This is a genomic window from Allobosea sp. 10L422 (genome assembly GCF_056395345.1).
Map to the genome: position 1 here is coordinate 165,969 of NZ_JBFTJI010000009.1, position 54,311 is coordinate 220,279.

Annotated in this window: 56 protein-coding genes and 1 other RNA gene (2 of these 57 cut by a window edge); 16 read left to right on the top strand and 41 right to left on the bottom strand. The window is 66.6% G+C overall.

From position 1 onward, the window contains the following. The 3 genes from AC1DEZ_RS18550 to AC1DEZ_RS18560 all read right to left on the bottom strand — a co-directional run. Positions 1 to 253: the 5' portion of a DUF1013 domain-containing protein gene (locus tag AC1DEZ_RS18550; RefSeq protein WP_441510307.1), read on the bottom strand. Its footprint begins 476 nt before the window's first position; 253 of the gene's 729 nt are visible here — the first part of the coding sequence; it begins with the start codon at positions 251 to 253; the stop codon falls past the left edge of the window. 172 nt (positions 254 to 425) lie between these two features. Further along, entirely contained in the window at positions 426 to 893 is a 468-nt protein-coding gene (locus AC1DEZ_RS18555) for a nuclear transport factor 2 family protein (protein ID WP_476780331.1), read from the bottom strand. A gap of 2 nt (positions 894 to 895) precedes the next feature. Next, positions 896 to 1,894: an NAD(P)H-quinone oxidoreductase gene (locus AC1DEZ_RS18560; RefSeq protein WP_476780332.1), complete on the bottom strand. Its 999-nt coding sequence runs from the start codon at positions 1,892 to 1,894 to the stop codon at positions 896 to 898. Positions 1,895 to 1,989: 95 nt separating this feature from the next. Between AC1DEZ_RS18560 and AC1DEZ_RS18565 the strand changes: the two genes are divergently transcribed. Together AC1DEZ_RS18565 and rcdA are read left to right on the top strand one after the other, a co-directional pair. Continuing rightward, positions 1,990 to 2,190 carry a DUF1192 domain-containing protein gene (locus tag AC1DEZ_RS18565; RefSeq protein ID WP_441510304.1) on the top strand — a complete coding sequence of 67 codons (201 nt, stop codon included), beginning with the start codon at positions 1,990 to 1,992 and terminating at the stop codon, positions 2,188 to 2,190. 373 nt (positions 2,191 to 2,563) lie between these two features. Continuing rightward, positions 2,564 to 3,094, top strand: a complete 531-nt coding sequence (gene rcdA / locus AC1DEZ_RS18570) for a protease adaptor protein RcdA (RefSeq protein WP_441510218.1) — start codon at positions 2,564 to 2,566, stop codon at positions 3,092 to 3,094. Positions 3,095 to 3,286: 192 nt separating this feature from the next. Here the strand turns inward: rcdA and rpmE are convergent, their stop codons facing one another. After that, positions 3,287 to 3,523 (bottom strand): 50S ribosomal protein L31, encoded by a 237-nt coding sequence (gene rpmE / locus AC1DEZ_RS18575; protein ID WP_441510217.1) that lies wholly within the window; start codon positions 3,521 to 3,523, stop codon positions 3,287 to 3,289. A 265-nt stretch (positions 3,524 to 3,788) separates the two neighbouring features. Between rpmE and AC1DEZ_RS18580 the strand changes: the two genes are divergently transcribed. Continuing rightward, on the top strand, positions 3,789 to 5,567 hold the full coding sequence (locus AC1DEZ_RS18580) for an ABC transporter transmembrane domain-containing protein (RefSeq protein WP_476780333.1): 1,779 nt from the start codon (positions 3,789 to 3,791) through the stop codon (positions 5,565 to 5,567). A gap of 91 nt (positions 5,568 to 5,658) precedes the next feature. Here AC1DEZ_RS18580 and AC1DEZ_RS18585 read toward each other — a convergent pair whose 3' ends face one another. The 12 genes from AC1DEZ_RS18585 to tkt form a co-directional block, all read right to left on the bottom strand. Then, a complete protein-coding gene (locus AC1DEZ_RS18585; protein ID WP_476780334.1) occupies positions 5,659 to 6,072 on the bottom strand; it encodes an Ivy family c-type lysozyme inhibitor in 414 nt (137 codons plus the stop codon). A 2-nt stretch (positions 6,073 to 6,074) separates the two neighbouring features. After that, positions 6,075 to 7,091 (bottom strand): peptidoglycan -binding protein, encoded by a 1,017-nt coding sequence (locus tag AC1DEZ_RS18590; protein WP_476780335.1) that lies wholly within the window; start codon positions 7,089 to 7,091, stop codon positions 6,075 to 6,077. Positions 7,092 to 7,120: 29 nt separating this feature from the next. Next, positions 7,121 to 8,131 carry a flagellar motor protein MotA gene (locus AC1DEZ_RS18595; RefSeq protein ID WP_476780336.1) on the bottom strand — a complete coding sequence of 337 codons (1,011 nt, stop codon included), beginning with the start codon at positions 8,129 to 8,131 and terminating at the stop codon, positions 7,121 to 7,123. Positions 8,132 to 8,281: 150 nt separating this feature from the next. Next, a complete protein-coding gene (locus tag AC1DEZ_RS18600; protein ID WP_441510212.1) occupies positions 8,282 to 9,073 on the bottom strand; it encodes an inositol monophosphatase family protein in 792 nt (263 codons plus the stop codon). 91 nt (positions 9,074 to 9,164) lie between these two features. Further along, the gene (locus AC1DEZ_RS18605; RefSeq protein ID WP_476780337.1) at positions 9,165 to 10,109 is read right to left on the bottom strand and encodes a tetratricopeptide repeat protein; all 945 of its coding nucleotides are present in this window, start codon (positions 10,107 to 10,109) and stop codon (positions 9,165 to 9,167) included. Next, complete coding sequence (locus AC1DEZ_RS18610; RefSeq protein WP_476780338.1) at positions 10,082 to 10,735, bottom strand: thiamine phosphate synthase; 654 nt, start codon at positions 10,733 to 10,735, stop codon at positions 10,082 to 10,084. The genes AC1DEZ_RS18605 and AC1DEZ_RS18610 overlap by 28 nt, the downstream gene beginning before the upstream one ends. Continuing rightward, complete coding sequence (locus tag AC1DEZ_RS18615) at positions 10,732 to 11,886, bottom strand: benzoate/H(+) symporter BenE family transporter (protein WP_476780339.1); 1,155 nt, start codon at positions 11,884 to 11,886, stop codon at positions 10,732 to 10,734. Before AC1DEZ_RS18615 ends, AC1DEZ_RS18610 begins: the two co-directional genes overlap by 4 nt. A gap of 167 nt (positions 11,887 to 12,053) precedes the next feature. Continuing rightward, positions 12,054 to 13,136, bottom strand: coding sequence for a class II fructose-bisphosphate aldolase (fba, locus tag AC1DEZ_RS18620; protein ID WP_476780340.1), 1,083 nt, complete (start codon positions 13,134 to 13,136; stop codon positions 12,054 to 12,056). Between the two features lie 139 nt (positions 13,137 to 13,275). Beyond that, entirely contained in the window at positions 13,276 to 14,469 is a 1,194-nt protein-coding gene (locus AC1DEZ_RS18625) for a phosphoglycerate kinase (RefSeq protein WP_476780341.1), read from the bottom strand. Then, positions 14,466 to 14,963, bottom strand: coding sequence for a hypothetical protein (locus AC1DEZ_RS18630; RefSeq protein WP_476780342.1), 498 nt, complete (start codon positions 14,961 to 14,963; stop codon positions 14,466 to 14,468). The genes AC1DEZ_RS18625 and AC1DEZ_RS18630 overlap by 4 nt, the downstream gene beginning before the upstream one ends. A 70-nt stretch (positions 14,964 to 15,033) precedes the next feature. Beyond that, the gene (gap, locus tag AC1DEZ_RS18635; RefSeq protein ID WP_441472912.1) at positions 15,034 to 16,044 is read right to left on the bottom strand and encodes a type I glyceraldehyde-3-phosphate dehydrogenase; all 1,011 of its coding nucleotides are present in this window, start codon (positions 16,042 to 16,044) and stop codon (positions 15,034 to 15,036) included. Between the two features lie 120 nt (positions 16,045 to 16,164). Continuing rightward, positions 16,165 to 18,162, bottom strand: a complete 1,998-nt coding sequence (tkt, locus tag AC1DEZ_RS18640) for a transketolase (protein ID WP_476780343.1) — start codon at positions 18,160 to 18,162, stop codon at positions 16,165 to 16,167. Between the two features lie 343 nt (positions 18,163 to 18,505). Between tkt and AC1DEZ_RS18645 the strand changes: the two genes are divergently transcribed. Together AC1DEZ_RS18645 and AC1DEZ_RS18650 are read left to right on the top strand one after the other, a co-directional pair. Then, positions 18,506 to 18,826 (top strand): DUF4164 family protein, encoded by a 321-nt coding sequence (locus tag AC1DEZ_RS18645; RefSeq protein WP_441510204.1) that lies wholly within the window; start codon positions 18,506 to 18,508, stop codon positions 18,824 to 18,826. A 20-nt stretch (positions 18,827 to 18,846) separates the two neighbouring features. Next, positions 18,847 to 19,215, top strand: coding sequence for a cell division protein ZapA (locus tag AC1DEZ_RS18650; protein WP_476780344.1), 369 nt, complete (start codon positions 18,847 to 18,849; stop codon positions 19,213 to 19,215). 181 nt (positions 19,216 to 19,396) lie between these two features. On the opposite strand, the gene pal is transcribed toward AC1DEZ_RS18650, so the two are convergent. Then, entirely contained in the window at positions 19,397 to 19,909 is a 513-nt protein-coding gene (gene pal / locus AC1DEZ_RS18655) for a peptidoglycan-associated lipoprotein Pal (RefSeq protein ID WP_441473018.1), read from the bottom strand. 803 nt (positions 19,910 to 20,712) lie between these two features. On the opposite strand from pal, the gene AC1DEZ_RS18660 reads away from it, so the two are divergent. Further along, the gene (locus AC1DEZ_RS18660) at positions 20,713 to 22,458 is read left to right on the top strand and encodes an arylsulfatase (protein ID WP_476780345.1); all 1,746 of its coding nucleotides are present in this window, start codon (positions 20,713 to 20,715) and stop codon (positions 22,456 to 22,458) included. A gap of 229 nt (positions 22,459 to 22,687) precedes the next feature. Here the strand turns inward: AC1DEZ_RS18660 and tolB are convergent, their stop codons facing one another. The 4 genes from tolB to tolQ all read right to left on the bottom strand — a co-directional run bounded on the left by tolB (position 22,688) and on the right by tolQ (position 26,440). Continuing rightward, positions 22,688 to 23,944 (bottom strand): Tol-Pal system beta propeller repeat protein TolB, encoded by a 1,257-nt coding sequence (tolB, locus tag AC1DEZ_RS18665; RefSeq protein ID WP_476780370.1) that lies wholly within the window; start codon positions 23,942 to 23,944, stop codon positions 22,688 to 22,690. An 86-nt stretch (positions 23,945 to 24,030) separates the two neighbouring features. Further along, on the bottom strand, positions 24,031 to 25,239 hold the full coding sequence (tolA, locus tag AC1DEZ_RS18670) for a cell envelope integrity protein TolA (protein ID WP_441510200.1): 1,209 nt from the start codon (positions 25,237 to 25,239) through the stop codon (positions 24,031 to 24,033). A gap of 29 nt (positions 25,240 to 25,268) precedes the next feature. Then, positions 25,269 to 25,718, bottom strand: a complete 450-nt coding sequence (gene tolR, locus AC1DEZ_RS18675) for a protein TolR (RefSeq protein ID WP_441510199.1) — start codon at positions 25,716 to 25,718, stop codon at positions 25,269 to 25,271. A gap of 11 nt (positions 25,719 to 25,729) precedes the next feature. Further along, complete coding sequence (gene tolQ / locus AC1DEZ_RS18680) at positions 25,730 to 26,440, bottom strand: protein TolQ (protein WP_441510198.1); 711 nt, start codon at positions 26,438 to 26,440, stop codon at positions 25,730 to 25,732. 652 nt (positions 26,441 to 27,092) lie between these two features. Here tolQ and AC1DEZ_RS18685 point away from each other — a divergent pair. Then, positions 27,093 to 27,674: a hypothetical protein gene (locus AC1DEZ_RS18685; RefSeq protein ID WP_476780346.1), complete on the top strand. Its 582-nt coding sequence runs from the start codon at positions 27,093 to 27,095 to the stop codon at positions 27,672 to 27,674. Positions 27,675 to 27,853: 179 nt separating this feature from the next. Here the strand turns inward: AC1DEZ_RS18685 and AC1DEZ_RS18690 are convergent, their stop codons facing one another. From AC1DEZ_RS18690 to ybgC, 3 genes are all read right to left on the bottom strand, one after another. Continuing rightward, on the bottom strand, positions 27,854 to 28,312 hold the full coding sequence (locus AC1DEZ_RS18690) for a DUF2852 domain-containing protein (RefSeq protein ID WP_441510196.1): 459 nt from the start codon (positions 28,310 to 28,312) through the stop codon (positions 27,854 to 27,856). Positions 28,313 to 28,406: 94 nt separating this feature from the next. Then, the gene (locus tag AC1DEZ_RS18695; protein WP_441510195.1) at positions 28,407 to 29,063 is read right to left on the bottom strand and encodes a TetR/AcrR family transcriptional regulator; all 657 of its coding nucleotides are present in this window, start codon (positions 29,061 to 29,063) and stop codon (positions 28,407 to 28,409) included. A gap of 55 nt (positions 29,064 to 29,118) precedes the next feature. Then, positions 29,119 to 29,523, bottom strand: coding sequence for a tol-pal system-associated acyl-CoA thioesterase (gene ybgC, locus AC1DEZ_RS18700; protein WP_476780347.1), 405 nt, complete (start codon positions 29,521 to 29,523; stop codon positions 29,119 to 29,121). Positions 29,524 to 29,629: 106 nt separating this feature from the next. On the opposite strand from ybgC, the gene AC1DEZ_RS18705 reads away from it, so the two are divergent. Beyond that, positions 29,630 to 30,145, top strand: a complete 516-nt coding sequence (locus tag AC1DEZ_RS18705) for a hypothetical protein (protein ID WP_476780348.1) — start codon at positions 29,630 to 29,632, stop codon at positions 30,143 to 30,145. A gap of 48 nt (positions 30,146 to 30,193) precedes the next feature. Here AC1DEZ_RS18705 and AC1DEZ_RS18710 read toward each other — a convergent pair whose 3' ends face one another. From AC1DEZ_RS18710 to ruvC, 5 genes are read right to left on the bottom strand one after another with little or no spacing between them, the layout of a single operon-like run. Next, positions 30,194 to 30,739, bottom strand: coding sequence for a DUF3828 domain-containing protein (locus AC1DEZ_RS18710; protein WP_476780349.1), 546 nt, complete (start codon positions 30,737 to 30,739; stop codon positions 30,194 to 30,196). Further along, entirely contained in the window at positions 30,736 to 31,788 is a 1,053-nt protein-coding gene (ruvB, locus tag AC1DEZ_RS18715) for a Holliday junction branch migration DNA helicase RuvB (RefSeq protein WP_476780350.1), read from the bottom strand. The genes AC1DEZ_RS18710 and ruvB overlap by 4 nt, the downstream gene beginning before the upstream one ends. Continuing rightward, positions 31,785 to 32,276 carry a GNAT family N-acetyltransferase gene (locus AC1DEZ_RS18720; protein WP_476780351.1) on the bottom strand — a complete coding sequence of 164 codons (492 nt, stop codon included), beginning with the start codon at positions 32,274 to 32,276 and terminating at the stop codon, positions 31,785 to 31,787. Before AC1DEZ_RS18720 ends, ruvB begins: the two co-directional genes overlap by 4 nt. Continuing rightward, the gene (ruvA, locus tag AC1DEZ_RS18725) at positions 32,273 to 32,890 is read right to left on the bottom strand and encodes a Holliday junction branch migration protein RuvA (protein WP_441510187.1); all 618 of its coding nucleotides are present in this window, start codon (positions 32,888 to 32,890) and stop codon (positions 32,273 to 32,275) included. Before ruvA ends, AC1DEZ_RS18720 begins: the two co-directional genes overlap by 4 nt. Before the next feature lie 25 nt (positions 32,891 to 32,915). Then, complete coding sequence (ruvC, locus tag AC1DEZ_RS18730; RefSeq protein ID WP_476780352.1) at positions 32,916 to 33,431, bottom strand: crossover junction endodeoxyribonuclease RuvC; 516 nt, start codon at positions 33,429 to 33,431, stop codon at positions 32,916 to 32,918. Between the two features lie 154 nt (positions 33,432 to 33,585). Here ruvC and AC1DEZ_RS18735 point away from each other — a divergent pair, with 154 nt between their 5' ends. After that, positions 33,586 to 34,365, top strand: a complete 780-nt coding sequence (locus AC1DEZ_RS18735) for a sulfite exporter TauE/SafE family protein (RefSeq protein WP_441510185.1) — start codon at positions 33,586 to 33,588, stop codon at positions 34,363 to 34,365. Between the two features lie 106 nt (positions 34,366 to 34,471). Here AC1DEZ_RS18735 and AC1DEZ_RS18740 read toward each other — a convergent pair whose 3' ends face one another. Next, positions 34,472 to 35,218, bottom strand: coding sequence for a YebC/PmpR family DNA-binding transcriptional regulator (locus tag AC1DEZ_RS18740; protein WP_441510184.1), 747 nt, complete (start codon positions 35,216 to 35,218; stop codon positions 34,472 to 34,474). A 220-nt stretch (positions 35,219 to 35,438) separates the two neighbouring features. Between AC1DEZ_RS18740 and AC1DEZ_RS18745 the strand changes: the two genes are divergently transcribed. Further along, positions 35,439 to 36,794 carry a methyl-accepting chemotaxis protein gene (locus AC1DEZ_RS18745; RefSeq protein ID WP_476780353.1) on the top strand — a complete coding sequence of 452 codons (1,356 nt, stop codon included), beginning with the start codon at positions 35,439 to 35,441 and terminating at the stop codon, positions 36,792 to 36,794. Between the two features lie 20 nt (positions 36,795 to 36,814). Here AC1DEZ_RS18745 and AC1DEZ_RS18750 read toward each other — a convergent pair whose 3' ends face one another. From AC1DEZ_RS18750 to ssrS, 3 genes are all read right to left on the bottom strand, one after another. Next, entirely contained in the window at positions 36,815 to 37,639 is an 825-nt protein-coding gene (locus tag AC1DEZ_RS18750) for a TIGR00282 family metallophosphoesterase (protein ID WP_476780354.1), read from the bottom strand. A gap of 200 nt (positions 37,640 to 37,839) precedes the next feature. Next, positions 37,840 to 38,439 (bottom strand): 5-formyltetrahydrofolate cyclo-ligase, encoded by a 600-nt coding sequence (locus tag AC1DEZ_RS18755; RefSeq protein WP_476780355.1) that lies wholly within the window; start codon positions 38,437 to 38,439, stop codon positions 37,840 to 37,842. Between the two features lie 8 nt (positions 38,440 to 38,447). Continuing rightward, positions 38,448 to 38,604, bottom strand: a non-coding RNA gene (gene ssrS, locus AC1DEZ_RS18760) — 6S RNA. A 154-nt stretch (positions 38,605 to 38,758) separates the two neighbouring features. Here ssrS and ybgF point away from each other — a divergent pair. The 4 genes from ybgF (at position 38,759) to glmM (ending at position 44,278) form a co-directional block, all read left to right on the top strand. After that, entirely contained in the window at positions 38,759 to 39,682 is a 924-nt protein-coding gene (gene ybgF / locus AC1DEZ_RS18765; protein WP_476780356.1) for a tol-pal system protein YbgF, read from the top strand. Continuing rightward, the gene (gene tilS, locus AC1DEZ_RS18770; RefSeq protein ID WP_476780357.1) at positions 39,679 to 40,737 is read left to right on the top strand and encodes a tRNA lysidine(34) synthetase TilS; all 1,059 of its coding nucleotides are present in this window, start codon (positions 39,679 to 39,681) and stop codon (positions 40,735 to 40,737) included. The genes ybgF and tilS overlap by 4 nt, the downstream gene beginning before the upstream one ends. A gap of 109 nt (positions 40,738 to 40,846) precedes the next feature. Then, on the top strand, positions 40,847 to 42,772 hold the full coding sequence (ftsH, locus tag AC1DEZ_RS18775; RefSeq protein ID WP_441510178.1) for an ATP-dependent zinc metalloprotease FtsH: 1,926 nt from the start codon (positions 40,847 to 40,849) through the stop codon (positions 42,770 to 42,772). A 162-nt stretch (positions 42,773 to 42,934) separates the two neighbouring features. Beyond that, positions 42,935 to 44,278, top strand: coding sequence for a phosphoglucosamine mutase (gene glmM, locus AC1DEZ_RS18780; RefSeq protein ID WP_441510177.1), 1,344 nt, complete (start codon positions 42,935 to 42,937; stop codon positions 44,276 to 44,278). Between the two features lie 133 nt (positions 44,279 to 44,411). On the opposite strand, the gene AC1DEZ_RS18785 is transcribed toward glmM, so the two are convergent. Then, positions 44,412 to 45,179 carry an SDR family NAD(P)-dependent oxidoreductase gene (locus tag AC1DEZ_RS18785; RefSeq protein WP_476780358.1) on the bottom strand — a complete coding sequence of 256 codons (768 nt, stop codon included), beginning with the start codon at positions 45,177 to 45,179 and terminating at the stop codon, positions 44,412 to 44,414. Positions 45,180 to 45,431: 252 nt separating this feature from the next. On the opposite strand from AC1DEZ_RS18785, the gene AC1DEZ_RS18790 reads away from it, so the two are divergent. Next, entirely contained in the window at positions 45,432 to 46,469 is a 1,038-nt protein-coding gene (locus AC1DEZ_RS18790) for an L-idonate 5-dehydrogenase (protein ID WP_476780359.1), read from the top strand. Between the two features lie 5 nt (positions 46,470 to 46,474). On the opposite strand, the gene AC1DEZ_RS18795 is transcribed toward AC1DEZ_RS18790, so the two are convergent. The 4 genes from AC1DEZ_RS18795 to AC1DEZ_RS18810 form a co-directional block, all read right to left on the bottom strand. Then, entirely contained in the window at positions 46,475 to 47,620 is a 1,146-nt protein-coding gene (locus tag AC1DEZ_RS18795) for an alpha-D-ribose 1-methylphosphonate 5-triphosphate diphosphatase (RefSeq protein ID WP_476780360.1), read from the bottom strand. An 85-nt stretch (positions 47,621 to 47,705) separates the two neighbouring features. Further along, complete coding sequence (locus AC1DEZ_RS18800; protein ID WP_476780361.1) at positions 47,706 to 49,379, bottom strand: formate--tetrahydrofolate ligase; 1,674 nt, start codon at positions 49,377 to 49,379, stop codon at positions 47,706 to 47,708. Positions 49,380 to 49,537: 158 nt separating this feature from the next. Beyond that, positions 49,538 to 50,224 carry a glutathione S-transferase family protein gene (locus AC1DEZ_RS18805; RefSeq protein WP_476780362.1) on the bottom strand — a complete coding sequence of 229 codons (687 nt, stop codon included), beginning with the start codon at positions 50,222 to 50,224 and terminating at the stop codon, positions 49,538 to 49,540. A gap of 18 nt (positions 50,225 to 50,242) precedes the next feature. Continuing rightward, positions 50,243 to 50,992, bottom strand: a complete 750-nt coding sequence (locus AC1DEZ_RS18810; RefSeq protein ID WP_476780363.1) for a haloacid dehalogenase type II — start codon at positions 50,990 to 50,992, stop codon at positions 50,243 to 50,245. Positions 50,993 to 51,109: 117 nt separating this feature from the next. Between AC1DEZ_RS18810 and gpmI the strand changes: the two genes are divergently transcribed. Continuing rightward, on the top strand, positions 51,110 to 52,624 hold the full coding sequence (gene gpmI / locus AC1DEZ_RS18815) for a 2,3-bisphosphoglycerate-independent phosphoglycerate mutase (RefSeq protein ID WP_476780364.1): 1,515 nt from the start codon (positions 51,110 to 51,112) through the stop codon (positions 52,622 to 52,624). Positions 52,625 to 52,699: 75 nt separating this feature from the next. Here gpmI and AC1DEZ_RS18820 read toward each other — a convergent pair whose 3' ends face one another. The 3 genes from AC1DEZ_RS18820 to fghA form a co-directional block, all read right to left on the bottom strand. After that, positions 52,700 to 53,551 carry an outer membrane protein gene (locus tag AC1DEZ_RS18820; protein ID WP_476780365.1) on the bottom strand — a complete coding sequence of 284 codons (852 nt, stop codon included), beginning with the start codon at positions 53,549 to 53,551 and terminating at the stop codon, positions 52,700 to 52,702. Between the two features lie 212 nt (positions 53,552 to 53,763). Beyond that, positions 53,764 to 54,048 carry a hypothetical protein gene (locus AC1DEZ_RS18825; RefSeq protein ID WP_441510168.1) on the bottom strand — a complete coding sequence of 95 codons (285 nt, stop codon included), beginning with the start codon at positions 54,046 to 54,048 and terminating at the stop codon, positions 53,764 to 53,766. A 93-nt stretch (positions 54,049 to 54,141) separates the two neighbouring features. Then, a protein-coding gene (gene fghA / locus AC1DEZ_RS18830; RefSeq protein WP_476780366.1) for an S-formylglutathione hydrolase crosses the window boundary here: on the bottom strand, positions 54,142 to 54,311 show its 3' end. 667 nt of this gene lie beyond the right edge of the window; only the last 170 of its 837 coding nucleotides appear in the window; its start codon lies off the right edge, out of view; it ends in the stop codon at positions 54,142 to 54,144.

The window sequence follows — 54,311 nt, forward strand, 5'->3', positions numbered from 1 at the left end:
CCTTCACCTTGCGCTCGGCGAGACGCAGATGATGGTTCGGGTTCTTGGCGGCGCGCTCCAGCTCCTCGCGGGTGAGCTGGCCGGAGGTGATGGGATCGAGGCCCTTGATGCCGGCCGCAACCTCGCCATCGGCGATGCCACGCACCTCGAGCGGATGCAGCTTGCAGAACTCGGCGATCTGCTCGAACGTCAGAGAGGTGTTCTCGACCAGCCAGACCGCAGTGGCTTTGGGCATCAGCGGGGTTTGTGACACGGGGCGTCTCCTGGAAGGCCTTCGCGCCCGATCGGGCTCGTCAAGGCAGGGTCGCGGACAAAAGCTCTCATGCGCCGACCGGCCTCCTCGGCCGGCCATCCAAATCATCGACGATGAGCAGGATGGCGCGCCTTATAGGCGAGGGCGTGGCCAGTGTCCATGGATTTGCAGGTCATCGCGGCGGCCGCCCACACGCCGAGAGGAGGGCATCCGGGACCGGCCGGGACGGTGTCGCCTTGTCCCAGGCCTGCGCCACGATCGTCCAGGAACCGGCCTCCTTGACCAGCAGCATCATCTCAACGGTGCGGCCGGTTTCGGTGGTGTTCTCCACGGCCTCGCAGGCTGCGACTGCCACAGCGACATGGCCGAAGACGCGGATCTCGATGCCGAGCGGGCTTTCCTCGAAGGAGCGCAGGCTCGTCAGCGAGAGATCCTGCATCCGCGCGACGAACTCGGCGGGTGATTGCGGCCGGGCCGGGCGAGCGGAGGGATAGAGCACGGCGGCGTCATGGAAGTCGGCACCGAAGGCGGCCCAATCGGCGGGCGCGCCCGGCCGCCAGCTGAGGCTGGCGAACTGCCGTGCGATCAGCTCGGCAATCGCCTTTTTGTCATCGTCCGGCGTCGGCGCGTCGCTCTGCATGGCTACACCGTCAGTACGATCTTCCCGATATGGGCGCTGGACTCCATCAGACGATGGGCGTCCGCGGCCCGGGCCAGCGGGAATGTAGCATGGATCTGCGGCTTGCAGCGCCCGGCCTCGAGCAACGGCCAGACCTTCTCGTGCAGTTCGGCAGCGATGGCCGCCTTCTCGGCGACGGTGCGGGGGCGCAGCGTCGAGCCGGTATGGGTCAGGCGCTTCAGCATCAGGCGGCTGAAATTCGCTGTCGCCTTCGGGCCGTTGAGGAAGGCGATCTGGACGATGCGGCCCTGATCGGCCGCAGCCTCGTAGTTGCGGTCGATGTAATCGCCGCCGACCATGTCGAGGATGAGATCGACGCCGCGCCCACCCGTCGCGGCTTTGGACGCGGCGACGAAATCCTCGGTGCGGTAGTTGATGGCGTGATCGGCGCCGAGATCGCGACAGGCCCGGCACTTCTCGTCGGAGCCGGCGGTCGCCAGCACGGTCGCGCCGAAGGCCTTGGCGAGCTGGATCGCGGTGGTGCCGATGCCGGATGAGCCGCCATGGACGAGGAAGCTCTCGCCCGCCTGCAGCCGCCCGCGCTGGAAGACATTGGTCCAGACCGTGAAATAGGTCTCCGGGACGGCGCCGGCCTCGATAAGCGAAAAGCCCTCCGGCACAGGCAGGGCATTGTTCTCATGGACGACGGCGTATTCGGCGTAGCCGCCGCCGGGAACAAGGGCGCAGACCTGCTGGCCGACATTGAAACGCTCCGCGCCTTCGCCGCGCGCCATGACCGTGCCGGAGAATTCGAGGCCCGGAATGTCGGAGGCGCCGGGAGGAGGAGTGTAACCGCCGAGGCGTTGCAGCACATCGGGACGGTTCACGCCTGCGGCGGCGATGGCGACCAGGATCTGGCCGGGGCCGGGTTTCGGAACGGGGCGGGTCTCCGGGCGCAGGACTTCCGGGCCTCCGGGGGCGGGAATGCCGATCGCCGTCATCGTCTCGGGAATGGGGGTCATGGCCTCGTCGTCCTTCGTCATGGTGCGGCGCAGCGTGACTGTCGCCGCAAGTTGGCTAGCCTGCCGCGCGCAGTTTGAGCAGATGCGAGGCCGCCATGTCGATATTCCCGGAGGATGATCGCCCCAAACCGAAGAGCGTGCATGAGATCGGCCAGGACCTGTCGATGCTCTCGCTCGCCGAGATCGACGAGCGCATTGCCGCACTGAAGGCCGAGATCGAACGCCTGGCCGAGACGCGGGCGCGCAAGGATGCGACCCGCTCCGCGGCGGACGCGTTCTTTCGGAAACTCGCCTGAAAAAAGCGTCAAAAAGAAACGCCCGTTAAGAGGGCGTTAATGATTCCAAAGTATGAATCGCATCATCCAGTTTGTCTGGATGTCGAGTGGCTCCTGCCCACTCTGTTTGACGCCTCCCTGTTGACCTTCGAGCCGCCTTTGGCGGCTCTTTTTTTGTTCTCGCGCACCTCTGCGCCTTCTTGTGGAGAGGGGCGCTGCTTGTGCCCGGAAGGGGCCTTCGGCCTCGTTTCCGCCATAGCGGTGTAGCCTCGTTAAGGTTAACGACATCTTAGCGGCGTTCGGAAACGCGATCGGCGTTATCCTTGCCACGTCAGCGGCATGATCCGTGGCGCGTTCCAAAGGCGCACGGGCTTGTGCCGATGGGAGACACCGCATGAACGATGCCCAGCTGCTCGATCCGCCGACGGAGGAGGGCGCGCTTTCCTTTGCGCGCCGTTTCGTCCGTTCGGACGCTTTCATGCTGTTGTTTCGCGAAGGCATGGGGCTGGTCGAGCAGACCGCCGCCTATCTCGACGGGGAAGGCCGCAAGGAGGCGGCGGCGCTGCCACGCGAGATCGCTCTGACCTATGCCACCGAGAGCATGCGCCTGACGACGCGGCTGATGCAGATCGCCTCCTGGCTTCTGGTCCAGCGCGCCGTGGCCGAAGGCGAGCTCACCGCCGAGCAGGCCAGGACCGAGCACAACAAAGTCAAGATCAGCGATCCGATGATCGCGCCGGCCGAGCATGTCGTCGCACAGCTGCCGGAGCGCCTGCGTCACTTGATGGCGCATTCGCTGCGGCTGCAGACCCGCGTGCGTCATCTCGAAAACCAGATGTCCGGGATGGAAACCCGCCGCGAAGCCGGCAATCCCGTCCAGGACCAACTGGCGAGCCTCCAGGCGCGGCTCGGGCTCGCGCGGTAAGAAGGCTTTTCCGCAAGAAACGCGTCATTCGCGGAGCATCGATCCGCGAATCTCCGGCGGGAGCGCCGTCGCGTCCTGAGATGCCCGGGCCCGGTCCGGGCCCGACAGCCGGATCCCGAACGAAAAAGCCCGGCCGATGAGGCCGGGCTTTCTTGATTCAGATCAGTGACGAAAAGGCGAAACGCCTGAAAATCACTTCTTGCCGATGGTGCCCAGGCCGGCGAAGCGCGTGTTGAAGCGCGAGACGCGGCCGCCGCGGTCCAGCATATGCTGGGTGCCGCCGGTCCAGGCCGGATGGGTCTTGGGGTCGATGTCAAGGTTGAGGGTGTCCCCTTCCTTGCCGTAGGTCGAACGGGTGGCATATTCGGTGCCATCGGTCATGACGACCTTAATGGTGTGATAGTCGGGGTGGATGCCGGTCTTGGCCATGACGAAATCCTCGAAGCTTACAAAAACGGGCGCATCGACAAGCAGGCGGGCCTGCCCGGCCCGTCGAAAGAATTCGGATGAGCCTGTCGTGAAGTCGCGTGCACATATCGCAGCCACGGCTTCAGCGCAAGCTTAACCGGCAAGACGCAGGCCCCTGCGGCGATGCGTCGTTTGCCAAGCTCGCCTTCATGGGCTTCACGAAGCGAGATTGATATTGGTTGAAAGAGCGTGCGTGCGCACGCGCGAGACGAAGGAGGTTCGGCGCGTGGCCGAGGCTGACAAGAACGACAAGAAGGCGCGTCCCGACTTCCGCTCGCTCGCGACCTTCTGGCCCTATGCGCGTGCGCAGAAGGGGCGGATCGCCTTCGCGCTCGTCGCGTTGGTGATCGCGTCGCTGGCGACGCTGGTGCTGCCGATGGCGGTGCGGCGCGTCATCGATGTCGGCTTCGCCGGCGGCGAGCGGCAGCTCGCCAACAGCTATTTCATCCTGCTGATCGGCGTGGTCGCCGTGCTCGCGCTGGCGAGTTCGGCGCGCTTCTATCTCGTCATGACCATCGGCGAGCGCATCGTCTCCTCGCTGCGCGCCGATGTCTTCCGCCACCTGACGCGGCTGGAGCCGGCCTTCTTCGATTCGAGCAAGGCGGGCGACCTCGTCTCGCGACTCACCGCGGACACCACGCAGATCAAGTCCACCTTCGCCTCGACCGCCTCGATCGCGCTCCGCAACGTCATCATGACGCTGGGCGCACTCGGGCTGATGGTGGCGACGAGCCCGCGGCTATCAGCCATCGTCATCGGCGTGATCCCGCTGATCGTGATCCCGCTGGTGCTGTCGGGCCGCACGGTCCGGCGCCGGGCGCGGGCAGCGCAGGACAGGCTGGCCGACGCCTCCGCCTTTGCCGCCGAGGCTGTCGGTGCGATCCGGACGATGCAGTCCTTCGGTGCCGCCCGCCAGACCTCGGCCCGCTTCGAAGCTGCCTCCGACGGGGCCTATGCCGCCTCGCGGGAGGCGACGGCCTCACGCGCGCTGCTCTCCGGCGTCGCGATCTTCCTGGTCAGCGCCAGCGTAGTCTGCGTGCTCTGGACGGGGGCGACCGAGGTCTTCGACGGGCGGATGACGGGCGGCCGGCTCTCGCAGTTCATTCTCTATGCGGTGCTGGCGGCAAGCTCGCTCGGCCAACTGTCCGAGGTCTATGGCGACATCAGCGCTGCAGCCGGCGCCTCGGGCCGGCTCGGCGAGATCCTGGCCCTGAAGCCCGCGATAGCCGCGCCGCCACATCCCAAGCCGATGCCGGAGCCCTCGCTCGGCGAACTCGCCTTCGAGAACGTCTCGTTCAGCTATCCCAGCCGGCTCGGCCCGGCGCTGTCGAATCTGAGCTTCTCCGTGCGGCCGGGCGAGCGCGTGGCGCTGGTCGGGCCGTCCGGCGCCGGCAAGAGCACGGTGCTGCAGCTCGCGCTGCGCTTCTACGATCCGCAGGACGGGCGCGTCGTCGTCGACGGCGTCGCCGGCCCCGAGGCCGATCCGGAGATCTGGCGCGAGCGTTTTGCGCTGGTTCCGCAGGAGCCGACCGTCTTCGGCGTCTCGGTTCGGGACAACATCGCCTATGGCCGTCCCGACGCCTCGCGGGAGGAGGTCGAGGCGGCGGCGCGGCTTGCGGCGGCCGAAGAGTTCATTCGGGCGCTGCCGCAGGGCTACGACACGGTCGTCGGCGAGCGCGGCGTCACGCTGTCGGGTGGGCAACGCCAGCGTCTCGCCATCGCGCGGGCGATCCTCAAGGATGCGCCGATCCTGCTGCTCGACGAGGCGACGAGCGCGCTCGATTCGGAAAGCGAAAGGGCGGTTCAGGATGCGCTCGACCGGCTGATGCTGGGGCGCACGACCCTGGTCGTGGCGCATCGTCTGGCGACTATCCTCTCGGCCGATCGAATCCTCGTCATGGAAGACGGTCGCATCGTCGAGGAAGGCACGCATGCCGAGCTCAAGGCACGCGGCGGGCTCTATGCCCGACTGGCGGCGCTGCAGTTCGGGCTCGAGGTGGCCTAGGATAGAGGAAGACAACAGCCGTCATTCCGGCCGCGCGAAGCGCGCCGCTAAAGCGGCTTGTCCGGAATGACGGGCCGTCTATGAAGCCGAGCTAGGGCCCCACCAGCGCGCGCTGCTGTGCCTCGCTGGGTTGGCCGAAGAAACGGATATGGCCGGGCTGGATGAGGACGCCGAGCGCCTCGCTGCCATCGGGCGAGAACAGCGCATAGAACCGGTTGTCGCCGCAATCGTGGCGCTTGCAGGTGTCGACGCGCTCGAAGGTTTGGTCGCCGACCGTGACGATCGTGCTGGGGCCGCCAGGACCGCTCAGCTTGTCAGCCCTGAGCCAGGATTCGCGCGGGCCGAGCTTGCCGACCATGTGCGTCCAGGTCTCGCGATAGGTCGGCTGCTTCAGCATGTCGTGGAGATAGCGCCCGCCGCCGTCGGGCGACTGGGCGGAAGCCGGGGCCGCCAGCATCAGCGCGAGTGCCCCGGCGATTGCGAGAGAGCGGCGCCTGACGGACATGCTCAGCGCTCCGTGATCTTGAACTCGATACGGCGGTTGCGGCGGTGTGCTTCGTCGGTGTTGGCGACGTCGAGCGGCTGATACTCGCCGAAGCCGGTGGCGGCGACACGGTCCGTCGGCAGGCCGCGCGAGATCAGGTATTCGACCACGGCGATGGCGCGGCCCGAGGAGAGATGCCAGTTCGAGGGGAACTGGGCGGTCTTGATCGGGCGGTTGTCGGTGTGACCGTCGACGCGCAGGATCCAGGGCAGGTCGGGCGGCATCTCGTTGCCGAGATCGAGCAGGATGGTGGCGAGCTTGTCGAGCTCGACCTTGCCCTCGGGCTTCAGCACGGCCTGGCCGGCATCGAAGAAGACTTCCGATTGAAAGACGAAGCGGTCGCCGACGACGCGGATGTCAGGCCTTGTGCCGAGCACCTGCCGCAGACGTCCGAAGAAGTCCGAGCGATAGCGCGCAAGCTCCTGGACGCGCTGAGCGAGGGCGACGTTGAGCCGCGAGCCGAGCTCCGAAATGCGCGTCTGCGATTCCTTGTCCTTGGCTTCCGAAGCGGCCAGCGCCTCTTCCAGTGCGGCGAGCTGGCGGCGCATGGCGAGGATCTGCTGGTTGACGAGATCGACCGTCGACTGGGCGCGGGCGGAGAGCTGCTTTTCGGCGTCCAGCGCCTTCTGCGCCTCTGCGAGCTGGACCGGGGCGGCATTGTTCTGGGTGGCGAGCTGGCCCTGCAGGCGACCGCGCTCGTCCTGCTCGCGCGTCAGGGTCGATTGCATGAGCTGCAGGTTCTCCTGCGCCTGCCGGTTCGAGGAACGCTCCAGCGCCAGCAGATCGGTGAGTTCGGAGATCTGCCTGTTGAGCCGCTCCAGCGCGGTGTCCTTGCCGGTGAGCTCCTGCGAGAGAAAGAACTGGCCGAGGACGAAGACGGTGAGCAGGAAGACGATGCCGATCAGCATCGTCGAGAGCGCGTCGACGAAGCCGGGCCAGAAATTCAATTCCTCGCGGCGATGGGCGCGGGAGAGGGCCATGGATCAGGTTCCTGAGGTGCCGGCGGCGATCATGGCTCGGTGATCTGGTCAGCCGTAAGGCGTTCGATCAGTCGCTTCAGATCCTTCTCGCGCGTGGCCTGCGCCTCCACCCAGTCGCGGATCATCTGCTGCTCGGAGCGCATATGCTGGACGAGGCCCTGGATGCCCTCGGCGAGGTTGGCGAGCGCCTGGGTCGCCGCGCGATTGTTCGAGGCGCCGTCTGCCATCGCGGCGCTCAGCCTTTCGAAGCGGTCGGCCAAAGGGTCGCCCGCGGCGAGCAGGGGCACGATGGTTTCCGGTGTTGCGGTACGGGTGCCGAGCCAGCTTTCGAGCTCGTTGCGGAAGCGGCGCTGCGCCTGCCCCACCTGAAGATCGAGGAAACCGAGAATCAGCGAGCCGGCGATGCCGAAGAGCGATGACGAGAAAGACAGGCCCATGCCGGCGAGCGGGGCGGAGAGCCCGGCCTTCAGCTCGTCGAAGAGCACTCCGGCTTCGGCGCCCGTGCGCAGCGACTTGATGACGGTTCCGACCGAGCCCACCGTGTCGAGCAGGCCCCAGAAGGTGCCGAGCAGGCCGAGGAAGACGAGCAGCCCGGCGAGGTAACGCAGCACCTCGCGCCCGTCGTCGAGCCTGACCGCGACCGATTCGAGGGCCGAGACGGCCTGGGTGGGGGCGAGCGTTCCGCGATCGAGCGCGGCGAGGAGGGAGCCGAACGGCGCGATGACGTCGCTACGCCGGACCTGCGCCGAGGCGGGAGCGGCGGCAAGCCGCGTGGCGGCGCGGGCCTCGCTCTGGAGACGCCAGAGCTCGCGCAACGCGATGAGCACGCCGACGAACAGCGCGCCGACAATGAGGCCGTTCAGCCCCGGATTGGTCATGAAGGCCTGTTTCAGGCCGTTCTGAAGAATGAAGCCGAGGAAGCCGATCAGGGCGAGAAACAGGACCGCACGGACGATGTAGCGAAGCGGGCGCGAGAAACGGGTCTCCGTACGCAGGGGTGCGGCCGTCACCGGCTCGGCCGCGAAATCCTCGTTCGCCATTCGTCGTCTTCCGTTCGCCTCGGAGTGCGGGGAGGACTGTCGCCTTCCCCGCCGCCGGGATCAAGCACGAAAGAGCTACAGTTCTGTCTCAAAGCCGGTTTGACGAAGTCCCGGCGCCCGGGACGAGCGCCGGCGTGCCCGGGAAGCCGCTCAGGCGGTCGCCGTCTTAAGCGCCGCGGCAAGCGCGCGCTCGCCGGCCTCGTTGCCGCAGATGATATCCTTCGCACTGGTCACCGGCTTGCCGTCGAGCGTGCCGAAGGTGCCGCCGGCTTCGCGGATGAGCACGGCGCCCGCGGCGAAATCCCAGGTGTTGAGGCCGCGCTCCCAATAGGCATCCATGCGGCCGGCCGCGACATAGGCGATGTCGAGCGCGGCCGAGCCCATGCGGCGGACATTGGCGAAGCGCGGCATCACGGCGGCGAGCTCGCGCAGGAACTGGCCGTGGCCGCCCTTGCCGATATGCGGGATGCCGGTGCCGATCAGCATGTCGGCCGGCTCGTTGCGGCCGGAGACGCGCAGGCGGCGGTTGTTGACGAAGGCGCCCTTGCCCTTCTCGGCCATGAACATCTCGTCCTTGGCGGCGTCATAGATCACACCGGCGATGAACTGGTTGTCGCGCTCCAGCGCGACCGAGATGTTCCAGTGCGGGATGCCGCGCAGGAAGTTGTGGGTGCCGTCGAGCGGATCGATATGCCAGCGGTTGCTCTCGTCGGTGCCGTGGACGACGCCGCTCTCCTCCATAACGAAGCCATAGCCGGGGCGGGCCTTCTCCAGCGACTCGCGCAGGATCTCCTCGGCCTTGTGGTCGGCCTTGGAGACGAAGTCGCCCGGGCCCTTGGCGAGCACCTGCAGGTTCTCGACCTCGCCGAAGTCGCGCTTCAGCGAACGGGACGCCTTCATCACGGCGTCGGTCATCACGGTCATCAGGGGGGAGCGGATCATCGGAAACCTCTTGCGCGCCGCGAAGGCGCGGTGAGCCAGCAGCGCTGGTGATGCGCCCGGCAGGAATAGCGTACCGTCACTTGCGCGGCTCTTACTGCGCCGTCAAGACGGCGCTGCTGATGCGGCTGGCCGCAATGCGCGCGGCGCGGGCCTGCTGTTCGGGCTTCAGCCGATCGAACAGGCCATCCAGCGCGGCGTCGTCGAGCCCTTGGGCGCGGGCTGCGAGGTGCCAGGCGGCGGCCTCGATCGTATCCGGCGGAATGCCGAGGCCGAACTGGTACAGCTTGGCCAGACGGTTCTGGGCGATCGGGTTGCCGAGCACCGCGGCGCGCTGGAACAGTTTCGCCGCGTGCGCTTCGTCCTTGTTCACGCCGATGCCGTTGAACAGCATGATCGCATATTCGACCATGCCGGGAACATTGCCGGCCGCAGCCGCCTGCTTCATCCAGCGTGCCGCCGTCTCCTCGCTGGCCGGCATCCCGCGGCCCTGCTTCGCCAGCACGCCCAGGGCATGCATGGCGTCCGCGACATTGGATTTGGCGGCGATCTCCAGGCAGGCGACGGCGCGCTGGTCATCCGCCTCGCGGCCGGTGGCGAGCAGGGTCAGCCCAAGATTGTAGTTCGCGGCCGGATGGCCGGCCGCGGCAGCCTTCTCCAGCAGGGCGCCGGCGCGGGCAGGATCGCGCTTGCCGCTCTTCTCGTCGAGAAGCTGGGTCGCCAGGGCGAAGGCGGCGTTGATGTCGCCGCGCGCCTCGGCCCGCTCGTACCATTCCGTCGCGACCTTCTGGTCGGGCGCAACGCCGAGGCCCTGGCGATAGAGTTCGCCGATCAGCGTCATCGCGGCGGCGTCGTTGTTGTCGGCCTCGACGCGCTTCAGAGCCTCGGACAGCGCCCGACGATAATGGCCGACCTGATAGGCTCCGTAGGCGTTGTCCGCGTAGGCGGCAGCGCCGGCCGGCACCGCCGCCAGCAGGGTGCCGGCGAGGCAGGCAAGGCGCAGGAGCTGCTTCATCGCGCCGTCTTTCGCGCCGAGCACGCGGCGATCGCGGCATTGGCGGACTCGACCAGGGCGCGGATATCCTGCCCTTCCTCGAAGGCCCAGGCGCCGAGGGCGACGAATTCTGCGCCGGTCTCGACCAGCGCAGGGATCGATTCGGCATCGGGCGCGTAGGCGACGCAGGGCGTCTCGAAAATCTCGGCCCACCAGCCGGCGCGCTCGATCACGGCCGTGAGCGGAGGAACGCTGCCATCGGCGCGCGGCTCGCCGAACATGACATAGTCGACGCCGGTCTCGCCGACATCCATCGCATCGTGCCGGGCCCGCAGGCCGCCAGCGCCGATGATGCGCTCGTTCTTCAGGCTGGAGCGGGCCTCGGCGATCGCTTCGGGACCGCCGGTGACGTGCACGCCGTCGGCGCCGCCGCGGGTCGCGACGAGCGCGCTGTCCTCGACGACGAGGGCGACATTATTGGCCTGGACCGGCGCGGCGAGGCGCTTGACGCGCTCGATGCGGCTGCGGTCGTCGCCGGGCGTGAGGCGCAACACGATGGCGGCGATGTCGCCGCCGGCCATCGCCTGCATCAGGCGAAAGGCGATCGCCTCCGCGTCCTCGACGGGCGGGGTGACGAGCATCAGGCGGGTGGGAGAGGAGTGCGTGGTCATGATCGGCTGCGCAAACGGCCCGCAGCGAAGTCCAATGTCAAGACCGCAAGCCCGGCAATGAGACTCCAGAAGGCCGAGCCGATGCCGAACAGCGAAAGACTCGACGCCGCGATGCAGAAGGCGATCACGGCGGCGAAGCGCTCCTTGTCGGAAGACATCGCCTGGGCAAGCGCGCCGGTGAACGAGCCGACGAGCCCCAGGCCGGCGACCGCCACGATCAGCGCTTTCGGCAGAGCAAGCAGCAGCGCGATCAACAGGCCGGTGCAGCCGGCGACGGCGAGATAGGCGAAGCCGTAGAGCACGCCCGCCTTCCAGCGCTGCTTTGGATCGGGATGGGTGTCGCCGCCCGTGCAGATCGAGGCCGATATCGCCGCCATGTTGGTCATATGCGCGCCGAAGGGTGCGGTCACCAGCGATGCAAGGCCGGTGACGAACAGGGCCGGGGCCGTCGGCGGCTTGTAGCCCGCGGCGCGCAGCACGGCGAAGCCCGGCAGGTTCTGGGCGGCCATGGTGACGAGATAGAGCGGGACGCCGATACCAAGCATGGCGGCAATATCGAAGCGCGGCGTGACGAATTCGAGGCCGGTGAGTGCGATCTCTCCCGCCGGCCAGTGAGCGAGCCCGCCCGCGAAGCTGATGACGATCCCGGCGACCAGCGCGGCGATCACGCCGAGGAATGGGCTGACCAGCCGCGCGACGAGGAAGATCGCGAGCAGCGGCAGCACGAGCGCGGGCGAAAGTCGCATCTCGTCGAAGACCGCGACGACGAAGCGGAAGATGACGCCCGCCAGCATCGCCGAGGCGATCGGCATCGGGATGCGCTCGATCAGCCGGCCAAGGGGACGGAAGGCGGCGGTCAGCATCATCAGCACGGCGGCGATGAGGAAAGCGCCGACCGCCGAGGCCATATCGAAGCCGCTGGCGGCCGCGATCAGGGCGGCGCCGGGAGTCGACCAGGCGCAGATCATCGGCATGCGATAGCGCCAGGACAGCCAGAGGCTGGCGATGGCCGTGCCGATGGCGAGCGCGGCGACCATGGAGACGGTCTGGCCGGCAGTGGCGCCGAGCGCCTGCGCCGCCGAGAGGATGACGGCCACGGAGGCCGCGAAACCGACGAAGACCGCGACCAGGGCTGAAAAGACGATCGACATGGGATTGCGGAGGTTCGGGCGGCGGGGCCTTGCCGTTGAATCAGAAATCGGCGCGCACGGAAAGAGCATCGCATACATGCCGGCCGCAACCGGAGCGATGCGCCCGGCCCAGACAAAGACGCCCGGCACGAGGCCGGGCGCTGGAAATCTGGCTATCGTCGACGCGATCAGGCCGCCTTCTTGGCGCCGAAGGTCGGGTCGAGCTCGCCCTTGGCGTAGCGCTTGGCCATTTCGGCGAGCGTGATGATGCGCTTGATCTTCGAGGCCTGGCCGGCGGTGTTGAACTCCTGCAGGCGTAGCGTGCAGAGCTTGGTCATCGCTTCCATGGCAGGCTTCAGATATTTGCGAGGGTCGAACTCGCCGGGGTTCTCGGACAGGATCTTGCGGATCTGGCCGGTCATCGCCATGCGGTTGTCGGTGTCGATGTTGATCTTGCGGACGCCGTGCTTGATGCCGCGCTGGATCTCCTCGACCGGCACGCCCCAGGTCTGGGGCATCTTGCCGCCATACTGGTTGATGATGTCCTGGAGGTCCTGCGGGACGCTCGACGAGCCGTGCATGACGAGGTGCATGTTCGGCAGCTTCTTGTGGATCTCCTCGATGACGTTCATCGCCAGGATCGCGCCGTCGGGCTTGCGGGTGAACTTGTAGGCGCCGTGCGAGGTGCCCATGGCAATGGCGAGCGCATCGACCTTGGTCTCGGCGACGAACTTCACGGCTTCGTCGGGGTTGGTCAGGAGCTGGTCGTGGCTGAGCTTGCCCTCGAAGCCGTGGCCGTCTTCCTTCTCGCCTTCGCCGCTTTCGAGCGAACCCAAGACACCGAGCTCGCCTTCGACGGAGATGCCGCCGAGATGGGCCATGTCGGTGACCGTCTTGGTGACGCCGACATTGTAGTCCCAGTCGCCGGGGGTCTTGCCGTCGGCCTTGAGCGAGCCGTCCATCATCACGGAGGTGAAGCCGGCCTGGATCGCGGTCATGCAGGTCGCCGGCTCGTTGCCGTGGTCGAGATGCACGCAGACCGGGATGTGCGGATAGATCTCGGTGACCGCGTCCATCATGTGCTTGAGCATGATGTCGTTGGCGTAGGAACGCGCGCCCCGCGAGGCCTGGATGATGACGGGCGCGTCGGTGGCATCAGCCGCCGCCATGATCGCCAGCGCCTGCTCCATGTTGTTGATGTTGAAGGCGGGCACGCCGTAGTCGTTCTCGGCGGCGTGGTCGAGCAACTGGCGAAGCGTGATACGGGCCACGATTGGCACTCCCCTTTGGCTAATCGATATGAGCTTGGATGTAGTGCGTAAGCACCACCGGCGCAAAACTAAAGCACTGACATGCTGAAAATGCGAAGGGCCGCTCCGTCGCCGGGCGGCCCCTGAAAAATAGTCGGAATCAGGCCTTCCGCAGCGCCTCGACGCCCGGCAGAGCCTTGCCTTCCATCCATTCGAGGAAGGCGCCGCCCGCCGTCGAGACGTAGGACAGGCTGTCCGCGACGCCGGCATGGTTCATGGCCGAGACGGTGTCGCCGCCGCCAGCGACCGCAACGAGTTTGCCTGCCTTGACGTGCTTGGCCGTGGCCTTGGCGACAGCGACGGTCGCGGTGTCGAATGGCGGCAACTCGAAGGCGCCGAAGGGGCCGTTCCAGACCAGCGTATTCACCTTCTCAAGTCGCAGCACGACCTCGGCGATGCTGAGCGGGCCGGCATCGAGGATCATCTCGTCCGGCTCGACTTCATCGACCGGCACGACCCGGTAGCTGGGATGCGCCTTGAATTCGCGCGCCACCAGCGCGTCGACGGGGAGCAGGATCTCGCAGCCGGCGGCCTTGGCCTTGGCCTCGATCTCGCGGGCGGTGTCGAGCAAGTCATGCTCGCAGAGCGACTTGCCGACGTCGACGCCGCGGGCGGCGAGGAAGGTGTTGGCCATGCCGCCGCCGATGGCGAGCACGTCGACCTTCCTGACGAGGTTGCCGAGCAGCTCGAGCTTGGTCGAGACCTTGGCGCCACCGACGATCGCCATCACCGGGCGGGCGGGATTGTCGAGGCCGGCGGAAAGCGCCTCCAGCTCGGCCTGCATGGTGCGCCCGGCATAGGCCGGCAGCACATGGGCGAGGCCCTCGGTCGAGGCATGGGCGCGGTGCGCGGCCGAGAAGGCGTCGTTGACGTAGATATCGCCATTGGCGGCGAGCGCCCTCACGAACTCGGCGTCGTTCTTCTCGTCACCGGCGTGGAAGCGGGTGTTCTCCAGCAGCAGCACATCGCCGTTCTTGCCCGCGGCGACGGCCTTGGCGACTGCCTCACCGATGCAGTCGTCGACAAAGGTGACGGGGCGGCCGAGCGCCTGCGTCAGCGCCGGCACGATCTGCTTCAGGCTGTTCTTGTCGTCGCGGCCCTTGGGGCGGCCGAAATGGGCGAGCAGGATGACCTTGCCGCCCTTGTCGGCGATCTCGCGGATGGTCGGCATAACGCGGTCGATGCGGGTGGTGTCGCTGACCTTGCCGTCCTCCATCGGGACGTTGAGGTCGACACGGACGAGGACGCGCTTGCCTGCAAGATCGGCGTCGTCGAGGGTGCGGAAGGCGGTCATCGCGTCAGCAGGCTCCCGAACAGGCCGGGGACGCCGAATTTTAGCACCACAATGGTGAGCGCGACAGTCAAAGCGGCCGTTACGATGGCGGTCAAAAACAGTGTGCCGGCGCGCGGCGTGGCATCGACGCGGTCGCGCAGGGCGGAAATCTCACCGCGGATCGCGGCAAAATCCATCGTGCCGGCGGCGGCGTCGACCTTGTGGGCGCTGCGTTCCAGCGAGGCCTCGGCGCGGGTCAAGACGGCTTCGTAGCGCGCGAACTTCTCCTCGATGCGCGCGGCCTTCTCCTCGATGCGGGAGAGCTGGTCGAGCTGGCGCGGATCGGGCTTCGACGCGGCCTCGGCGGAGGCCGGCACGGCGGAGCCGACGACGACGGCGGGCGCGGGCGATGCAGGCATCGCGGCTGCGGGAGCGGGGCTGAATGCGGGGGGCGGCGTCACGGCGGGTGCCTCGACAGGCACCGGGGACGTAACGGTCGGCTCGATCTTGGCCATGGGCTCTCCGTAGCGTGGCGGAAATGGCGGGGCCGCGCCACGGGCGGCACGGCCCCGCTTCAGTGATGGATCAGAGCAGGGCGCCCATGGCGACGGCCGTGTCGCTCATGCGGTTCGAGAAGCCCCACTCGTTGTCATACCAGGACAGCACGCGCACGAACTTGTCGTCCATGACCTTGGTCTGGTCGAGGGCGAAGGTCGAGGAATGCGAGTCGTGGTTGAAGTCGATCGAAACGTTCGGCTGGTCGGTGACGCCGAGGATGCCCTTCAGCGCGCCGCGCTTCGACGCCTTGATGATGGCGTCGTTGATCTTCTCGACCGAGGTCTTGCGCTTGGCGAGGAACTTGAAGTCAACGACCGAGACGTTCGGGGTGGGAACGCGGATCGAGGTGCCGTCGAGGCGGCCCTTGAGATCGGGGATGACGAGGCCGATCGCCTTGGCGGCGCCGGTCGAGGTCGGGATCATCGACATCGCGGCGGCACGGCCGCGGTAGAGATCCTTGTGCATGGTGTCGAGCGTCGGCTGGTCGCCGGTATAGGCATGGATCGTGGTCATGAAGCCCTTGTCGATGCCCACGGCGTCATGAAGCACGCGCACGACCGGCGCGAGGCAGTTCGTGGTGCAGGAGGCGTTGGAGACGACGAGGTGCTCCTTGCTGAGCTCGCCATGGTTGACGCCGTAGACGACGGTGAGGTCGGCGCCGTCGCAGGGGGCCGAGACCAGCACGCGCTTGGCGCCGGCCGCCAGATGCGCGGCCGCCTTCTCCCTGGTGGTGAAAATGCCGGTGCATTCCAGCGCGATGTCGACGCCGAGCGCCTTGTGGGGCAGGTCCTTGGGGTCGCGGATCGCGGTGACCTTGATCGGGCCGCGGCCGACATCGATCGTGTCGCCGGAGACGGTCACGGTGCCGGGGAAGCGGCCGTGGACGGAGTCGAAGCGGAAGAGATGGGCGTTGGTCTCGACCGGGCCGAGATCGTTGATCGCGACGACCTCGATGTCCTTGCGCTTCGACTCGATGATCGCGCGCAGAACGTTGCGCCCGATGCGGCCGAAGCCGTTGATCGCCACCTTAACCGTCATCTCTTCCTCTCCTTCGCCGAGCGAACCGGCGTGAGCCGTCGCTATCCACGCGGGCAATTCGGCCAAAGCATGGCCGAACGCAAGGCCTCTGTTGGGAAACTCAGCTTTTCGCCCGAAGAATCAGGCGTTGTGCTGCTTCAACGCGGCTTCGGCGACGGCTTCCGCCGTGATGCCGAAATGCTTGTAGACGTCCTTGTAGGGGCCGCTCGCCCCGAAGGAGTGCATGCCGACGAATGCGCCGTCATGGCCGATCACCGCATCCCACCCGAAGCGGACGCCGGCCTCGACCGCGACCTTGACCGGCGCCGAGCCGATGATCGCTGCCTGGGTGGCCTCGTCCTGCTGGAGCAGCAGCTCGAGCGAGGGCACCGAGACGACGCGCGCACGCACACCCTTCTCTGCAAGCAGCTTGCGGGCGGCGACGGCGAGTTCGACCTCGGAGCCCGAGGCGAAGAGCGAGACCTGGGCCTTGCCGCCCTCGGCCGCGAGCAGTTCGTAGGCACCTGTAGCCGAGCGGTTCTTCGGGGAGGCGTCGGTGCGCAATTGCGGCAGGTTCTGGCGCGACAGTGCCAGCACCGTCGGCCCGTCCGTGTGTTCCAGCGCTGCCTGCCAGGCTTCCGCCGTCTCGATGGCGTCGGCCGGGCGGAAGACGCGCATGTTCGGCATGGCGCGCAGCGAGGCGACCTGCTCGACCGGCTGGTGGGTCGGGCCGTCCTCGCCGAGGCCGATCGAGTCATGGGTCATGACATAAATGACCGGCAGCCCCATCAGGGCGGCGAGGCGCATCGACGGGCGGGCATAGTCGGCGAAGACCAGGAAGGTGCCGCCGGCGGTGCGGAAGCCGCCATGCAGGGTGATGCCGTTCATCGCGGCGGCCATGCCGTGCTCGCGGATGCCGTAACGGACATAGCGGCCCTTCGGGGTCTTCGGCGTGAAGTCCTCGGCCGCCTTGGTGCGGGTGTTGTTCGAGGGCGTCAGGTCGGCCGAGCCCATCACCAGCTCGGGCATGACCGGAATGATGGCTTCCAGCGCCAGCTCCGAGGCCTTGCGGGTCGCGACGGCCTGCGGCGCGGCGATCAGCCCCTTCTTGTGGGCGAGGATCGCCTTGTCGAGCTTGGCGGGAACCGTGTGGCCGAGACGGCGCTCGAACTCGCCGCGCTTGCGCTCGGAGAGCGCACCGAAGCGGAGGAGCCAGTCCTTATGGGCGAGATGGCCGGCCATGCCGTAGCTGCGCCAGGCCTTCAGAACATCGGCCGGAACGTCGAAGGGGCCGCCGGTGATGCCGAGGTTCTTCTTGGCTGCGGCGAGCTCATCGGCGCCCAGCGCCTCGCCGTGGGCCTTCGAGGTGCCCTGCTTATGCGGCGCGCCGAAACCGATGATGGTCTTGCAGGCGATCATCGTCGGCTTGTTCGACTTCTGGGCGCGGCGGATCGCAGCCTCGATGGCGTCGGGGTCATGGCCGTCGACGCGCTCGGAGCGCCAGCCGCAGGCCTTGAAGCGCGCGACCTGGTCGACATTGTCGGTGATGGTCAGCGGGCCGTCGATCGAGATGCCGTTATCGTCCCAGAAGACGATGAGCTTGTTGAGCTTCTGGTGGCCTGCAAGCGCGATCGCCTCCTGGCTGATGCCCTCCATCAGGTCACCGTCGGACGCCAGCACATAGGTGTGGTGGTCGACGACCTTCTTGCCGAACTCGGCGGCGAGCATGCGCTCGGCCATCGCCATGCCGACGGCGGTGGCCAGACCCTGGCCGAGCGGGCCGGTTGTGGTCTCGACGCCCTTGGTCTCGAAATTCTCGGGGTGGCCGGGCGTGACGGAGCCGAGCTGGCGGAACTTCTTGAGGTCGTCGAGCTCCATGCCGGGCGTGCCGGTGAGATAGAGCAGGGCGTAGAGCAGCATCGAGCCATGGCCGGCCGAGAGCACGAAGCGGTCGCGGTCCGGCCAGCGCGGATCGGCGGCGTCATACTTCATCACGCGGGTAAACAGCACGGCGGCGACGTCGGCGGCGCCCATCGGCAGGCCGGGATGGCCGGACTTGGCCTTCTCGACGCCGTCCATCGCCAGGCCGCGGATGGCGTTGGCGAGCTTGTCGTGCTGGGCGCGGTCGATGCTGGTCATGATGGTCTCACAGGGCTCCGTCGGGCGGGCGGGAGGGCCGGGGCCGGCCAGCGCGACAGCAGGCCGGTGAGGAGGGAAGGCAGTCTTGCAGCCGCTTTTGGCGAGCTTGGAAAGGACGGGTGGATTAGGCCCGGCGCTCCCTTCGAGTCAATTCGCGGAGGAAGGCTTTCAGGGTCGCAGGCGCCGCTTTGCCGCGGTTTTCCGCAGATGGCGCGTCAGCCGCGGCGGGCAAGCCCTTGTAGGGGCGCGATTCCGCAGCTTGAGACCGATTCCTGTTTTCCGGCATTTTGCTGTAAATTCAGGCACGAATCGTGTGAGCCGGCTTCGGTCTGAAAGGAGAACGATGGTGGCGAGCCTGATGCTGGACAATGCGCTGGCGCGCCTCGACAGCGCTCTGGGGCAGCTCGAGGCGGCGGCGCGGCGGCGGATCGAGGCGGAACGCGGCCGGGGCAATCTCGAAACCGAGCTGGCGCTGATGCAGGACGACCGGGCACGGCTCGCGGCCGATCTCGACGGTGCAATGGCGCGGCTCGGCCATGTCGAGACTGCGGCCGCCGATGTCGACCAGCGGTTGCTGCGGGCGATGAACGTCATCAGCGCAGTGATCGAGCGGGTGCAGGCGCAGCAGCCGGCAGAGCCCGAACCCGAGCACGAGGCGAGCTAAAGCGGAAGGCAGGAGGACGAATGCCGCAAGTTAACGTCATGATCGCCGGCAAGGCCTACCGCATGGCATGCGGCGAGGGCGAAGAAGCCCATCTCGAAGGGCTGGCTCAGTTCTATGACGAGAAGATCGGCGAGATGCGGCAGGCCTTCGGCGAGATCGGCGACATGCGGCTGCATGTCATGGCCGCGCTGATGGTCGCCGACGAGGTCCATGAGTTGAAGCAGCGGCTGGCGAAGATCGAATCCGACCTCGCCGCGACGCAGGGCGATGCGGGCGCAGCCGACCAGCGCCTGAGCGAGGTCGAGGACCGCGCGGCGGAAGCCCTGGTCGCAGCGGCCGAGCGGATCGAGGGCGTCGCGAAGAGCCTGCTTCCGACTGTTGCGGGCTGATGAACATGAGTCGTGCTCGGACTTGACCGGAGCATCTCCGAGCGAAGAAGGCTCCGCAGTTTTGTCCTGCTGGAAATTCTCTGCTCCGCGCTTCGCTCCGCCCGAGAATGCGGGCATCAATAATGGAAAAGCCCCGGACGTTGCCGTCCGGGGCTTTTTTCTTATGCAGCTCAGGCCGTGATCAGACGCCCGGGGCGCCGCCGGCGCCGTCCAGCACCGTGACGGAGCGGCGGTTCTGCGACCAGCAGGAGATGTCGTTGCAAACCGCGACCGGGCGCTCCTTGCCATAGGAGATGGTGCGCATGCGGTTGGCCTGGATGCCGCGCGAGGCGAGGTAGTCGCGCACCGTCTGGGCGCGGCGGGCGCCGAGAGAATAGTTGTATTCGCGGGTGCCGCGCTCGTCGGCGTGGCCCTCGACCGTGAAGGTGTAGCGCGGATAGCGCTGCAGCCAGCCGGCCTGCTTGTCGAGGGTGGCGGTGGCGGTCGAGGTCAGGTCGGTCGAGTCGGTCTCGAAGAAGACGCGGTCGCCGACATTGACGACGAAGTCCTGCGCGCTGCCCGGCGTGGCGGCGCCACCGGCACCGAAGCCCGAGGCGTCGGCGTTCTGGTCCTTGGCGCAGGCGCCGAGCGCGAGTGTGGCGGCGATGGCAGCGGCGAAACGGACGGAACGGCCGCCGGCGAAGAGAGTGGTCATCATGGCTGAACTCCGGGCGATCAAAATTTGTGGCGGCGCGCTTCGAAGAGGGCTTCGCGTGGCTCCCATCAATGAAGCGTCAACCTAAACGAGACCTTGCCAGAACAAGGCGAAGTGGCGGCATTGCGGCGTATGGTTAACCAATCATGGCGAAAGATCTTTGTGCGCCCGGCTGTGGCCTCGGTGACACAGGCGGTCGGAGCAGGTTTTCGAGATCGCTGGAAGCCGGCCGTGAACATCGGCCGGGGCGCATCCGCTCCCAATCCATCTGAGACATTTGAAAGACCGGTATCTGGCGACCGGGTTTGGCCCTTTTCTGGCGTTTAGGACGGCCGCGTTCAGACAATCCGATTTGCAGCGTACCTGACGGAGCCAGAATAGGAGTTCTTGGGCCAGAGTACGGTTCCCAGGCGCGAACGAAGATCGTCGCGGCGCTCCCTCCCCAGATCAGGTCAGGCGGCTTGTTGCCCTGTCAGTCGCCGCCGAACTCCACGCGTTGATGGGGGGCGGCAACAGGAGTATCCTGCGACGATCAACCCTAACGTGAGAGTGCGTGTCGGCGGGCACCAATTCCTGGAAAGTCGGACGTGCAACAGCGCGCGCTCGCTGCCCTGGGAGCACCTTAGCTTAATCGCCTTCCGCCACGCTGCGCTAGAATACTCGAACCTGAGCAGAATTTCCGAAGATGCATAGCCGCAACGGGATGCTTCACCCCCGGTATTGCCTGGTCGATTCCTAACATTTTGTCTCGGTAAGCGTCCCAGCACCATGAGGTTCAATATCTTGTGAAGAGGGAGCATCAAATGTCGCGCACCCCGGAAGAAGACACCGGCTCTCAGCCGGAAATCCGCCTGCTCGATCGTCGCAACTTGCTGCTTGGCAGCACCGCGATTGCCGCCGCTTCGGCTCTTGGCTCTGCCACCTCAATTCGAACCGCCCAGGCACAGCAAGCGGCGGGCCAAAAGCCGAATATCCTGTTCATCATGGGAGACGATGTCGGATGGTTCAACATCGGCGCCTATCACCAGGGCATGATGGCCGGCAAAACGCCGAACCTGGATAGGATTGCCGCCGAGGGGATGCGCTTCACCGACTATTATGCGGAGGCAAGCTGCACGGCCGGCCGTGCCAACTTCATCACCGGACAAATACCGCTGCGTACCGGCCTCACAACCGTGGGGCAGGCGGGCGCGGATGTCGGCATGCCTGAACAGTCGGTTACGGTAGCGACCGTCTTGAGATCAATGGGTTACGCGACGGGACAATTCGGCAAGAACCACCTGGGCGACCTGAACAAATATCTACCAACGCTGCACGGCTTCGACGAATTCTTCGGCTACCTGTACCATCTCGACGCTATGTCGGATCCATACTGGTTCAGTTATCCTCAGGACTGGATCGACAAGTACGGACCGCGCAACATCGTACATTCCTACGCGACCGATACTGACGACCCCACCGTGATGCCGCGCTGGGGCAAGATCGGCAAACAGCGGATCGTGGACGAAGGACCGCTCCCACCTTTCCCCGAGATGGGCGCTGATCACCAGAACTGGCAAAAGGGTCGGCCAGCCAAGTACAATATGCAGACATTCGATGCTGTGCTGGTCGAGAACAGCAAGCGTTTCATGGACCAGGCGAAGCAGGCCGGAAAGCCATTCTTCATTTGGCATAACACGACGCGCATGCACATCTTCACGTATCTGTCCCAGAAGTATCAAGCGAAGATGACCCCGCAGAGCGGTCTCGGTCTGGAAGAGGCGGGCATGGCGCAGCTTGACGACGACGTCGGCGACCTGCTCAAGCACCTCACTGATATCGGCGTTGCCGACAACACCATCGTCATCTTCAGCACTGACAACGGCGCGGAAGTGTTCACCTGGCCGGATGGCGGCATGACGCCGTTCCGTGCCACCAAGGGGACCGCGTATGAGGGCGGCTTCCGTGTGCCCTGCCTCATTCGCTGGCCAGGCAAGATCAAGCCAGGCACGGTCGAGAACGGCATCTTCTCCGGCCTTGACTGGCTGCCAACGCTCGCGGCCGCTGCGGGAAACCCGAATATCACCGAGCAGCTTCTCCGCGGCGTGCAGCTCGGCGACCGGAGCTACAAGAACCATCTGGACGGCTACAACCAGATGGATGTGTTGACCGCTGCCGGCCCGTCGAAGCGGCATGAGATCTTCTACTTCTCCGAGGCAAATCTCGGCGCTATTCGTATCGATGACTTCAAGTTTCAGTTCATGCAGCAACCATATGGCTGGCCCGGTGAAAAGGTGACAACTGATCTCCCGACGATCGTCAACCTGCGTTGGGATCCCTTCGAGCGGACGCCGTCGATCCGCGGCGAGACGCTGAATAATGCGGCTGGCGGCTACATGAACGACTTCATGGCGCGCGAATTTTGGCGTTTCGTGCAGGTGCAGGAGCGGGTGGCGGACCTAGCGCGAACCGCAATCGAGTTTCCGCCCATGCAAGCACCCGCCTCTTTCAACCTTTCTGCGGTAAAGGAGAAGATCGACGCGGCCATGCGGTCGCACGAAGGGCAGTAGGCAACGACGGCACCGGCGATCATCGTCCCTGTCGAGTATGCGCGCTTTCGAACACTCCTGCCGGCCAAGCCCGGCAGGAGTTTGTGCATACGGGGAGCACCGCAATGTCAACTCCCTATCCAATTCGGACGTCCGCTGCGCCGGGCTCCCCCTTCCACCGCCCTATCAAAAAGCCGCCCGGCGTAGGCCGGGCGGCTTGCGAAGAACGGATGCGGCGTTCGCTTTGGCTTCAGCGCTGGCCGCTCAGCAGCGGCGACCAGGTCGGGTCGGAGGCGAAGGCCGGGGTCGGGACGGGAACTTCGACGCGGCCGGTGATGTCCACCATGTAAAGCTTCCCTCCGGATTGTCCGCCCGGATCGCGGAAGAACATCAGGTACTGGCCGTTCGGAGCCCAGTTGGGGGCTTCATTGTGGAAGCCTTCGGTCAGGATGCGCTCGCCCGAGCCGTCCGGACGCATGACGCCGATGGCGAAGCCGCCGCTGCCCTGGCGGGTGAAGGCGATGAGGTCGCCGCGCGGCGACCATGAAGGCTGCGAATAGCGGCCCTGGCCGAAGGAGATGCGCTGGGCGTCGCCGCCGCCGGACGACATCACGTAAAGCTGCTGCTGGCCGCCGCGGTCGCTCTCGAAGACGATGCGGGAGCTGTCGGGAGCGTAGGAGGGCGAGGTGTCGATCGCCGCCGTCGAGGTCAGGCGCGTCGTCGAGCGCGAGCCGATGTCGATGGCGTAGAGATTGGCGTTTCCGCCCTGCTGCAGCGAGAGCACGACCCGCTGGCCGTTGGGCGCGAAGCGCGGGCTCGAGCTCATATCGGGGAAGTTGCCGACGATCTGGCGCTGGCCGGTCTCGATGTTCAACACCTGCACGCGGGGCTGCTCGCCCTGGCGCTGCGACATGAAGGTGACGTCCTGCGAAACCGGCGAATAGCGCGGCGTCACCACCGAGGTATCGCCATTGGTGAGATAGCGCACATTGGCGCCGTCCTGGTCCATGATGGCGAGGCGCTTGCGGCGCGTCTCCTTCGGGCCAGATTCGTCGACGAAGACGACGCGGGTGTCGAAGAAGCCGCCGAGCCCGGTGACCTTGCTGAAGATCGCATCCGAGATGATGTGGCCGACGCGGCGGGCATTGCTCGGGTCGGTGAAGTATTGCTGGCCGTCGGTCTGCGTGCCGGTCGCGACGTCCCAGAGCCGGAATTCTGCGCGGATGCGGCCGGCCTCGCGCGCGACGCGGCCGGTGACGAGCGCCTGCACGCCGCTGGCCTTCCAGGCGTCGAAGCGGGGTGCTGAGTCGAAGGGCGGGTTCGGTTCCGGGAAGCGGCTCTTGTCGACCGGCGTGAAGTAGCCGCAGCGCTTGAGGTTGTTGGTGATCACGCCGGAGACGAGGACGCCGCCGTCGCCGGCGAAATCGGCGATGGCGATCGGCATGGGCTGGAAGGCGCCGCCGCGCAGGTCGATGACGAGCTCGGCCTTGGCCGCGACGGGCACCATCAGGGCGGCGCCGGCTGTGGCGAGGAGGCGGCGGCGCGTCGGCGCGGCCGTCAGGAAGGGGAGGGGGCTAATGTCGATCATCGGGGTCACATGACGTCCCTTGCGTCGAAATTGACGACGACGTCGCGCCAGTCGTCATAATAGGCGGCGAATTGAGCCGGAATGCGCAAAGGCGCGCAGCGGCGGGTGGCGGTCAGCGCCGAGTCGGCGGCGACACGGAAGAGCGGGTCGGACGAGGAGTTGATCACGCCCGGCTGGCCGGCAAGCGAGCCGTCGGTGTTGAGCTTCATCCGCACGGACGGAACGATGTTGCCGTTGCCATGGGCGTTGGCGAGCGCGATCGGCACGTTCCAGCACTTCAGCAACTGGTCCTGGATGATGCCGACGAGCTGGGCCCGCAGCGAGGGGCTGAGTTTCTGCGCGGCGCCGCGTTCAGTACCGAGCGAGGCGGTGCGATTGACCTGCGGTGCCGATGAACCAGAGGACTGCGCCTTCTCCTTCGACTGCAGCAGACGCTCGATGTCGCTTGCATTGAAGTTCTTGGCGATCTGCGCCTCTTTCTTCGCCTTGGCCTCGGCCTCCTGCTTGGCCTTGGCTTCGGCGGCGAGCTTCGCCTTCTGCTCGGCCTCAGCCTTCGCCTTGGCGGCGGCTTCCGCGTTCTCCTTGGCCTGCTTATCGGCTTCGGCCTTGGCGAGCGCCTCGGCCTTGGCCTTCGCTTCGGCGACGCGCTTGGCAGCCTGGGCCTCGGCCTCCGCCTTGGCCTTGGCGGCGGCCTTCGCCGCCTCCTCGGCCTGCTTCGCCTTGGAGGCGAGCTCAGCCTCCTCGGCGAGCTTCGCCAGCTCCTCGCGCTTCTGCTCGGCTTCGCGAGCGGCCGCGGCCTCGCTTTTCTGCGGGGGCTGCTTGGCGGGCTCCGGCGGCTTGGTTTCGGGCTTCGGCAATTCGACCGGGCGGGCCGGCGGCGGCGGCGTCGAGGCGTTGTCCTCGGCGACCTTCAGCTCGGGCGGGCGCGAGGGCGGGGCAGGCGTATCGGTCTTGGCCTCGCCGGCCTCCTTGCGCTCGACGACGTCGGACTGGCGCTCGGCGCGCGGCGTCGGCTGCGCCTGCACCTTTTCGGCGCTGCGCTCGCCGCGCGTAATCTGATTCAGCGCGTTGGGATCGATGATCTCGACGGCGATCGCCTCCTCGTTCTCCGGTAGCGGCGTCGGCGCCGAAAACGCCAGCAGCCCCGCGACGAGGACCGTCACGTGGCCGAGCGCCGACACCAGCATGCCAGGTTCGGAGGTCGTAAGCTTCACGCCCTGAACATCCTTACTTCTCGTCGCTCTCAGCGGCTCGCCGGCTCGGTGACCAGCGCGACCCGCTTGAAGCCGGCCGAGGTGATGGTCGACATCACCGAAGCAACCCGGCCGTAATCCACCTGCTTGTCGCCGCGCACATAGATGCGCTCGTCGAAGCCCTGCTTGGCGAGGCCCTGCAGCTTGCTGACAAGGTCCGGCTCCAGCGTCGGCTGGTCCTGCAGGAAGATCTGCCCCTTGCTGTCGATCGCGATGGTGATCGGCTTCTGATCGACATTGATCGGCTTGGCGCCGGTCTGCGGCAGATCGAGCGGCACGCCCGTCGCGATCAGCGGCGCGGCGACCATAAAGATGATGAGCAACACCAGCATGACGTCGATGAACGGCGTCATGTTGATCTCGGCGATGGCGCCGTGGCGGCGCCCGCGGCGGCCCCGGCGGCCGGCGCCCTTCGCGGCTGTAGCGGCGGACATGCCCATGATTCAGCCCCTCACGCCGCCATCCGCTCGTCGATCTGCCGCGACAGGATCGCGGAGAACTCGTCGGCGAAGGCTTCGAGCCGGCCCTGAGCCTTGGCGACCTCGGCCTGGAGCTTGTTGTAGGCCATCAGCGCGGGAATTGCGGCGAAGAGGCCGATCGCGGTGGCGAAGAGCGCTTCGGCGATGCCGGGCGCGACCACTGCGAGGGAGGAATTCTTGGAGACCGCGATGGCGGTGAAGGAGTGCATGATGCCCCAGACCGTGCCGAAGAGGCCGATGAAGGGGGCGGCCGAAGCGATGGTGGAGAGCACCAGGAGCTTCGATTCCAGCCGCTCGGTCTCACGCTGGATGGTGACGTCGAGCACCTTGTCGATACGCTGGGAGAGGCTGGCGACGGAGCGGCCGCCGTTCTCGAAGGATCGTTTCCACTCGCGCATCGCGGCTACGAAGACCGCAGCCATGTCGTTGACCGGCTTGCCGGCGAGGTCGCGATAGAGCTCCTCCAGCGAGCGGCCGGACCAGAACACCTCCTCGAAGGCGTCCATGTCGCGCCGCGTGCGCCGATAGAGCAGCGTCTTGTCGATGATGATCGACCAGCACCAGATCGAGGCGCCGATCAGGCCCATCATCACCAGCTTGACGACGATGTGGGCATGCCAGAACAGCGTCCAGAACGACATGTCGATCTGTGGCGCGGCCTGCGCGACGTCGGCGGGGTTCATCCTGTCATCCTTCTCAACCAGGCGGTACGCCGGTAGCCCGAACCTGCAAGGCTCATAGCCCCGGCTCCAAACCCCGCCGCTCGCGTCGCAGGAGACCCACGCCGCCGCCCGTTTCGCGATCGGGGAAATGCCGTACCCCGTCAATCGCGCGCGAATTCGGCGAAAGATGGGCCGAAACGGGGTTTCCCACGAAACGCATGCTCCAAGAGGAGTTAAGCATCCGGCAAGGTTAATGTCGGGTATACGCCCCGTGCGATGCTGCGATGACGGGCCCCGGCGGCGATGGGGAGCGCTCGTCAATCACGGCGTGAGCGCTTGATTCCGCTGCTGCGCCGCAAGTAGCGGCCAGCATTCCCTGCAGATGTCGCACGCGGGTTCTGAAGACAAGGCCCGGCGAACATGTCCGGAAACGGCGCGCGATCCGCCCTGAGCGCGGTCCGCCGGCGCCATCCGAGACGCCCTTCGGCCGGCAGGGCCGAATCGGCCCCTCGGAGTTCGCCGAGCCCCGGGTGGGCGCGGCCGCAATCACGACAGGCAAGAATCGGGGCTGAAACTTATCTCGGAACGCTCTACGACTGTCGTCGCGGAATTCATCCGCGACAAGACACCAGCATTGACCCGGAGTTGCCTTTTTTCAGCGGAGAGGTTTCCTATGTCGAAGCACATTGGTCTGATTGTTGCCATTTCAATCGCGGCGGGTCTGGCGGGTTGCGCCACCTACCCCGAAGTTACCAGCCAAACCGTGATCGTTGCAGGCGTCGGTCCCGTCGAGATCGAGCGCCTCAATGTCCGTGTCGTGTCGATCGATCGGCCCAACCGTGAGGTAACGGTCGAGCAGCGCGGCTACAGGTGGCTTGTTCAAGTCCCGCCAGTGTTCGGCAATCTCGAAAATCTGCGGGAAGGCGACTCGGTCGACATCAGCCGTGTCGAAGGTGTGGTCGTCGAGGTCAGGCCGAACCGGCGAGGGGCCAAGCCGGGGATCACCTATACGGAAATGGGAGCCAGCTCGACTTTCCAGAACCTGCCGGAGCGGTTCGTCGCCCGATCGGTGACGCTGACGGCCAAGTTCGAGCGCTTCGATGCGGCCAGCGGCGTGGTGAGTTATGTCGGCCCCTTCGGTCCGCGCTCGATCACCGTGGTCGACCCTGCCGTGAAGGCGCGGCTGCAGAAGTTCAAGCGCGGCGACATGGTGGATCTCAGCTTCGAGGAAGCCTTCTACATCACGCTCAAATAGCGTCTTGGTCGCATGGGCCGCCTGCCCCGGGGGCGGGGCAGGCCGAACTGCCTGGGCGAGGAGACGTGTCCGGCCGCGCCGGCGCCTGGCGAATGGTTGCGACGAAGCCGCGGCCGAAAAGAAAAGCCCGCCCCGGCGGACCGGGGCGGGCGGGATAGAGGCTCGGCTCAACTGCCGCGTCAGGCAGCGTCAGGCTGGGCCGGAGGATTGGCCGGCGGGTTGTTGCGGCGGTCGGCCATGAACTGGTCGAACTCGGCCTTGTCGCGGGCCATGCGCAGGCGGCCCAGGAAGTCGTGGAACTCGCGCTGCTCGTCTTCGAGCCGGCGCAGCGTCTCGGCGCGGTACTCGTCGAAGGCGCGGTTGCCGCTGGAGGGGCCGCCGCGGCCCCAACCGCCGAAGCCGCCGAAACCGCGACCGTCACGACCGGCCATGCGCTCGCGCATGCGGTCCATCTTGTCCTGCAGGCGGTTCATCCGGTGCTCGTAACGGTCTCCTGCGTACCCACAACCCATGCGTCCACTCCAGAAAAGAAAGGCCAGGGTCGCCAGACCCAGGGGCCAGAACATGATGAAGCCGAGAACCGCGAGGGCGATCCAGGCTCCCTTCCCATATTCGTCCAACTTCTCGACGATCGGCATTGCTCCCTCTCATGACAAGACGTGAATGTAAATCACATTTACATAAATGCGCGCGACACTGCCGGTTGTCAAGAAGTCGGCCCGCGGAAAAGAATTAGTCGGGCTTGGCGGCGCCTTTGCGGCCGATGCCGAGGCCCTGGAGATATATCAGCATGCCGGCCTCCAGCAGCTCGGCCGCCGACATCGGCAGGGGCCGGCGCCCGCCATCGGCGCGGCCGAACAGGGCGGCGACGCCGTGCGACATCGCCCAGACATGCAGTGCCATCATCAGGGCTGGCGGGCGCTCGCCCTGCGGCAGTTGAGCGATCAGCGCCTCGGCCGCCTGGCGCAGACCGGCAAAGGCCCGATCGGCCGCCGCACGCAGCTCGGGGCTGGCATCGAGCGGCACGCCCGCCTCGAACATCGCCGAATAATAAGCCGGTTCATCATGGGCGAAGGCGAGATAGGCGCGCCCCAGCCGGTGGAAGGCGGTTTCGGGATCGGGCCGGCCTTGATCCCAGGCGCGGGCGAGGGCGGCCTCGAAGGCCTGGAAGCCACGCGCCGCGACATCGGCCAGCAATTCGTCGCGGTCGCGGAAATGGCGATAAGGCGCGGCCGGGCTGACACCGGCCATGCGCGCGGCCTCGGCGAAGGTGAAGCCGTTCGGCCCCTTCTCGCCGATCAGCCCGAGCGCGGCCCGCACCAGTTCCTCCTTGAGGTTGCCATGGTGATAACCGCGGGGCGTTTCGGGTCTGTCGCGCTTCCAGCTCATGTTAAGAGCGCTAACATGCGGGCGGGCCCCGCGTCGATGGGCGGATGCGGCATCGTCAGACGTCGAGCATCAGGCGCTTGCGCAGGCCGTCCGGTATGCGCCGCGCCCGGCCGCCACCGACGCAGGCGACAGTCACCCCGGCGGTGATCAGCTCCTCCTCGCCGCGCAGCACGCGCTGCTCCAGATCCATGGTGGCGCCACGCGCTACGACACAGCGCGTCTCGATGGTGAGGAGGTCATCCATCACGGCGGGGCGCAGGAAGTCGATCGTCATCTTGCGCACGGCAAAGCCCAGCGCGGTCTCGCCGTCGAAGAGTTCGCGCTGCTCGATGCCGAGCGCGCGGATCAGCTCCGTGCGCCCGCGCTCCATGAAGCGCAGATAGGAAGCATGGTAGACCACGCCCGAGAAATCGGTGTCTTCATAATAGACGCGGACAGTGATCTGATGGGGGCTGGTCATGGAGGCCGGCATATAGGCGAGACGCATCGCGAGCAAATACCCGCGGGAACAAAAGCGTGGCCTGGCGCATGATCGGGGGCGGGGGAACAACGCTACGGAGATATCCATGTCGTTATCGGCCAAGGCACTCGAACGACTTCTCGACAAATCCGAATTCGATCTTGTGGGGCGCACGCGGCGCGGCAAGCTTTCAGGCGAAAAGGACGACGGGCTGCGCGATCTCGCACGTATCCTGCGCGAGAAGCGCGACCGCGCGCGAGACATCGCCCGGCAGCAGCGCCGCGAGTTCCGCGGCAAGGCGCCGCCGCAAGGTACGCGGCCGGCTTCGGACAATCAGGGCACCAAGGCCAAGGCCGATGCGCTGACGGTGGCGCTGAAGCGCGTCGGGGCCGAGCAGACCCGCCGGGCCGAGAAACTGCGCGCGCCGAGCCAGCGCAGCCTCGCCCGCAAGGCACTCGCCCTGAAGCAGCGCCAGAGCGCGCTGGAGCGCCCGAAGAGCCGCACCGCCGGCAAGGGCATGCGGCCGGTCGAGAATCCCAAGGCCGCGAAATCCGGCGCGCTCAAGGATGCCGGTGCTCGCCCCGCCATGATGCGCGCGAAAATGGCGCGCCGTAGCGGCTGATCAGTCGGCGCGTTCCGGTGACGCGGTTGTCTCAGGCCCTGCGAGCACTCAGCGCTTGCAGGGCTTGTTCATGAAGGAGCCGCAGTCATAGGGCTGCGAAAGCTGTTCGCGGATCGAATAATCCTTGCCCTCGAAACGGTTGACGATGTCGTCGATGCGCCAGCCGCCATTCTCCCTGATCACCTGGAACTGGACGGTGACGGGCTTGCCCAAGCTGCGGAAATTGGCCAGCACGGTCGCCTTGCCCGCCGCGACGGGAATCGTGTCGAAGCTCAGCTTCTTGATCTCGCCATCCTGGCCGTTGAGGAAGGGGTCGGCGCCGATCTGGCCCATATCGCCGCTTTCATCCTGATAGAGGTCGTCGCGGGCGAAGAGCGCGGCCAGGCTCTTGCTCATCAGCTTGTCACGGTGGGGCGGCCGCCAGGCCGGCGGCGGGGCCTTGCCCTTGGCTGCGAGCGTTTTGGCCGTGATGGCGTAGCCTTCTTCCACCGGCCCGCGCGGAACATCGTCGCCGGCTCTGGCCGAAACCGCCAGGACAGCGAAAAGGCCGGTCAGGGCGAGCGCGAGCGCGAAATTCCAAAGGAGCCGTTTCACGCCTCGTCCTCGTCGTTTCCGAACAGCCCGAACTGCGCCGCTTCGCGTGAGGGCTCGGGCATGCCGAGATGGCGGAAGGCATGAGGGGTCAGCAGCCGCCCGCGCGGCGTGCGCTGGATGAAGCCCTGCTGGAGCAGGAAGGGCTCGATGATCTCCTCGATCGCGTCGCGCGGTTCCGAGAGCGAAGCCGCGATCGTCTCGATCCCGACCGGGCCGCCGCCGAAATTGATCGCGACGGTCGTGAGATACCGCCGGTCCATCTGGTCGAGTCCGATGGCGTCGACGTCGAGCAGCGACAGCGCCTTGTCGGCGACCTTGCGGGTGACGATCGGGTCGCCGTCGACGATGGCGAAATCGCGTACGCGGCGCAGCAGCCGTCCGGCGATGCGCGGCGTGCCGCGCGAGCGCTTGGCGATCTCGTTGGCGCCGTCGTCGGACATCGGCACGCCGAGCACGCGGGCGCCGCGGGCGACGATGCCCTGCAGTTCCTCGACCGTGTAGAACTGCAAGCGAATGGGGATGCCGAAGCGGTCGCGCAGCGGCGTCGTCAGGAGGCCGGCGCGGGTGGTGGCGCCGACGAGCGTGAACTTGGGCAGGTCGATCTTGACCGAGCGCGCCGCCGGGCCTTCGCCGATGATGAGGTCGAGCTGGTAGTCCTCCATCGCCGGATAGAGGATTTCCTCCACGGCCGGGTTGAGGCGGTGGATCTCGTCGATGAAGAGCACGTCGCGCTCTTCGAGATTGGTGAGCTGGGCGGCGAGGTCGCCGGCCTTGGCGATGACCGGCCCCGAAGTCGAGCGGAAATTGACGCCGAGTTCGCGCGCCACGATCTGCGCCAGCGTCGTCTTGCCGAGGCCGGGCGGCCCGACGAAGAGAACATGGTCGAGCGCATCGCCCCGGCTTTTGGCGGCGTTGATGAAGACCTGGAGATTGGCGCGTGCTGCCGCCTGGCCCGTGAAATCTGCGAGCGAGAGCGGCCGCAGCGAGGTTTCGCTGTCGTCGTCGCGGCGTTCGGCCGTCAGCAACCCGGAGCGCTTGGGGTCGCTCACAGCGCCATCTCCAGTTCGAGCGCGTCGTGGATCGGAATGTCCTTGTATCCCGTCTTGATGATCGTCGGCACGACCGAGCGATAGGCGTCGATGGCTTCGAGATAAAGCCCCGAAAGGCGAAAGCCGCGGCGCTGGTAGAAGGTCATGCCGGGCATGTTGTCGTTGGTCAGCATCGCCTTGAGCTTCTTCGCGCCCGCCGCCCGTGCCGCCGCGATGACGGCGTCGAGCATCTGGATCGCCACGCCTTCGCCGGGACGGAGCGAATGGAGCGCGCAGAGATAGGCGGTGTCGCCTCTCGCCGTCCAGCTCGCCAATGCCGCCGTCCTGCCATCGGGCTCGAACAAGCCGAGCGCGTCGATCTCGGCGACGTCATAGACATGCAGGTCGATCATCATGCTGTGCGAGCCCCAACTCGCCAGCATGATGCGACACAGCTCGGTCTTGTCGGTGACGATGCGCAGTTCCAGCTCGTCGGGCGGTGCGCTCACTTCGCCAGTTCCTTCAGACCCAGCTTGATCAGCTGGGCCGTGCCGGCACCGTCGCCGGCCGCCTTGGCGGCAGCGGCCACGGCGACCACGGCCTGGGCCTGAGGATAGCCGAGATTGGCGAGTGCCGAGACGGCGTCCGCGATGGGCTGCGGCAGCTTCCTATCTTCGAGTGCGCCCGAAAGCTGGACGACCCCGGGGTCGATATGGCCGAAGGCCGGCGCCTTGTCCTTGAGCTCGGCGCAGAGGCGCTGGGCGAGTTTGGGGCCGACGCCGGGCGCGCGGGCGATCGCGGCCTTGTCGTTGGTGGCGATGGCGGTCGCGAGGCTGCCGGGATCGAGCGTCGAGAGGATGGCGAGCGCGACCTTGGCGCCGACGCCCTGCACCACCTGCATCAGCCGGAACCAATCGCGCTCGACGTCGGACATGAAGCCGTAGAGGCGGATCGCATCCTCGCGGACATGGGTCTCGATGGAGAGCGCCGCCGCCTCGCCCGGCTTGGGCAGGCGTTGGAGAGTGCGCGCCGAGCACTGCACGACATAGCCGACGCCCTGCACGTCGATGATGACGTGGTCCTCGCCATAGGAATCGATCAGGCCCTTGAGCTTGCCGATCATCGTGTCTTTCCCCCGGCCGCCACTCTCAACCCGCCGCGCGCATCTGCGCGACCAATGCCTTCATGCCGCGATGCTGGGCATGGCAGATCGCGACGGCGAGCGCGTCAGCCGCGTCGGCCGAGCGGGTCTCGGCCTTGGGCAACAGCACGCGGATCATCGCCTGCACCTGCTTCTTGTCGGCGTGGCCGACACCGACCACCGTCTTCTTGACGAGGTTGGCGGCGTATTCGGCGACGCTCAACCCCGCGAGCGAGGGCACGACCAGTGCGATGCCGCGGGCTTGGCCGAGCTTCAGCGCCGATTGCGGATCGCGGTTGATGAAGGTCTCTTCCACAGCTGCCTCATGCGGGCGATGCGCGGCGATGATCTTGTGCAGCCCCTCGTGCAGCTGCCGGAGGCGTTCGCCGAGCGGGAGGCTGCCGTCGCTCTCGACGCAGCCGCAGGCGACGAAGGAGAGCTTGCTGCCTTCCGAGACGACGACGCCCCAGCCGGTCTTCCGAAGGCCGGGGTCGATGCCAATGATGCGAATCGCGGGTGCCATGACGGGCTCAAGCTAACGGATGTTTCGGATTTGTCCCGCCCGGAACTTGAGCGGGGATGAATTCCGCTCATCGATCGCATCAAAAAGGAAAGTTGTTCTTGCCGGAGCGTGGCGGGCATGGTTCGCCGGGTCAGCCTTACTCATATGCGACGCCATGCCTTTCAGCCTCTCCGCCTTCATGCCCGGCCTGACCTATGACGGCATCGCCGTCCTGCTCGCAGCGACGCTCCTCGGCGGGTTGGTGCGCGGCTTCACCGGCTTCGGCTTCGCGATGGTGTTCATGCCGCTGGCCTCGATGGTGCTCGGGCCGGTGGCGGCGCTAGGGCTGATCTGGTTCATCGACCTGCCCTTCGCCCTGCCGATCGCGGCGAGAAGCGCCCGGCGGGCTGAATGGAGCGAGATCCTGCCGCTTCTGCTGACGGCGACCCTGGCCCTGCCGGCCGGCATCTGGCTCTTGATCTGGCTCGACCGCGAAACCATGCGCTGGCTGCTGGCCGCGCTGGTGCTGGCCGCCGTCGGGCTGATGGCCTCGGGCTGGCGCTATCACGGGCGCCCGACGATCCCGCTCTCGCTCGGGGTGGGCGCGCTGTCGGGCCTGTTCAATGGCATGGCCTCGATCGGCGGCATGCCGCTCGCGGTGTTCTGGCTTGGCGCCCAGCGCAACGACCGGCACAAGACGCGGGCCAATATGCAGGCCTTCTTCGGCGTTTCCACGCTGATCAGCGGCGCCGTGCTGTGGTGGAAGGGCATTCTCATCTTCGGCGCGCTACTGATGGCGGTGCCGCTCTTCGCGGTCTACGGCATCGGGCTGTGGGCCGGCACGCATGGCTTCCGCCTCGCCTCGGAGCAGAGCTTCCGGCGCGGCGCCTATCTGGTGATCTTCCTGAGCGCGCTGATCAGCCTGCCGCTCTGGGATGCGCTGATCGGGCGATGAAGGCCGTCATGCTCGGGCTTGACCCGAGCATCTCGTGACGAGGAGGTGCGGGCGTTTTTCCGGCGCGTCATTCTCGGGTCAAGCCCGAGAATGACGCAGGCTGATATCAGGCGCTGAGCTTGGCCATGATGTCGTCGGCGATCTCGAAATTGGCGAAGACGTTCTGGACGTCGTCGTCATTGTCGAGCGCTTCCATCAACCGCATCATCGATGCCGCTTTTTCCTCGTCGAGCGGGGCGGTCGTGGTCGGCCGCCAGACCGGCTTGGCCGAGGCGGGGGCGCCAAGCGAAGCTTCAAGCGCCTTGGAAACTTCGTTCAGCGCGTCGAAGGCGCAGGTGATGACATGGCCGCTCTCGTCCGAGGCGACATCGTCGGCGCCGGCTTCGATCGCAGCTTCCATGACCTTGTCGGCGTCGCCGGCCTCCGGTGGATAGCTGACCTCGCCGACGCGGTTGAACATGAAGGAGACCGAGTTGCTCTCACCGAGCGCGCCGCCGGCCTTGGTGAAGTAGGAGCGGACGGCGGAGGCGGTGCGGTTGCGATTGTCGGTCAGCGCCTCGACGATGACGGCGGCGCCGCCCGGGCCGTAGCCTTCGTAGCGAACTTCGTCGTAGTTATCGCCTTCGCCGCCGGCGGCCTTGTTGATGGCGCGCTGGATATTGTCTTTCGGCATGTTCTCGGCGCGGGCGGCGAGAACCGCCATGCGCAGCCGCGGGTTCATGTTGATATCGGGCATGCCCATCTTGGCGGCGACGGTGATTTCGCGGGCCAGCTTCGAGAACAGCTTGGAGCGCACCGCGTCCTGCTTGCCCTTGCGGTGCATGATGTTCTTGAACTGTGAATGGCCGGCCATGGGGACTCGCTGCCCTTTGAGATGATGGAACCATGGAAACACCGCCCGCGGCGCGCCGGGGCGATCGGAACGGCCTTATAGGCGCCGATTTCCGGGACAGGCAAGCGCCAGTGGGCTCTCGTTGGCGAGATCGACGGCGAAGCGGCCGTTAAGCCATTCTTTGCCATGGCCGAGCAACATGCCGGTGCGCCACGCCGTCATCTTTCAAGCTCGTGAACCAGTGACATCCAACTCCATCGCCGCGCAGGAACACCGCTTTCGCGCCTTCCGGATCTTCAACGAGGATATCGAGCTTCTCGCTTCGCTGTCGGGCTTCGCGCGCAACCGGCTGCCGCAACTGCTTGAGGAACTGCACGAGCAATTCGCGCCCTGGCCGGAAATTGCGCAGGCTCTGCGCCGGCCGGACGTCCACGAGCGGCGGCTGACGCACTGGATCAGGCTCGCTTCCGGCGATCTTCGGGAGGGTTACATCGAGTCGGCGCGGAAGCTGGCGACTGCCTTTCACGACCATGGCGTGCCGATCTATGCGGTGGTGATCTGCCACGCGATCGTCTCGAACGCGATCATCGTCGAGCTCGGGCTCGACCGGCAGAGCATGATGGGGCTGTCGAGCTTCTGGCAGAGACGCGAGCTCGACCGGCGGATCGCGACGCGCACGGCGCTCTCCAAGGCGACCCAGCTCGACCTGGAGCTGCTGCTCGAGACCTATGCCGTCGTCCAGCAGGAGAACCGCGACCGCACGCGCCAGCAGATCGAGGCGTTCGAGGTCACGGTGAGAGAGGTTGTCGGCGCGGTGAATGCGAGCGCCGGCAAGGTGGAGCGGCTCGCGGCCTCGGTCGAGGACGTGGTCGGCGAGACCAGCGCGCAGGCCAAACGGGCCGCGGGGGCGGCGGGCAGCGCTTCGGACAATGTCAGCAATGTCGCGACCGCGACGAACGAGCTGTCGATCTCTCTCGACCATGTCGCGGCGGAGGTGGTGCGGGCCTCGACCATGGCGCATGAGGCCCATGTCGCGGCGCAGAAGACTGATGCCATCGTCAAGAGTCTCGCTCTTTCGGCGGAGACGATCGGCTCGGTCGTGGAGATGATCCAGACGATCGCCAGCCAGACCAATCTGCTTGCGCTCAATGCCACGATCGAGGCCGCACGGGCCGGCGAGACCGGGCGGGGCTTCGCGGTGGTGGCCACGGAGGTGAAGCAGCTGTCATCACGCACCGCCAAGGCCACGGACGAAATCGCGGCCCAGGTCCCGGCCATGCAGGCGGCGACGCGCGAGGCGGTGACGGCGATTGAGAGCATCGTCGCCTTCGTCAGCCAGGTGAATGGCATCGCCGGCGCGGTCGCGGCCAGCATCGACGAGCAGCGTGCCGCCACGCAGGAAATCGCCCGCAGCGCCGATCAGGCGGCGATGGGCACGCAGGCCAACGCCGAAACCATCGTGCACCTGAACGACCGCGCACAGCAGGCCGGCAAGGCGGTGCATGACGTGCTCGACGTGGCGGGCACCCTGTCCCGCCAAGCCGAGAGCCTGAACCACGCCTTCGATGATCTGGTTCGCCAGCACCGCGCAGTCTGAGACGCGCAGACTCTTGTGGGTCAGCCCTGCGCCCAGCCGGGCAGGGCCTCGCTGAGATGCGGGCCGACCCGCACGGCCCAGACCGCCTTTGCGAGACCGGTCGCATCATCGATATCGACTGCGACGCCAGACAGCGTGCCTTCGCCGGTGGCCGGCTCCAGCCGCGCGCCCGGCACCTTCTGCAGGAAGCGGCGCACCGGCTCGTCCTTCTGCATGCCGAGCACTGAATCATAATCGCCGCACATCCCGGCATCGGACTGATAGGCCGTGCCTGCCGGGAGGATGCGCGTATCGGAGGTCGGCGCGTGAGTGTGGGTGCCGACGACGAGGCTGGCGCGGCCATCGAGGAAATAGGCCATCGCCTGTTTTTCGCTCGTCGCCTCGGCATGAACATCGACGATAACCGCATCGGCGACCTCGCCGAGCGGGCAGGCGGCCAGCTCGCGCTCGACTGCGGCGAAGGGGTCGTCGAGTGGGTCCATGAAGAGCCGGCCCATGACGTTGACGACGAGGACGCGGGCCCCGTTGCGCGCCTCGATCACGGTGGCGCCGCGGCCGGGCGTGCCGGGCGGGTAGTTCGCCGGGCGGATCAGCCGATCTTGCCTGGTGATGAAGACAAGCGCCTCGCGCTGGTCCCAGGAATGGTTTCCGAGGGTGATGACATCAGCGCCGGCGGCGAGGATCTCGTCGCAGATCGCCTCGGTGATGCCGAAGCCGCCGGCGGAGTTCTCGCCGTTGATGACGACGCAGTCGAGCTTCCAGGCCTCGCGCAGTGCCGGCAAACGCTCCTGAACCGCGATCCGGCCGGGGCGGCCGACGATGTCACCGAGGAAGAGAAAACGCATGTGGACTCCGGACGCGTAAAGGCGGTTGGCCATACAAGCCCACATCCTGAGGAGCGGCGAAGGCGAGTCCCGAAGGATGTTCCAGGAGGTGCGGGAGCCCACTGAAACGTCCTTCCAGACGCCGCGTTCCGCGGCTCCTCAGGATGAGGGCTGTGGAATGGCAGTTCTGTCCTCTTCCGTGACCCGAAAGCCTGCCGGAATCAACCGCAGCGGATGGTGTCGCGCTCGGTCACGATCCAGTCGAGGCGTCGGTCATGCGGCTCGTCCGGCATGGCCTCGATCTCCTGTGCGGCGTAGCCGATGCCGATGCTGACGGTCGGCCCGAGCTCGGTCAGAGCCCGGTCGTAATAGCCCTTGCCGTAGCCGATGCGGTGGCCGCGCCGGTCGAAGGCTGCGAGCGGCACGATCAGGATGGCGGGCTTGGTCTCGGGCTCGGCGGGAGCCGGCACGAGCGTGCCGAAGCCGCCGGGCACGATCGGCTCATAGGGCGCCCAACGGCGGAAAATCATGCGCTTCTCGACGATTGCCGGCAGGCAGAGCGGCAAACCGCGTCCATCCAGCGCTTCGAGGATCGGGCGCGGATCGGCCTCCGAGCGCATCGGCCAATAGGCGGAGACCGGGCCCGGGCTGTCCCAGACGGGCAGAGCGAGGACGCGGGCGGCGATGTCCTGATCCCAGTCGAGCCGGCTGTCGAGATCCAGCGCGTCGCGGCGGGTCAGTGCGGCGTCGCGAAGCGCGGCCTTGCGTGGGGAAGGGGAGACCGGGGGGATGAAAGGCGTATCGGGACGCGTCGTCGTCATGGTCAGGCTGCGGAGCCACCTCGGCCGTGGAGTTTTGAATCCCGGGACACCTACAGAAGTAGGTGGGCGCCGTGTGTCCGGTTCCAAGGATCCGGACAGGGACAGCTCCCTAGGGAGTCGTATGGGCCCGGGGAATGCTGTCTCTCACGCACCAGGCAGCCCCGCCTCGTCAATGTAAGCAAGCCGCCGGCAAAGCGCCAGAGGCGATTTTCCGGCCCGCGCCCAAATGTGCGGGGGCGCCATGAAAATGTTCATATTTTGGCCGTGGTGAGCAAGTGATATAGGAAAGCGCGACATGTTCGGAAAACCGGTTTCATCGATGCTTCCTTCGATCCTTGCCCGTCATCTTTCCCGTTCGGGGCTGGGTGCGCTCGCTTGTGCCGCTGCGCTTTTCGGCGGGGCCGTGCCCGGCTCGGCGCAGGATGCCGCTGACCTGCTGGTGCGCACGACGCGGCTGGAGAACCAGCTGCGCCAGATGTCCGGCCAGATCGAGCAGCTCCAGTTCGAGAACCGCCGCCTCAGCGAACAGGTGCGCAAGTTCCAGGAAGATGTCGATTTCCGCCTGAACGAGAAGGGCGGCGGGCGTCCAGGTGCGGCAGCGCCGAGTGGTGGCGCCCCTGCGGCGCCGCAGCGTCAGCGCCGTGGCGACGCCTTCGATCCGACGATGCAGCAGGGCGCGGCCGGTGCGCCGCAGCAGCTCGGCGGCGGGATCGCCGGCATCATCGAGGATGAGGATGGTGGCGGACCGGCCACGGGCCGGCCGCTCGACCTGCAGGGCGTCGGACGCCCCGTTCCACAGGGCGGCCTGTCGCAGGCCATGCCGCGGGGGGCGAGCGTCGCGGCCGCCAGCGGTCCGCAGAGCGCCAAGGAGGCCTACGACCTCGCCTTCGCCTCGCTTCAGCGCCGGGAATACGAGCAGGCCGAGATGGGCTTTCGCCAGTTCCTGCAGAGCTATCCGCGCGACCGGCTGGCGATCGACGCCACCTATTGGCTCGGCGAGAGCTATCTGCAGCGGCAGCGCTATCGCGAGGCGGCCGAACAGTTCCTGAAGATCTCGCGGGAATCGCCGAAGGCGACCAAGGCGCCGGACAGCCTGCTCAAGCTCGGCATGGCGCTGAACGGGCTCGGCGCCAAGGACCAGGCCTGCGCGACCTATGCCAAGGTCGGCGTCGATTATCCGTCGGCCTCCAATGCGGTTCGCCAGGGCGTGGCGCGCGAGCGCCGTCGCTCCGGCTGCGCTTGAGCGCGCTGCCGCAGAATGAAACGTATGCGTCGCCGGTCTCGCCTGTCGAGGCCGGCGAACTCTTTCTGGGGTTGACGCAGGAGCGCGCGCTGCTCGTCGCGGTTTCAGGCGGCCCGGATTCGGTCGCGTTGCTGGGGCTGCTGGCCGAGTGGGCGCGCGCTCCGGGCCGGCCCTTGCTCCATGCCGCGACCGTCGACCATGGCTTGAGGCCGGAGGCCGCGGCGGAGGCTGTCGCCGTCGCCGCGCTCTGCGCGCGCCTCGGCGTCGCGCATGCGAACCTGCGCTGGGAGGGAGAGAAGCCCGCAAGGGGTATCCAGGCTGCGGCCCGGCACGCCCGTTACGCGCTGCTGGCGGGAGAGGCGAAGCGGCTCGGCGGCGCCGCTCTCGTGACCGCCCACACGCTCGACGATCAGGCCGAGACGATGCTGATGCGGCTCGCCCATGGCTCCGGCCCGTCCGGTCTCGTCGGGATGCGGGCCCGAACCGTGAAGGACGGTGTCGTGCTCATCCGCCCGCTTCTCGGCCTTCCGAAGGCGCGGCTCATTGCGACCGCCCGGGCGCGGGGCCTTCCTTTCGTCAGCGATCCGAGCAATGCCGACCAACGCTTCGAGCGTGTTCGCTGGCGCGAGATCATGCCGGTTCTCGCTGAGGAGGGGCTGACCGCCGAGCGCTTCGGGCGGATGGCGGAAAGGATGGCGCGGCTGGACGCTGCGGCGAGCCAACGCGCGCAGGCCGTGTTTGCGGCGGTCGGTTTGCCGCGAGAGGCGGGCGAGGACCGGCTGCGGCTCGATTTTTCGGCGCTGATGGCTGAGCCGGACGAGATCGTTCTGCGCGTGGTCGGGCGGGCGCTCGATGCCGTCGTGACCACCGGCGACCGCTACCGTCGGCTGGGACGGCTGGAGGATTGCGTGCAGGCGCTGCGTGCCGCGACGAAGACAGGTTCTGCCATGAGACGGACATTGTCCGGCTGCATGATAAGGATCGGCTCCGACGGCGTTCTGCTCCTCGAACGGGAGCCGCCGCGGCGACGCGGCGTTCACCCTGCGACATCTTAGTGCCCCTACGTCTTCTGTTTCCCTTGGCAAGGGCGACCGCCGCTCCTAGATTAGTCCAGTAAACCCTTGGCCTTATCCGGTTGGTCCGGCAGGCCCGATCGGACTGGTGATGAATCCGAATTTTCGTAATTTCGCCCTCTGGGTGGTGATTTTCCTTCTCGTCCTGGCGCTGGTGACTCTGTTCCAGAGCCCAAGCCAGCGCGCGAGCACCAACGAAATCCCCTACAGCCAGCTCATCAACGAGGCTGAAGCCGGGCGTGTCGCCAATGTCGTGGTCGCTGGACAGGAGATTTCCGGCAGCTTCTCCGATGGCCGCAATTTCGTGACCTATGCGCCCTATGGCGACCCCAACCTCCTGAAGACCATGGCGCAGAAGGGTGTGCAGGTGTCGGCCCGTGCGCCGTCCGAGGGCACGCCGTGGTTCATGGCGCTGCTGGTCAATTCGCTGCCCTTCGTCATCTTCATCGGCCTGTGGATCTTCATGTCCCGCCAGATGCAGAACGGCGCCGGCCGGGCGATGGGCTTCGGCAAGTCGAAGGCCAAGCTGCTGACCGAGGCGCATGGCCGCGTCACCTTCGAGGACGTCGCGGGCATCGACGAGGCCAAGGAAGACCTGCAGGAGATCGTCGAGTTCCTGCGTGATCCGCAGAAGTTCCAGCGGCTGGGCGGGCGCATCCCGCGCGGCGTGCTGCTCGTCGGCCCTCCCGGCACCGGCAAGACCCTCACGGCGCGCGCCGTCGCGGGTGAGGCCAATGTGCCGTTCTTCACCATCTCGGGCTCTGATTTCGTCGAGATGTTCGTCGGCGTCGGCGCGAGCCGCGTCCGCGACATGTTCGAGCAGGCCAAGAAGAATGCGCCCTGCATCATCTTCATCGACGAAATCGACGCGGTCGGCCGTCATCGCGGCGCCGGCCTCGGCGGCGGCAATGACGAGCGCGAGCAGACGCTGAACCAGCTCCTCGTCGAGATGGACGGCTTCGAGCCGAACGAGGGCGTGATCATCATCGCCGCGACCAACCGTCCGGACGTGCTCGACCCGGCGCTGCTGCGCCCGGGCCGCTTCGACCGCCAGATCGTCGTGCCGAACCCGGATGTTGCCGGCCGCGAGAAGATCCTCAAGGTTCATGTCCGCAAGGTGCCGATGGCCCCTGACGTCGATCTCAAGATCCTCGCCCGCGGCACGCCCGGCTTCTCGGGCGCCGACCTGATGAACCTCGTCAACGAGGCGGCGTTGCTCGCGGCCCGTCGCGGCAAGCGCATGGTCACCCATGCCGAGTTCGAGGACGCCAAGGACAAGGTCATGATGGGCGCCGAGCGCAAATCCATGGCGATGTCCGAGGAAGAGAAGAAGCTGACCGCCTATCACGAGGCTGGCCATGCGATCGTCGGTCTCTATGTCCCGGCCGGAATTCCCGTCCACAAGGCGACGATCATTCCGCGCGGTCGCGCGCTCGGCATGGTGAAGTTCCTGCCGGAGGGCGACCGCTATTCGATGAAGTTCAAGGAGTTCACCTCGCAGCTCGCGGTCGCCATGGGTGGGCGCGTGGCGGAGGAGATGACCTTCGGCCGCGAGAACGTCACCTCGGGCGCGACCGGCGACATCCAGCAGGCGACCAAGATGGCCAAGGCCATGGTCACGCAGATGGGCTATTCGGACGAGCTTGGCATGGTCGCCTATGGCGACAATCAGGAAGAGGTCTTCCTGGGCATGTCGATGGGCCGCAGCCAGTCGGTCTCCGAGGCCACCGCCCAGAAGATCGACGCCGAGGTGAAGCGCCTCGTCGACAATGGCTATCAGGACGCCAAGAAGATCCTGACCGAGCATCATGACGAGTTCGTTTCGGTGGCCGAGGCGCTGCTCGAATTCGAGACGCTGACGGGCGAGGAAATTCGCGACCTCATCGCCGGCAAGCGCCCCTCGCGCGATCTCGACGACACCCCGCACGCTCCGCGCGGTTCGGCCGTGCCGAGCGCCGGCAAGGGCCGCAAGCGCGGCGAGCCGGATGCGGGCATGGAGCCGCAGCCGCAGGTCTGATGCATCCAGCAGCGTTGAAGGAAAGGGCGGCCTCAGCGGCCGCCCTTTCTGTTTGACCGGCCACGATGTCACGTTCCGTCATAATTTGTGAGAAGGCGGAAAGCTTTTTTGGCTATAGAACACGCACAATCGGGCGTTGCAGCCCCTCGGAAGCGGAACGCAATGACGCGCAAATATTTTGGAACCGACGGCATTCGCGGGCGGGCGAACGGCGTCATCACGCCCGATCTTGCCATGAAGGTCGGCCAGGCGACTGGGCTCGCCTTCCGCCGCGGTGAATATCGCCATCGGGTCGTGATCGGCAAGGATACCCGCCTCTCCGGCTATATGATCGAGTATGCCATGGTCGCCGGTTTCACCGCGGTCGGCATGGACGTGTTGCTGCTCGGCCCGATGCCGACGCCGGCCGTCGCCATGCTGACGCGCTCGATGCGCGCGGATCTCGGCGTGATGATCTCGGCCTCGCACAACGCCTATGAGGATAACGGCATCAAGCTGTTCGGGCCCGATGGCTACAAGCTCAACGACGAGGTCGAGCGGGAGATCGAGGCGCTGATCGACGCCGATCTCGGCCCGCGCCTGGCGACTTCGCCGGCGCTCGGCCGGGCCAAGCGTATCGACAGTGCCGATGCACGCTATGTCGAGTTCGCCAAGCGGACGCTGCCGCGCAATCTGAGCCTTGAAGGCCTGCGCATCGTGCTCGATTGCGCCAATGGCGCCGCCTATAAGGTCGCGCCGCAAGCGCTCTGGGAGCTGGGCGCCGAGGTCATCACCATCGGCGTCGAGCCCGACGGCTTCAACATCAACCGCGAGATCGGCTCGACCCATCCCTCGACGCTGATCGAGAAGGTCAAGGAGATGCGCGCCGATGTCGGCATTGCGCTGGACGGCGACGCCGACCGCGTGCTCATCGTCGACGAACACGGCCATATCGTCGATGGCGACCAGCTCATGGCGGTGATCGCGCGCAGCTGGATGGAAGACGGCCGTCTCTCGGCCCCAGGTATCGTCGCAACCGTGATGTCCAATCTCGGGCTGGAGCGTTATCTGGCGGGGCTGGGCCTCTCATTGGCGCGCACGGCGGTCGGAGACCGCTATGTGCTGGAGCACATGCGCAACCACGGCTTCAACCTTGGGGGCGAGCAGTCCGGCCATATCATCCTTTCGGATTTCGGCACGACCGGCGACGGCCTCGTCGCAGCGCTGCAACTGCTCGCGGTGGTCCAGCGGATGGACAAGCCGGTCTCTGAGGTCTGCCACTGCTTCGAGCCGCTGCCGCAGATTCTCAAGAATGTGCGCTACAAGGCCGGCAAGCCGCTGGAGGAGCAGCCCGTCATCAGCGCGATCGAGGCGGCGAAGCAGTTGCTGGGCGACAGCGGGCGCCTGGTGATCCGCCCGTCGGGAACCGAACCGGTGATCCGCGTCATGGCGGAGGGCGACGACCGCGATCTGGTCGAGCGCGCCGTGGACGATGTGGTCGATGCGGTGACGAAGGCCGCGGCCTGAGCCCAGGCGTCATGCTCGGGTTCGACCCGAGCATCTCCAGCCGGAGGAGGCTTTTGTGCTGTCTCCTCCTGCCGTCTCGTTCCGCGCTTCTCGGGTCAGCTGACGCTGCCCGAGAAGGCCGGCTGAGGCGTCCTCACACCACCGCGGTCAGGCCACCGTCGACCATCAGCAGGTGACCGTTGACGTAGTCGGATGCCGCCGCGGACAGGAAGATGGCGGCGCCGACGAGTTCCTTCGTCTCGCCCCAGCGCCCGGCCGGTGTGCGGGTGGAAACCCAGTTCGAGAAGGCTTCGTCCGCAATCAGCGCGGCATTGATCTCGGTGGCGAAATAGCCGGGGCCGATGGCGTTGGCCTGGATATTGTGCTTGCCGAGCTCGGCGGCGAGCCCCCGCGTCATCATCTTCACCGCGCCCTTCGATGCCGTGTAGGGAATGATGGTGGCGCGGCCGAGCTCGCTCATCACCGAGCCGATATTGATGATCTTGCCGCGCTTGCGCGGCACCATCCGCTTCGCCACCGCCTGGGTGACGTAGAACACGGAATGCAGGTTGGTGTTCATCACCTCGTGCCAGCCCTCGACCGGGAATTCGGTGATCGGCGCGCGCTTCTGCATGCCGGCATTGTTGATCAGGATGTCGATCGGCCCGATCTCGGCCTCGATCGCGGCAATGCCCGCCTCGACGGCCTTGTGGTCGGTGACGTCGAAGGGGGCGATGGAGGCCTTGCGCCCGGCCGCAGTGAGCGCCTGCTGGGCCCGTTCGAGCTTGGCCCTGTCGCGGCCGTTCAGCACGACATGGGCGCCGGCCTCCGACAGGCCCTCTGCGAGCGCCAGGCCGATGCCCTGGCCGGAGCCGGTGACCAGCGCGATCTTGCCTTCGAGACTGAACAGCGACAGCGACATGGCGTATCCTCGCAGCGTTCTGGTGTGAGCAAATTCGGTTTGCGCAAAGCCTGCATCTTTGGGTAAGCAGGTTTCAATCGATTAGACAATGATGGATTGGCTTTCTCGGCCCTCATCATGAGGGGCAAGGCGCAAGCCTTGCGTCTCGAAGGAGGCTCCCGAGGGCGCTGGATCAGCCTTCGAGACGCCGCTTCGCGGTTCCTCAGGATGAGGGCTGAGAAAAGCAGGCCAGTCGGATCAGGGAGAGCCACCATGCGGGCCGTCGTTATTCATGCCGAGAAGGATCTGCGCGTCGAGCCGACCACGGCGCCTGAATTGAGACCGCGCGACGTCCGCGTGAGGATCGAGGCCGGCGGCATCTGCGGCTCTGACCTCCACTATTATCTCCATGGGGGCTTCGGCACGATCCGCGTGCGGGAGCCGATGATCCTCGGCCATGAGATCGCCGGCCGGGTCGAGGCTGTCGGCGGCGAGGTCTCGCGGGTGCAGCCGGGCGATCGCGTCGCGGTCAATCCGAGCCGGGCCTGTGGCCATTGCCGCTACTGTCAGATGGGACTGCAGCAGCACTGCACCGACATGCTTTTCTACGGCTCGGCGATGCGCTTCCCGCATGTGCAGGGCGGCTTCCGCGACGTGCTCGTCGTCGAGGAGCGGCAGGCGGTGAAGGTCGCGCCGCATGTCACCGCTGCCGAGGCGGCCTTCGCCGAGCCGCTCTCGGTCTGCCTGCATGCCGCCAAGCGTGCGGGGCCGTTGCTCGGCAAGCGCGTGCTGGTGACGGGAGCGGGGCCGATCGGCGCGCTCACCATCGTCGCAGCGAAAGCGGCGGGCGCCGCCGAGATCGTCGCGACGGACGTGGTCGACGGACCGCTGCCGATTGCGCGGAAGATGGGCGCGAGCGCAACCGTCAATGTCGCGGCCGAGCCTGATCGGCTGAAGGCGGAATACGGGGCCGAGAAGGGCGCGTTCGACGTGATGTTCGAAGCCTCCGGCAATCAGCATGCGCTGACCGGCGCCTTCGACGTGATCAGGCCGGGCGGCGTCATCGTGCAGATCGGCGTCGGCGGCCAGTTCACGCTGCCGATGAATGTCCTCGTCGCCAAGGAATTCGACCTGCGCGGTTCTTTCCGTTTCCATGAGGAGTTCGACTGGGCGGTGGCGATGATCGGCTCCGGGAACATCGATCTCTCGCCGCTGCTGACGGCCACGATCCCGGTCGACCGAGCGGTCGAGGCCTTCGATCTCGCCGCGGACAAGTCGAAGGCGATCAAGGTGCAGCTCGACTTCGCCTGAACGCCTCAGCCGGTGAGCAAGCTCGGGTCGGCGAGGTGGACGAGCCGGCCGTTGGCGATGGTCGCCACCACACGCGGTGTGGGCTCCGGTCTGACGATGACGAGGTCGGCCCTCAGGCCCGGCGCGATCCGGCCGCGGTCGGTCAATCCCAACGCCGTCGCCGGGTTATCCGAGACAAGCTTCCAGGCAGCGGGGAGGAAGGCCGCGCGACGCTCGGCCAGAAGGAAGGGCGCGAGCGGCAGCGCCGGGTAATAATAGTCGGAGGCCAGGATGGTGCAGAGCCCCTGGCGCACCATCTCCTCGGCGGCCGGGCAACCCGTATGCGAGCCGCCGCGCACCACGTTGGGCGCGCCGAAGACGATCGCCTCTCCAGCTCCGGCCGCCTCGCGCGCCGTCGCTTCATTGATCGGGAATTCGGCGACGGCGATGCCGAGCGCGCGATGTTCCCGCCGCATCTCAGGGCTCATGTCGTCATGGGACATGATCGGCACGCCGGCCTTGCGCGCCGCCTCGGCCAGCCTGATGATCGAGCCCGCGACCTCGCCCTTGCGGGCATAGACGCGATCGACGAGCTCCATGAATTCGCCGTGGCTCAGGCCCGTGCGCTCGACCATCTTGCCGACCTTGTCCGGCCGGTGGCGGGATTTCAGCGTGCCCTCGGTGTGGTCGTTGAAGGCGAGGACGCCGATGCGCCCCTCGGCGAGCCATGCGGCGATCTCGTCCTCGGCATCAAGGTTGAAGGTCTCGTGGCGCATGTGGAAGCGGGTATCGGCGCCCAATTCCGGCTTGAGCGCGGCGATGCGTTCGACCAGCCGGCGCGCGTTCTCCGCACCGCGCAGGCCCGGTTCCCAGGACCAGGTAACGCCGTGGAAGGCGGTGGTGATGCCGCTCGCCAGGAGAGCCCGGTCGGCGTCACGCAGCGCCAGGTCGATGTCGAAGGCAACGCCCGGGCGCGGCATGATGTGGCGCTCGAAGGCATCGCCATGGCAGTCGACGATCCCCGGCAGGACAAGACAGCCTTGGGCGTGGATTACGAGGCCCGCCGTTTGCGAGCCCCCACCCAGAGAGGTGATCCGACCTCCGTCGAGTGAGACGTCCGTCGTGAGGAGTTCGTCTAGGAGCGCTTGGCCGCCCGTGATCTTCATGCTCATCTTTGCCGCCCCGCTGTCGATGCCGAGGCGCGCCGCTTCGACGAGCCACATGACGAAGGCGTGACGGCAGCCATGGGAAGAGCCGTCAGAACAACCCTTCGATCCGCCCCAGCGCGTCGATATGGATACGCTCGGCCGCCGGATGACGCGGCAGGCCGGGCATCGTCATGATGTCTCCGCAGATCGCGACGACGAAGCCCGCGCCGGCCGAAAGCCTGAGCTCGCGCAGTGGCACGATATGGCCGGAGGGGGCGCCACGCAGCGCCGGGTCGGCCGAGAAGGAATACTGGGTCTTGGCGACGCAGATCGGCAGGTTGCCGAAGCCGGCCGCCTCCAGCTCGGCCAGGCGGTCACGCAGCCTGCCGTCGACGCCGACGCCTGCAGCCCCGTAGATCTCGCGGGCGATCGTCTCCAGCTTCTCCCGCAGCGGCATCTCGTCGGGGTAGAGCGGGGCGAAATCGGCGTCGTCCTCGTCGGTGAGCGCGGCGACCTTGCGGGCGAGCTCCTCGGCGCCGGCGCCTCCCTCGGCCCAGTGCCGGCAGATGATCGCCTCGGCGCCCAGGTGGTTGCGGCAGTAGTGGCGGATTAGATCGTGCTCGGCCGCCGTGTCGGTGGCGAAGTGATTGATCGCGACGATCGGCGGCACGCCGAATTTGCGGATGTTCTCGACATGGCGAGCGAGGTTGGCCATGCCGGCTTCCAGCGCCTTGAGGTTCTCCTGGCCGAGCTCGTCCTTGGCGACGCCGCCATGCATCTTGAGGGCGCGCACTGTGGCGACGACGACAGCCGCAGCGGGCTTGAGCCCGGCCTTGCGGCATTTGATGTCGAAGAACTTCTCGGCGCCGAGATCGGCGCCGAAGCCGGCCTCGGTGACGACGTAGTCGGCGAGTTTGAGCGCGGCGCGTGTCGCGATCACCGAATTGCAGCCATGGGCAATATTGGCGAAGGGGCCGCCATGGACGAAGGCGGGCGTGCCTTCCAGCGTCTGCACCAGATTCGGCATCAGCGCATCCTTGAGCAGGACGCTCATCGCGCCCGTCGCCTTGAGGTCGGCTGCGGTGATCAGGCGCTTGTCGCGCGTGCGGCCCACGACGATGCGGCCAAGACGCTCGTCGAGATCGATCGCGTCGCGCGCCAGGCAGAAGATCGCCATCACTTCGGAGGCGACGGTGATGTCGAAGCCATCCTCGCGCGGAAAGCCGTTGCCGGGGCCGCCGAGCGAGGAGACTGTTGAGCGCAGCGCCCGGTCGTTCATGTCGAGCACGCGTCGCCAGGCGATGTGCCGGGTGTCGAATTCCAGCCCGTTGCCCCAGTAGACATGGTTGTCGACCATGGCCGCGAGCAAATTATGGGCGCTGGTGATGGCGTGGAAGTCGCCGGTGAAATGCAGATTGATCTGCTCCATCGGTACGACCTGGGCATAGCCGCCTCCGGCCGCGCCGCCCTTGACGCCGAAGCAGGGGCCGAGAGAGGGCTCGCGGAGTGCGATCAGCGCGCGCTTGCCGATGCGGGACAGGCCGTCCCCGAGACCGACCGTCGTCGTGGTCTTGCCTTCGCCGGCCGGTGTCGGGCTGATCGCCGTGACCAGGATCAGCTTGCCGTCCGGCCGCGTTTCGAAATCGGGGATCGCCTGGGTGTCGATCTTGGCGATATGTTTGCCGTAGGGATTGAGCGCCTCTGAAGGAATGCCCGCCTGCTCGGCAATAGCGGCGATAGGTTGAAGCGTCGCGGCGCGCGCGATCTCGATATCGGTCGGCATCCGTCCTCTCGGAGACTGTACTTGCTCCGCGCCTCCCCGGAGGCAGAGCCGCGGCGACACTGGCGTGAAACGCCCGTCGCCGCCAGCGCTTTTGCTGCGGTGGCTGCCATGATGCACAGGCGTGCGGCGCTTCGCGGTGAGCGCGCCGCGCGGGCCGCTCAAGCTTTCAGATGAGCGTTCTGCGGGAACAGGCACTTGAACGCTTCCGCGTCGAAATCGGTCTTGAAGGCGAACTGATCCTTAAGGGCGACCGCGCGCTGCGCCGCGGGCCGGGCCGAGATCTCGTCGAGATGGCGCTTCACATGCGGAAACATCTCGGGCCAGGTTTCGCCCACCGCGAAGGAAAGGCGGGTCGCCCAGCCCCAAATGGACATGTCGACCAGCGTGTAGACGTCCCCGAGCATGTAGCGGCGCTTGGCGAGGAGATCGTTGACGATGCCCCAGTGGCGCTCGGCCTCACGGGAATAGCGGTTGATGGCGTAGGGGATTTTCTCCGGGGCGAAGCGGCTGAAATGCACGGCCTGGCCGCAATAGGGGCCGATGCCGGTGGCGACGAACATCAGCCAGGACAGCATCTCGCCGCGTGCCTTCGGCGTATTCTCGGGCAGGAACTGCCCGGTCTTCTCGGCGAGGTAGAGCAGGATGGCGTTGGAATCGAAGACGGTGACGTCGCCATCGGTGAGGGCCGGGGTCTTGGCGTTGGGATTGATCGCCAGGAATTCCGGCTTGAACTGATCGCCCTTGCGCGTGTCGACCGGCACCATCTCGTAGGGCAGGCCAGCCTCTTCGAGGAAGAGCGCGATCTTCGCCGGGTTCGGGGACGGGTGGTAGTAGAGCTTGATCATGGGGCTCCTCGGCGGCGCTCAGGCCTGTCTCAATGCGGCGACATAGGAGACGAGATCGGTGAGCGCGGCAATGGTCGCGTCGGCCTGGAAGCCGAGCTGCTCCGGCTGCATCCTGAGCGCCTTGAACATCAAGGCCGGGTCGATCGTCGCGGCCATTTCCAGCTCGCAGCGCAGCCTGTCTGTCGAGACGCGCTCGATGCGGGCGACGTGGAAGCCGTGCGATTTGGCACCGGCGATGTCGAAGCCGTTGGAGGAGACGAAGAGGATTTCGTCCCGCGTCAGCCCGAGCCGCTTCTCGACATAGGCGTAGCCCCGCGGGTCGGGCTTGTAGATGCCGATCTCGTCGACGCTGATCACGGTCTCCAGCAATTCGCCGAGGCCGGCATGGGCAACGAGCCGCTTCAGCATCGCCGGGCTGCCATTCGAGAAGATGGCGAGGCGGTACGGGGCGAGCCCTTCCAGCGCCGCCCGCGCCTCCGGATAGAGGGCGAGCGCGTCATAGGCCTCGGCGATCTGCCAGACGAGATCAGGCGGCGCCGAAAGGCCGAGCGTACGCAAGGTGAAGTCGAGCGAGTCGCGCGTGACGGTCCAGAAATCCTCGTAGCGGTCCATCAGGGCGCGCAGCCAGGTGTATTCGAGCTGCTTCAGCCGCCAGATCTGGGTGATCGTCGTGCCATGTCCGGGAAACGCCCTGTCCGTGACGGCCGCGACGGATTGCACGTCGAACAGCGTGCCATAGGCATCGAAAACCAGCGCCTTGATCGTCATCGGGGCCTCCCATTGGGGCTTCGCCGCGGTTCCGCCGCTTTCTTAGCACTCGCATAGACGAGCGGGTGCGTGATATCCGCACAAGCACCTTTCACAGATGCCGACAGGTCAAAGCCGATGCCGCCTCGCCCCGTGATGCTGATGATCCTCGACGGCTGGGGCTGGCGCGAGCAGAGCGAGAACAATGCGATCCGGCTGGCGAAGACGCCGAATTTCGATCGTTTCTGGGCGAGTTGCCCGCACGCTTTCTTGCGTACCTCCGGGCTCGACGTCGGGCTGCCCGAAGGCCAGATGGGCAATTCCGAGGTCGGCCACCTCAATCTCGGTGCCGGCAGGGTGGTGATGCAGGACCTGCCGCGGATCAACCAGGCGATCGCGGATGGCTCGATCGAGGCGGCGCTCGCGGATTCGGGCCTCATTGCGGCGCTGAAGGCGAGCGGCGGGGCCTGCCATCTGCTCGGCCTGGTCTCGCCCGGCGGCGTCCATGCCCATCAGGACCATGCGGTGGCGCTCGCCCATATCCTGGCGAAGCAGGGTATCCCGGTGCAGGTCCACATCTTCACCGACGGGCGCGATACGCCGCCGCAATCGGCGGCTGAGTACGTGAAAGCCTTTGCCGCCGCACTGCCGCCCGGCGCGACCATCGCCAGCGTCTGCGGCCGCTACTACGCGATGGACCGCGACAATCGCTGGGAGCGGGTCGAGAGGGCCTGGCGTGCGATGGTGCTGGGGGAGGGCGAAGCCTTCGCCACGGCCGATGCCGCGATCGCGGCTGCCTATGCCGGCAAGGTCAACGACGAATTCATCCTCCCGGCGGTGATCGGCGGCTATGCCGGAATGAAGGATGGCGACGGGCTGCTCAGCTTCAACTTCCGCTCGGACCGCATCCGCGAGATCCTGAATGCGGTGCTGGAGCTTGATTTCACCGGCTTCGAGCGCCCGCGCCGGCCGCAGCTCGTCAAGGCGGTCAGCATGACCTCCTACAGCGCCGAGCTCGACAAGATCATGCCGGCGCTCTTCCCGCCGCAGACGCTCGCCAACGGGCTGGGCGAGACGGTCGCCAAGGCCGGTCGGACGCAGATCCGCATGGCGGAGACGGAGAAGTATCCGCACGTCACCTATTTCTTCAACGGCGGCGAGGAGACCCCTTATGCCGGCGAGGAGCGGGCGATGGTGCCGTCGCCCAAGGTCGCGACCTATGATCTGCAGCCGGAGATGTCGGCGCCGGAGCTGACCGCCAGGGCGGTCGAGGCGATCAACTCCGGTCGCTACGATCTTGTCGTGCTCAATTTCGCCAATCCCGACATGGTCGGCCATACCGGCGTGCTGGCGGCGGCGATCAAAGCGGTTGAGACGGTCGATGCGGGTTTGGGCGCCATCGCCGAGGCGGTGCAGCGTCAGGGCGGCGCGCTGCTCGTCACCGCCGATCACGGCAATGCCGAGCTGATGGTCGATCCGCAGACCGGAAAGCCCCATACGGCGCACACGACCAATGTCGTGCCGCTGGTGCTGATCGGCGGGCAGGCCAAGGCGCTGGCGGATGGGCGCCTGGCGGACATCTCGCCGACATTGCTGGCATTGATGGGGATGGCGCAGCCGGAGGAGATGACCGGGCAGTCGCTGCTGCGCTGAAGCGCGCCGACCGACAAAAGCAAAACGGCGCGGAGATGATCCGCGCCGTTTCGTTTGCTGGCTGTCGAGGCCGGCTCAGTACTTGCGCACGACCGGCGGTGCGTAGGCGACCGGCTCCGGCGTGCCGCAGCAGTTCGGGTCGCCGAAGTTCCAGCGCATGCCGATGCGGAAGTCGTGGCTGTCGATATCCTTGGCCTTGAGCGGGCCATAGCTCTCGGGGAGGAAGGCGTTCTGGATGCGGCCCGACTGGCCGTCGCCCAGGTTGAGGTAGCGATAGCCGAGTTCGAGCGTGAGGTTCTTGTTCACCTCGTAACCGAGGCCGGCCATGAGCGCCCAGGCGACGTTGGTCTTGGTGCCGTTGTTCGCATAGCCCAGCGTCGGGAAGCCGGCGACCGAGCCCTGGTCGGTCAGGCCGCTGATGCGGTTCTGCGTGAAGCCGATGCCGGCGCCGATATACGGCGTCAGGCAGTTCCAGGTGCCGAGGTCGATATAGCCGTTGAAGAGCGTGACCAGCGAGGACAGGTTGCCCTTGTAGGTGTTGGTCTGATTGTCGTTGATGAAGGGGTTGAAGACGATGTCGTTCACCCCGATCGACGAAGAGCCGCGATATTCGCCGGTGACGTCGAAGCGGAGCCAGTTGTTGAAGCGATAACCGATGCCGAGGCCGGCGAAGAAGGCCGAGTTGTCGGTCTTGCCGAAGAACCTGCCGCCGAACTGGGCAACATCTTCCTGAAAATACTTGCCGACGGTCTGTACGCCGACGCCGACGTCGCCGCGCAGGTAGATGCCGCTGGAGATCGTGCCCTTGAGGCCCAGGGGCTCGGGCGGGGGAGGCGGAGGCGCGTAGGCCAGATCGGCCGCTTGCGCCGCGAGGGAGGCACCGAGGGTCAGGGCGCCCGCCAGCGCGAGAGTTTTCAGGCTGCCCATGGCAGTGTCCTTCGCGTTTGCGCGGCGCAAGAACGCAGCCCGCGCGAGTTACCAACGGGAAGAACCTGGCAGATATTTCTTAAATGACCCTTAACCCTAACTGCTAACCTTACTTTTGCCTGAAGAATGCCCGGATTATTAACGAAATCTTGTCGCTCGCGGAATTGGCCGGAGCTTGAGGCGGGCACAATGGCGGGCAGGCCGCCACCCTGTCATTGGCAGGGCAGAGTCGCGTTCAGCTTGCTGCGGATGATCGGCAGCGACAGGCTCCTGAAGAAGCTGTGAAAGCGTTGGGGTGCCCGAAAGGCCAGGCGGTCGCCATGCTGCCAGACGGGAACGACCGTGCCGTTGAGATGCGCTGCCATCGCAGCAAGCCGCATTCTGTCGATCGCGGCCTCCTGAGCCACGCGGGACTGCGCGCCGAAGGAGCTTTCGACCGGAACGATGACAAAAAAATTCCCACGCTCATTCAGATGAGCGATCTGCATTTCCATCATTGATAGGCCGCACCTGTGGCCCCCCGGGGCATAGTTGGCCTCAAATAGCGTTAAGCAGCATCCTCCATTTGGATGAATTCCGTGGGGCGCCGGCTACGCGAATAGCCGCTCGGCATGCCAGGCGATGTGCTGCGCCATGAAGGTCGAGACGAAATTATAGGAATGGTCGTAGCCGTCCCGCATCGTCAGCTGCAGGGGGATTCCGGCCGTTGCGCAGGCGATTTCGAGCAGTTGCGGGCGCAGGCCCTCATCGAGGAAGCCGT

Bases quoted from the DNA above. Each gene is read 5' to 3' on its own strand.
- AC1DEZ_RS18555 (WP_476780331.1), bottom strand. From the start codon at position 893: ATGCAGAGCGACGCGCCGACGCCGGACGATGACAAAAAGGCGATTGCC.
- AC1DEZ_RS18560 (WP_476780332.1), bottom strand. From the start codon at position 1,894: ATGACCCCCATTCCCGAGACGATGACGGCGATCGGCATTCCCGCCCCC.
- AC1DEZ_RS18565 (WP_441510304.1), top strand. From the start codon at position 1,990: ATGTCGATATTCCCGGAGGATGATCGCCCCAAACCGAAGAGCGTGCAT.
- rcdA (WP_441510218.1), top strand. From the start codon at position 2,564: ATGAACGATGCCCAGCTGCTCGATCCGCCGACGGAGGAGGGCGCGCTT.
- rpmE (WP_441510217.1), bottom strand. From the start codon at position 3,523: ATGGCCAAGACCGGCATCCACCCCGACTATCACACCATTAAGGTCGTC.
- AC1DEZ_RS18585 (WP_476780334.1), bottom strand. From the start codon at position 6,072: ATGTCCGTCAGGCGCCGCTCTCTCGCAATCGCCGGGGCACTCGCGCTG.
- AC1DEZ_RS18590 (WP_476780335.1), bottom strand. From the start codon at position 7,091: ATGGCCCTCTCCCGCGCCCATCGCCGCGAGGAATTGAATTTCTGGCCC.
- AC1DEZ_RS18595 (WP_476780336.1), bottom strand. From the start codon at position 8,131: ATGGCGAACGAGGATTTCGCGGCCGAGCCGGTGACGGCCGCACCCCTG.
- AC1DEZ_RS18600 (WP_441510212.1), bottom strand. From the start codon at position 9,073: ATGATCCGCTCCCCCCTGATGACCGTGATGACCGACGCCGTGATGAAG.
- AC1DEZ_RS18610 (WP_476780338.1), bottom strand. From the start codon at position 10,735: ATGACCACGCACTCCTCTCCCACCCGCCTGATGCTCGTCACCCCGCCC.
- AC1DEZ_RS18615 (WP_476780339.1), bottom strand. From the start codon at position 11,886: ATGTCGATCGTCTTTTCAGCCCTGGTCGCGGTCTTCGTCGGTTTCGCG.
- AC1DEZ_RS18625 (WP_476780341.1), bottom strand. From the start codon at position 14,469: ATGACCGCCTTCCGCACCCTCGACGACGCCGATCTTGCAGGCAAGCGC.
- AC1DEZ_RS18630 (WP_476780342.1), bottom strand. From the start codon at position 14,963: ATGGCCAAGATCGAGCCGACCGTTACGTCCCCGGTGCCTGTCGAGGCA.
- gap (WP_441472912.1), bottom strand. From the start codon at position 16,044: ATGACGGTTAAGGTGGCGATCAACGGCTTCGGCCGCATCGGGCGCAAC.
- tkt (WP_476780343.1), bottom strand. From the start codon at position 18,162: ATGACCAGCATCGACCGCGCCCAGCACGACAAGCTCGCCAACGCCATC.
- AC1DEZ_RS18645 (WP_441510204.1), top strand. From the start codon at position 18,506: ATGGTGGCGAGCCTGATGCTGGACAATGCGCTGGCGCGCCTCGACAGC.
- AC1DEZ_RS18650 (WP_476780344.1), top strand. From the start codon at position 18,847: ATGCCGCAAGTTAACGTCATGATCGCCGGCAAGGCCTACCGCATGGCA.
- pal (WP_441473018.1), bottom strand. From the start codon at position 19,909: ATGACCACTCTCTTCGCCGGCGGCCGTTCCGTCCGTTTCGCCGCTGCC.
- AC1DEZ_RS18660 (WP_476780345.1), top strand. From the start codon at position 20,713: ATGTCGCGCACCCCGGAAGAAGACACCGGCTCTCAGCCGGAAATCCGC.
- tolB (WP_476780370.1), bottom strand. From the start codon at position 23,944: ATGGTGCCCGTCGCGGCCAAGGCCGAGCTCGTCATCGACCTGCGCGGC.
- tolR (WP_441510199.1), bottom strand. From the start codon at position 25,718: ATGGGCATGTCCGCCGCTACAGCCGCGAAGGGCGCCGGCCGCCGGGGC.
- tolQ (WP_441510198.1), bottom strand. From the start codon at position 26,440: ATGAACCCCGCCGACGTCGCGCAGGCCGCGCCACAGATCGACATGTCG.
- AC1DEZ_RS18685 (WP_476780346.1), top strand. From the start codon at position 27,093: ATGTCGAAGCACATTGGTCTGATTGTTGCCATTTCAATCGCGGCGGGT.
- AC1DEZ_RS18690 (WP_441510196.1), bottom strand. From the start codon at position 28,312: ATGCCGATCGTCGAGAAGTTGGACGAATATGGGAAGGGAGCCTGGATC.
- AC1DEZ_RS18695 (WP_441510195.1), bottom strand. From the start codon at position 29,063: ATGAGCTGGAAGCGCGACAGACCCGAAACGCCCCGCGGTTATCACCAT.
- ybgC (WP_476780347.1), bottom strand. From the start codon at position 29,523: ATGACCAGCCCCCATCAGATCACTGTCCGCGTCTATTATGAAGACACC.
- AC1DEZ_RS18705 (WP_476780348.1), top strand. From the start codon at position 29,630: ATGTCGTTATCGGCCAAGGCACTCGAACGACTTCTCGACAAATCCGAA.
- ruvA (WP_441510187.1), bottom strand. From the start codon at position 32,890: ATGATCGGCAAGCTCAAGGGCCTGATCGATTCCTATGGCGAGGACCAC.
- ruvC (WP_476780352.1), bottom strand. From the start codon at position 33,431: ATGGCACCCGCGATTCGCATCATTGGCATCGACCCCGGCCTTCGGAAG.
- AC1DEZ_RS18735 (WP_441510185.1), top strand. From the start codon at position 33,586: ATGCCTTTCAGCCTCTCCGCCTTCATGCCCGGCCTGACCTATGACGGC.
- AC1DEZ_RS18740 (WP_441510184.1), bottom strand. From the start codon at position 35,218: ATGGCCGGCCATTCACAGTTCAAGAACATCATGCACCGCAAGGGCAAG.
- AC1DEZ_RS18750 (WP_476780354.1), bottom strand. From the start codon at position 37,639: ATGCGTTTTCTCTTCCTCGGTGACATCGTCGGCCGCCCCGGCCGGATC.
- AC1DEZ_RS18755 (WP_476780355.1), bottom strand. From the start codon at position 38,439: ATGACGACGACGCGTCCCGATACGCCTTTCATCCCCCCGGTCTCCCCT.
- ybgF (WP_476780356.1), top strand. From the start codon at position 38,759: ATGCTTCCTTCGATCCTTGCCCGTCATCTTTCCCGTTCGGGGCTGGGT.
- ftsH (WP_441510178.1), top strand. From the start codon at position 40,847: ATGAATCCGAATTTTCGTAATTTCGCCCTCTGGGTGGTGATTTTCCTT.
- glmM (WP_441510177.1), top strand. From the start codon at position 42,935: ATGACGCGCAAATATTTTGGAACCGACGGCATTCGCGGGCGGGCGAAC.
- AC1DEZ_RS18785 (WP_476780358.1), bottom strand. From the start codon at position 45,179: ATGTCGCTGTCGCTGTTCAGTCTCGAAGGCAAGATCGCGCTGGTCACC.
- AC1DEZ_RS18790 (WP_476780359.1), top strand. From the start codon at position 45,432: ATGCGGGCCGTCGTTATTCATGCCGAGAAGGATCTGCGCGTCGAGCCG.
- AC1DEZ_RS18795 (WP_476780360.1), bottom strand. From the start codon at position 47,620: ATGAGCATGAAGATCACGGGCGGCCAAGCGCTCCTAGACGAACTCCTC.
- AC1DEZ_RS18800 (WP_476780361.1), bottom strand. From the start codon at position 49,379: ATGCCGACCGATATCGAGATCGCGCGCGCCGCGACGCTTCAACCTATC.
- AC1DEZ_RS18805 (WP_476780362.1), bottom strand. From the start codon at position 50,224: ATGATCAAGCTCTACTACCACCCGTCCCCGAACCCGGCGAAGATCGCG.
- AC1DEZ_RS18810 (WP_476780363.1), bottom strand. From the start codon at position 50,992: ATGACGATCAAGGCGCTGGTTTTCGATGCCTATGGCACGCTGTTCGAC.
- gpmI (WP_476780364.1), top strand. From the start codon at position 51,110: ATGCCGCCTCGCCCCGTGATGCTGATGATCCTCGACGGCTGGGGCTGG.
- AC1DEZ_RS18820 (WP_476780365.1), bottom strand. From the start codon at position 53,551: ATGGGCAGCCTGAAAACTCTCGCGCTGGCGGGCGCCCTGACCCTCGGT.
- AC1DEZ_RS18825 (WP_441510168.1), bottom strand. From the start codon at position 54,048: ATGATGGAAATGCAGATCGCTCATCTGAATGAGCGTGGGAATTTTTTT.